The sequence below is a fragment of the Mycobacterium sp. KBS0706 genome, assembly GCF_005938675.2.
GTDB lineage: Bacteria > Pseudomonadota > Alphaproteobacteria > DSM-16000 > Inquilinaceae > Inquilinus.
On sequence record NZ_VCCH02000046.1, the window covers coordinates 1 to 54,873 of the forward strand.

57 protein-coding genes and 1 pseudogene (1 of these 58 only partly in view) are annotated in these 54,873 nt (G+C 69.4%); 23 read left to right on the forward strand and 35 right to left on the reverse strand.

Annotated features, from left to right (window positions below; genetic code table 11):
- The 3 genes and pseudogenes from FFK22_RS23350 to FFK22_RS23360 all read left to right on the forward strand — a co-directional run.
- Nucleotides 1-1,262, forward strand: a pseudogene (locus FFK22_RS23350) (phosphoketolase); the annotation flags it as partial.
- 1 nt (nt 1,263) lies between these two features.
- Complete coding sequence (locus tag FFK22_RS23355; protein WP_138888938.1) at nt 1,264-2,388, forward strand: acetate/propionate family kinase; 1,125 nt, start codon at nt 1,264-1,266, stop codon at nt 2,386-2,388.
- A 144-nt stretch (nt 2,389-2,532) separates the two neighbouring features.
- Nucleotides 2,533-4,440, forward strand: a complete 1,908-nt coding sequence (locus FFK22_RS23360) for an ABC transporter substrate-binding protein (protein ID WP_138888937.1) — start codon at nt 2,533-2,535, stop codon at nt 4,438-4,440.
- 49 nt (nt 4,441-4,489) lie between these two features.
- Here the strand turns inward: FFK22_RS23360 and FFK22_RS23365 are convergent, their stop codons facing one another.
- From FFK22_RS23365 to rfbC, 5 genes are read right to left on the reverse strand one after another with little or no spacing between them, the layout of a single operon-like run.
- A complete protein-coding gene (locus FFK22_RS23365; protein WP_186002613.1) occupies nt 4,490-5,452 on the reverse strand; it encodes a dTDP-glucose 4,6-dehydratase in 963 nt (320 codons plus the stop codon).
- A complete protein-coding gene (locus FFK22_RS23370; RefSeq protein ID WP_138888935.1) occupies nt 5,449-6,276 on the reverse strand; it encodes an NAD(P)-dependent oxidoreductase in 828 nt (275 codons plus the stop codon). The genes FFK22_RS23365 and FFK22_RS23370 overlap by 4 nt, the downstream gene beginning before the upstream one ends.
- 52 nt (nt 6,277-6,328) lie before the next feature.
- A complete protein-coding gene (gene rfbD, locus FFK22_RS23375) occupies nt 6,329-7,183 on the reverse strand; it encodes a dTDP-4-dehydrorhamnose reductase (protein WP_138888934.1) in 855 nt (284 codons plus the stop codon).
- A complete protein-coding gene (gene rfbB, locus FFK22_RS23380) occupies nt 7,180-8,214 on the reverse strand; it encodes a dTDP-glucose 4,6-dehydratase (protein ID WP_138888933.1) in 1,035 nt (344 codons plus the stop codon). The genes rfbD and rfbB overlap by 4 nt, the downstream gene beginning before the upstream one ends.
- Nucleotides 8,211-8,771, reverse strand: coding sequence for a dTDP-4-dehydrorhamnose 3,5-epimerase (gene rfbC, locus FFK22_RS23385; RefSeq protein WP_306770158.1), 561 nt, complete (start codon nt 8,769-8,771; stop codon nt 8,211-8,213). The genes rfbB and rfbC overlap by 4 nt, the downstream gene beginning before the upstream one ends.
- A gap of 199 nt (nt 8,772-8,970) precedes the next feature.
- Here rfbC and FFK22_RS43130 point away from each other — a divergent pair, with 199 nt between their 5' ends.
- A complete protein-coding gene (locus FFK22_RS43130) occupies nt 8,971-10,602 on the forward strand; it encodes a glycosyl hydrolase family 28-related protein (protein ID WP_186002614.1) in 1,632 nt (543 codons plus the stop codon).
- A 197-nt stretch (nt 10,603-10,799) separates the two neighbouring features.
- Here FFK22_RS43130 and FFK22_RS23395 read toward each other — a convergent pair whose 3' ends face one another.
- The 7 genes from FFK22_RS23395 to FFK22_RS23425 all read right to left on the reverse strand — a co-directional run bounded on the left by FFK22_RS23395 (nt 10,800) and on the right by FFK22_RS23425 (nt 18,728).
- Nucleotides 10,800-11,798 carry a glycosyltransferase gene (locus tag FFK22_RS23395; RefSeq protein ID WP_138888931.1) on the reverse strand — a complete coding sequence of 333 codons (999 nt, stop codon included), beginning with the start codon at nt 11,796-11,798 and terminating at the stop codon, nt 10,800-10,802.
- A gap of 13 nt (nt 11,799-11,811) precedes the next feature.
- On the reverse strand, nt 11,812-12,756 hold the full coding sequence (locus FFK22_RS23400) for a polysaccharide pyruvyl transferase family protein (RefSeq protein WP_186002615.1): 945 nt from the start codon (nt 12,754-12,756) through the stop codon (nt 11,812-11,814).
- 147 nt (nt 12,757-12,903) lie between these two features.
- Nucleotides 12,904-14,364, reverse strand: coding sequence for an oligosaccharide flippase family protein (locus FFK22_RS23405; protein WP_138888929.1), 1,461 nt, complete (start codon nt 14,362-14,364; stop codon nt 12,904-12,906).
- A gap of 116 nt (nt 14,365-14,480) precedes the next feature.
- Nucleotides 14,481-15,473, reverse strand: a complete 993-nt coding sequence (galE, locus tag FFK22_RS23410) for a UDP-glucose 4-epimerase GalE (protein WP_138888928.1) — start codon at nt 15,471-15,473, stop codon at nt 14,481-14,483.
- Nucleotides 15,474-15,519: 46 nt separating this feature from the next.
- The gene (locus tag FFK22_RS23415; protein ID WP_186002616.1) at nt 15,520-16,260 is read right to left on the reverse strand and encodes a class I SAM-dependent methyltransferase; all 741 of its coding nucleotides are present in this window, start codon (nt 16,258-16,260) and stop codon (nt 15,520-15,522) included.
- Nucleotides 16,261-16,428: 168 nt separating this feature from the next.
- A complete protein-coding gene (locus FFK22_RS23420) occupies nt 16,429-17,808 on the reverse strand; it encodes a hypothetical protein (RefSeq protein WP_138888926.1) in 1,380 nt (459 codons plus the stop codon).
- Nucleotides 17,805-18,728, reverse strand: a complete 924-nt coding sequence (locus FFK22_RS23425; protein WP_186002617.1) for a hypothetical protein — start codon at nt 18,726-18,728, stop codon at nt 17,805-17,807. The genes FFK22_RS23420 and FFK22_RS23425 overlap by 4 nt, the downstream gene beginning before the upstream one ends.
- A gap of 592 nt (nt 18,729-19,320) precedes the next feature.
- On the opposite strand from FFK22_RS23425, the gene FFK22_RS23430 reads away from it, so the two are divergent.
- The 5 genes from FFK22_RS23430 to modC all read left to right on the forward strand — a co-directional run bounded on the left by FFK22_RS23430 (nt 19,321) and on the right by modC (nt 23,928).
- Nucleotides 19,321-20,226 carry a glycosyltransferase family 2 protein gene (locus tag FFK22_RS23430; protein ID WP_221938796.1) on the forward strand — a complete coding sequence of 302 codons (906 nt, stop codon included), beginning with the start codon at nt 19,321-19,323 and terminating at the stop codon, nt 20,224-20,226.
- Nucleotides 20,227-20,303: 77 nt separating this feature from the next.
- Entirely contained in the window at nt 20,304-21,083 is a 780-nt protein-coding gene (locus tag FFK22_RS23435) for an LOG family protein (RefSeq protein WP_221938797.1), read from the forward strand.
- 115 nt (nt 21,084-21,198) lie between these two features.
- The gene (modA, locus tag FFK22_RS23440) at nt 21,199-21,990 is read left to right on the forward strand and encodes a molybdate ABC transporter substrate-binding protein (protein ID WP_138888924.1); all 792 of its coding nucleotides are present in this window, start codon (nt 21,199-21,201) and stop codon (nt 21,988-21,990) included.
- A 124-nt stretch (nt 21,991-22,114) separates the two neighbouring features.
- The gene (modB, locus tag FFK22_RS23445; protein ID WP_306770156.1) at nt 22,115-22,807 is read left to right on the forward strand and encodes a molybdate ABC transporter permease subunit; all 693 of its coding nucleotides are present in this window, start codon (nt 22,115-22,117) and stop codon (nt 22,805-22,807) included.
- Nucleotides 22,804-23,928: a molybdenum ABC transporter ATP-binding protein gene (modC, locus tag FFK22_RS23450; RefSeq protein ID WP_138888922.1), complete on the forward strand. Its 1,125-nt coding sequence runs from the start codon at nt 22,804-22,806 to the stop codon at nt 23,926-23,928. The genes modB and modC overlap by 4 nt, the downstream gene beginning before the upstream one ends.
- 46 nt (nt 23,929-23,974) lie before the next feature.
- On the opposite strand, the gene FFK22_RS23455 is transcribed toward modC, so the two are convergent.
- Complete coding sequence (locus tag FFK22_RS23455) at nt 23,975-25,975, reverse strand: glycoside hydrolase family 3 protein (protein ID WP_138888921.1); 2,001 nt, start codon at nt 25,973-25,975, stop codon at nt 23,975-23,977.
- A 132-nt stretch (nt 25,976-26,107) separates the two neighbouring features.
- Here FFK22_RS23455 and FFK22_RS23460 point away from each other — a divergent pair, with 132 nt between their 5' ends.
- The 7 genes from FFK22_RS23460 (at nt 26,108) to FFK22_RS23490 (ending at nt 31,695) form a co-directional block, all read left to right on the forward strand.
- Entirely contained in the window at nt 26,108-26,830 is a 723-nt protein-coding gene (locus FFK22_RS23460) for a TetR/AcrR family transcriptional regulator (protein ID WP_138888920.1), read from the forward strand.
- 224 nt (nt 26,831-27,054) lie between these two features.
- Nucleotides 27,055-27,810, forward strand: a complete 756-nt coding sequence (locus FFK22_RS23465) for a GntR family transcriptional regulator (protein WP_138888919.1) — start codon at nt 27,055-27,057, stop codon at nt 27,808-27,810.
- Complete coding sequence (locus FFK22_RS23470) at nt 27,811-29,052, forward strand: FAD-binding oxidoreductase (protein WP_138888918.1); 1,242 nt, start codon at nt 27,811-27,813, stop codon at nt 29,050-29,052. It begins immediately after the preceding gene.
- Nucleotide 29,053: 1 nt separating this feature from the next.
- Complete coding sequence (locus FFK22_RS23475; protein ID WP_138888917.1) at nt 29,054-30,058, forward strand: 4-hydroxyproline epimerase; 1,005 nt, start codon at nt 29,054-29,056, stop codon at nt 30,056-30,058.
- Nucleotides 30,059-30,112: 54 nt separating this feature from the next.
- Nucleotides 30,113-30,481, forward strand: a complete 369-nt coding sequence (locus FFK22_RS23480) for a DUF423 domain-containing protein (protein WP_138888916.1) — start codon at nt 30,113-30,115, stop codon at nt 30,479-30,481.
- Between the two features lie 50 nt (nt 30,482-30,531).
- Complete coding sequence (locus tag FFK22_RS23485; protein WP_138888915.1) at nt 30,532-30,762, forward strand: sulfurtransferase TusA family protein; 231 nt, start codon at nt 30,532-30,534, stop codon at nt 30,760-30,762.
- A gap of 3 nt (nt 30,763-30,765) precedes the next feature.
- Nucleotides 30,766-31,695: a histone deacetylase family protein gene (locus tag FFK22_RS23490; protein ID WP_138888914.1), complete on the forward strand. Its 930-nt coding sequence runs from the start codon at nt 30,766-30,768 to the stop codon at nt 31,693-31,695.
- Nucleotides 31,696-31,704: 9 nt separating this feature from the next.
- On the opposite strand, the gene FFK22_RS23495 is transcribed toward FFK22_RS23490, so the two are convergent.
- Nucleotides 31,705-32,340: a TetR/AcrR family transcriptional regulator gene (locus FFK22_RS23495; RefSeq protein ID WP_138888913.1), complete on the reverse strand. Its 636-nt coding sequence runs from the start codon at nt 32,338-32,340 to the stop codon at nt 31,705-31,707.
- Between the two features lie 73 nt (nt 32,341-32,413).
- Here FFK22_RS23495 and FFK22_RS23500 point away from each other — a divergent pair, with 73 nt between their 5' ends.
- Together FFK22_RS23500 and FFK22_RS23505 are read left to right on the forward strand one after the other, a co-directional pair.
- Nucleotides 32,414-32,860, forward strand: coding sequence for an ABA4-like family protein (locus FFK22_RS23500; RefSeq protein ID WP_138888912.1), 447 nt, complete (start codon nt 32,414-32,416; stop codon nt 32,858-32,860).
- On the forward strand, nt 32,860-33,699 hold the full coding sequence (locus FFK22_RS23505) for a hypothetical protein (protein ID WP_138888911.1): 840 nt from the start codon (nt 32,860-32,862) through the stop codon (nt 33,697-33,699). The genes FFK22_RS23500 and FFK22_RS23505 overlap by 1 nt, the downstream gene beginning before the upstream one ends.
- An 18-nt stretch (nt 33,700-33,717) precedes the next feature.
- Here the strand turns inward: FFK22_RS23505 and FFK22_RS23510 are convergent, their stop codons facing one another.
- Nucleotides 33,718-34,302 (reverse strand): helix-turn-helix domain-containing protein, encoded by a 585-nt coding sequence (locus FFK22_RS23510; RefSeq protein ID WP_138888910.1) that lies wholly within the window; start codon nt 34,300-34,302, stop codon nt 33,718-33,720.
- A gap of 135 nt (nt 34,303-34,437) precedes the next feature.
- On the opposite strand from FFK22_RS23510, the gene FFK22_RS23515 reads away from it, so the two are divergent.
- Nucleotides 34,438-35,412: a quinone oxidoreductase gene (locus tag FFK22_RS23515; RefSeq protein ID WP_138888909.1), complete on the forward strand. Its 975-nt coding sequence runs from the start codon at nt 34,438-34,440 to the stop codon at nt 35,410-35,412.
- A gap of 3 nt (nt 35,413-35,415) precedes the next feature.
- Here the strand turns inward: FFK22_RS23515 and FFK22_RS23520 are convergent, their stop codons facing one another.
- The 3 genes from FFK22_RS23520 to FFK22_RS43135 form a co-directional block, all read right to left on the reverse strand.
- Entirely contained in the window at nt 35,416-35,700 is a 285-nt protein-coding gene (locus FFK22_RS23520; protein ID WP_138888908.1) for a hypothetical protein, read from the reverse strand.
- 176 nt (nt 35,701-35,876) lie between these two features.
- A complete protein-coding gene (gene rpsU / locus FFK22_RS23525; RefSeq protein ID WP_138888907.1) occupies nt 35,877-36,080 on the reverse strand; it encodes a 30S ribosomal protein S21 in 204 nt (67 codons plus the stop codon).
- 46 nt (nt 36,081-36,126) lie between these two features.
- On the reverse strand, nt 36,127-36,273 hold the full coding sequence (locus tag FFK22_RS43135; protein WP_186002618.1) for a hypothetical protein: 147 nt from the start codon (nt 36,271-36,273) through the stop codon (nt 36,127-36,129).
- A gap of 336 nt (nt 36,274-36,609) precedes the next feature.
- Here FFK22_RS43135 and FFK22_RS23530 point away from each other — a divergent pair, with 336 nt between their 5' ends.
- The gene (locus FFK22_RS23530) at nt 36,610-37,425 is read left to right on the forward strand and encodes a DUF1194 domain-containing protein (protein ID WP_138888906.1); all 816 of its coding nucleotides are present in this window, start codon (nt 36,610-36,612) and stop codon (nt 37,423-37,425) included.
- 162 nt (nt 37,426-37,587) lie between these two features.
- Here the strand turns inward: FFK22_RS23530 and FFK22_RS23535 are convergent, their stop codons facing one another.
- The 8 genes from FFK22_RS23535 to FFK22_RS43140 all read right to left on the reverse strand — a co-directional run bounded on the left by FFK22_RS23535 (nt 37,588) and on the right by FFK22_RS43140 (nt 46,150).
- Complete coding sequence (locus FFK22_RS23535) at nt 37,588-37,821, reverse strand: hypothetical protein (protein WP_138888905.1); 234 nt, start codon at nt 37,819-37,821, stop codon at nt 37,588-37,590.
- Nucleotides 37,822-37,909: 88 nt separating this feature from the next.
- Entirely contained in the window at nt 37,910-38,617 is a 708-nt protein-coding gene (locus FFK22_RS23540) for a response regulator (protein ID WP_306770157.1), read from the reverse strand.
- Nucleotides 38,618-38,771: 154 nt separating this feature from the next.
- Entirely contained in the window at nt 38,772-41,480 is a 2,709-nt protein-coding gene (locus FFK22_RS23545; protein ID WP_138888904.1) for a sensor histidine kinase KdpD, read from the reverse strand.
- A gap of 12 nt (nt 41,481-41,492) precedes the next feature.
- On the reverse strand, nt 41,493-42,098 hold the full coding sequence (gene kdpC, locus FFK22_RS23550) for a potassium-transporting ATPase subunit KdpC (protein WP_138888903.1): 606 nt from the start codon (nt 42,096-42,098) through the stop codon (nt 41,493-41,495).
- A gap of 7 nt (nt 42,099-42,105) precedes the next feature.
- Entirely contained in the window at nt 42,106-44,166 is a 2,061-nt protein-coding gene (gene kdpB / locus FFK22_RS23555) for a potassium-transporting ATPase subunit KdpB (RefSeq protein WP_143956864.1), read from the reverse strand.
- 14 nt (nt 44,167-44,180) lie between these two features.
- Nucleotides 44,181-45,890, reverse strand: a complete 1,710-nt coding sequence (gene kdpA / locus FFK22_RS23560) for a potassium-transporting ATPase subunit KdpA (RefSeq protein ID WP_138888901.1) — start codon at nt 45,888-45,890, stop codon at nt 44,181-44,183.
- 21 nt (nt 45,891-45,911) lie between these two features.
- Nucleotides 45,912-46,001 (reverse strand): K(+)-transporting ATPase subunit F, encoded by a 90-nt coding sequence (gene kdpF / locus FFK22_RS23565; protein ID WP_138888900.1) that lies wholly within the window; start codon nt 45,999-46,001, stop codon nt 45,912-45,914.
- 8 nt (nt 46,002-46,009) lie between these two features.
- Entirely contained in the window at nt 46,010-46,150 is a 141-nt protein-coding gene (locus tag FFK22_RS43140) for a hypothetical protein (protein WP_186002619.1), read from the reverse strand.
- A gap of 75 nt (nt 46,151-46,225) precedes the next feature.
- On the opposite strand from FFK22_RS43140, the gene FFK22_RS23570 reads away from it, so the two are divergent.
- Nucleotides 46,226-46,642: a GFA family protein gene (locus FFK22_RS23570; RefSeq protein WP_138888899.1), complete on the forward strand. Its 417-nt coding sequence runs from the start codon at nt 46,226-46,228 to the stop codon at nt 46,640-46,642.
- Nucleotides 46,643-46,648: 6 nt separating this feature from the next.
- Here the strand turns inward: FFK22_RS23570 and FFK22_RS23575 are convergent, their stop codons facing one another.
- The 7 genes from FFK22_RS23575 to FFK22_RS23605 form a co-directional block, all read right to left on the reverse strand.
- Nucleotides 46,649-47,206 carry a sugar O-acetyltransferase gene (locus FFK22_RS23575; RefSeq protein WP_138888898.1) on the reverse strand — a complete coding sequence of 186 codons (558 nt, stop codon included), beginning with the start codon at nt 47,204-47,206 and terminating at the stop codon, nt 46,649-46,651.
- Between the two features lie 27 nt (nt 47,207-47,233).
- Complete coding sequence (locus FFK22_RS23580; RefSeq protein ID WP_138888897.1) at nt 47,234-47,617, reverse strand: nuclear transport factor 2 family protein; 384 nt, start codon at nt 47,615-47,617, stop codon at nt 47,234-47,236.
- 83 nt (nt 47,618-47,700) lie between these two features.
- A complete protein-coding gene (locus FFK22_RS23585) occupies nt 47,701-48,348 on the reverse strand; it encodes a glutathione S-transferase family protein (protein WP_138888896.1) in 648 nt (215 codons plus the stop codon).
- 79 nt (nt 48,349-48,427) lie between these two features.
- The gene (locus FFK22_RS23590) at nt 48,428-48,958 is read right to left on the reverse strand and encodes a GNAT family N-acetyltransferase (RefSeq protein ID WP_138888895.1); all 531 of its coding nucleotides are present in this window, start codon (nt 48,956-48,958) and stop codon (nt 48,428-48,430) included.
- Between the two features lie 8 nt (nt 48,959-48,966).
- Nucleotides 48,967-49,725 carry a hypothetical protein gene (locus FFK22_RS23595; protein ID WP_221938798.1) on the reverse strand — a complete coding sequence of 253 codons (759 nt, stop codon included), beginning with the start codon at nt 49,723-49,725 and terminating at the stop codon, nt 48,967-48,969.
- A gap of 34 nt (nt 49,726-49,759) precedes the next feature.
- On the reverse strand, nt 49,760-50,983 hold the full coding sequence (locus FFK22_RS23600) for a benzoate/H(+) symporter BenE family transporter (protein ID WP_138888894.1): 1,224 nt from the start codon (nt 50,981-50,983) through the stop codon (nt 49,760-49,762).
- 108 nt (nt 50,984-51,091) lie between these two features.
- On the reverse strand, nt 51,092-52,027 hold the full coding sequence (locus FFK22_RS23605) for a GGDEF domain-containing protein (RefSeq protein WP_138888893.1): 936 nt from the start codon (nt 52,025-52,027) through the stop codon (nt 51,092-51,094).
- Between the two features lie 149 nt (nt 52,028-52,176).
- On the opposite strand from FFK22_RS23605, the gene FFK22_RS23610 reads away from it, so the two are divergent.
- Complete coding sequence (locus tag FFK22_RS23610) at nt 52,177-52,371, forward strand: hypothetical protein (RefSeq protein ID WP_138888892.1); 195 nt, start codon at nt 52,177-52,179, stop codon at nt 52,369-52,371.
- Nucleotides 52,372-52,512: 141 nt separating this feature from the next.
- Nucleotides 52,513-52,707 (forward strand): hypothetical protein, encoded by a 195-nt coding sequence (locus FFK22_RS23615; protein ID WP_138888891.1) that lies wholly within the window; start codon nt 52,513-52,515, stop codon nt 52,705-52,707.
- A 151-nt stretch (nt 52,708-52,858) separates the two neighbouring features.
- Here FFK22_RS23615 and FFK22_RS23620 read toward each other — a convergent pair whose 3' ends face one another.
- Nucleotides 52,859-53,968, reverse strand: coding sequence for an ABC transporter permease (locus tag FFK22_RS23620; protein WP_138888890.1), 1,110 nt, complete (start codon nt 53,966-53,968; stop codon nt 52,859-52,861).
- A 1-nt stretch (nt 53,969) separates the two neighbouring features.
- Nucleotides 53,970-54,873 carry the 3' portion of an ABC transporter permease gene (locus FFK22_RS23625; RefSeq protein WP_138888889.1) on the reverse strand. It continues 260 nt past the right edge of the window, so the window shows 904 of its 1,164 coding nt (coding positions 261-1,164); the start codon falls outside the window, past its right edge; it ends in the stop codon at nt 53,970-53,972.

A 54,873-nucleotide genomic window follows, 5' to 3' on the forward strand; every position in this document is an offset into this window, starting at 1 on the left:
TCCCCGACTACCGCAGCTTCGCCCTCGACGTGCCGCGGCCCGGCGGCAGCCGCGGCGAGGCGACGAAGGCGATGGGCCAGCTGCTGCGCGACGTCATCCGTCAGAACCCCGAGACCTTCCGCCTGATGGGACCGGACGAGACCGCGTCCAACCGCCTCGACGCCGTGTTCGAGGCGACCGACCGGGTATGGATGGAGGACATCCTGCCCGAGGACGTCCACCTGGCGCATGCAGGCCGGGTGATGGAGGTGCTGAGCGAGCATCTGTGCCAGGGCTGGCTGGAAGGCTATCTCCTGACCGGCCGGCACGGGCTGTTCTCCTGCTACGAGGCCTTCATCCACATCGTCGATTCGATGGTGAACCAGCATGCGAAGTGGCTGAAGGTCACCCGCGAGCTCCCCTGGCGACAGCCGATCTCGTCGCTGAACTACCTGCTGACCTCACATGTCTGGCGGCAGGACCACAACGGCTTCAGCCACCAGGACCCAGGCTTCATCGACCACGTCGTCAACAAGAAGGCCGACATCGTCCGGATCTACCTGCCGCCGGACGCCAACACGCTGCTGTGGGTCACCGACCACTGCCTGCGCACCTATGACCGGATCAACGTCATCATCGCCGGCAAGCAGCCCGCGCCGCAATGGCTGGACATCGACCAGGCGGCCAGCCATTGCCGGGCCGGCATCGGCCGCTGGGATTGGGCCGGCAACGAGGGCGACGGCGACCCCGATGTGGTGCTCGCCTGCGCCGGCGACGTGCCGACGCTGGAGGCGGTCGCCGCCGTGTCGCTGCTGCGCGAGCAGTTGCCGGCGCTGCGCATCCGCCTGGTCAACGTCGTCGACCTGATGGCGCTGCAGCCGAAGGAGCAGCATCCGCACGGGCTGCCGGAGGAGGATTTCATCGCCCTGTTCACTCATGACCGGCCGGTGATCTTCGCCTTCCACGGTTATCCGCAGCTGGTCCACCGCCTGACCTACAAGCGGACCAACCACGACAATTTCCACGTCCACGGCTATCGAGAGGAGGGCACGACGACCACGCCCTTCGACATGGTGGTGCTGAACCAGCTGGACCGGTTCCACCTGGCGATCGCCGCGCTCGACCGGCTGCCGCAGCTCGGCGCCGACGCCGACCGGGCCCGGCGCCGGTTCCAGGATCGGCTGGCTGAGCATCACGACTATGTCCGGCAGCACGGCCGCGACATGCCCGACATCGTCGATTGGAGCTGGCCCGCCCGCGGTACCGCGGCGCCGTTCGACTGACATGGAGATCCTGGCCCTCAACGCCGGCTCGTCGTCGATCAAGCTCGGCCTGTTCGAGGAGCGGGACGGCCGGGCCGTTCGCCGCGCCAAGGCCGTGCTCGACCTGAAGGGACGGCCACCGGCGCTGCGGCTGGAGAACGTTTCCGACGCGATCGAGATCGGCGTCGCGGATGCGGATGACCTGCAGGCCGTGCTCGGCGGCTGCCTGTGCGTGCTGGACGATCGGCTGGGCCTCGGCGGCCTGGCCTTGGCCGGGCACCGGGTGGTGCATGGCGGCGAGGCCTTCACCGGCCCGGTTCGCATCACCGAGGCGGTGTTCGGGCAAATCGCGGCACTGGTGCCGCTGGCGCCGCTGCACCAGCCGCCAGCGCTGCGCCTGATCGAGGCGATGGGCGCGCTGCGGCCCGGCATCGTCCAGACCGCCTCCTTCGACACCGCCTTCCATGCCGGGCAGGAAGACCGGGTGCGCCGCTTCGCCCTGCCCCGGCCGCTGCACGACCGCGGCATCAAGCGCTACGGCTTCCACGGCCTGTCCTACCGGTTCATCGCCGATACGCTGCGCCGCGACCATGCGGCGATCGCGGCCGGCCGCGTGATCGTCGCCCATCTCGGCAGCGGTGCCAGCCTGTGCGCCCTCGAGGACGGCGCCAGCGTCGAGACGACGATGGGCTTCTCCGCCCTGGACGGGGTGCCGATGGCGACCCGGCCCGGGGCGCTCGACGTCGGCGTGCTGCTGCATCTGCTGGGGCCGGGTGGCATGACGGTCGCGGAGGTCGAGGACCTGCTGTATCACCGCGCCGGGCTGCTCGGCCTGTCCGGGATCAGCAGCGACACCCGCGAGCTGCTGGCCAGCGCCGACCCGGCGGCGCACGAGGCGGTCGACATCTTCACCTTTCGCATCGCCCAGGCGGTCGCCGCCCTCGCCGTGACGCTGGGCGGGCTCGATGCCCTGGTCTTCACCGCCGGCATCGGCGAGCACCAGCCGGAGATCCGCGACCGGATCCGAGAGCGGCTGGACTGGATCGGCGTGGCGCCCGGCGGCAGCATCCCCGTGCTCGTCATCCCGACCGACGAGGAGCAGGTCGTGGCGGACGAGGCGCTGCAGATCCGGCCGATGCCGGGCTGACCAGGCCTCTCGCCCGGGTTCGGACTGCCGTCCTGCCCCAAATGTCCGGCTTCACAATCCGCCCCTTTGCAGCGGATACTGCCAGTCTTCGAGGGAAACGACCACAACCCGCAACAGGGTGGGAACCCACAACAGGGTAGGCAGATGACCTGGATTCTTCGTTTCGCAGCAGCGGCGGCGGCCGCTGTGCTGGCTGTTGCCGTCCCGGCCGGCGCCGCGCCGCTGGTCGAGACGCCGATGTATGAGCAGGATGTCGCGGCCGGCAAGCTGCCGCCGGTGGCCGAGCGCGTGCCGCAGGCGCCGCTGGTCGTCGACCTGGCGGCGGAGCAGAAGGAGCCGGGCAAGCCGGGCGGCGAGATCGCCTGGATGGCCGGCCGCGCCCGCGACATCCGCATCATGAACACCTACAGCTACGCCCGGCTGGTCGGCTACGGCACTGACTTCAAGCTGCATCCGGACATCCTGCAGTCGGTCGATGTCGACGGCGAGAAGGTGTTCACCCTGCATCTGCGGCCGGGCCACAAATGGTCCGACGGCCAGCCCTTCACCAGCGACGACTTCCGCTACTTCTGGGAGGACGTGTCGCTGGACAAGGAGCTGATGCCTTACGGCCCGGATTCACGGCTGCTGGTCGATGGCGAGCAGCCGAAGGTCGAGTTCCCGGACGCGCAGACCGTGCGCTACTCCTGGTCCAAGCCGAACCCGGACTTCCTGCCGGCGATCGCCGGGGCGACCCCGCTCTACATCTTCGCGCCGGCGCATTACCTGAAGCAGTTCCACAAGAAATATACCGACGCCGCGGCGCTTGAGGCCCTGGCCAAGGAGGCCGGCGCCCGCAACTGGGTGGCGCTGTACACCCAGCGCAGCAAGCTGATCGATTCGGCCAATCCCGACCTGCCGGTGCTGGAGCCCTGGATCAACACCACCAAGGCCCCGGCCGAGCGCTTCGTGTTCGTCCGCAACCCCTACTACCACCGCATCGACGGCCAGGGCCGGCAGCTGCCCTATCTCGACCGCGTCATCGTCAACGTGGTCGAGGGCTCGCTGATCCCGGCCAAGACCGGCACCGGCGAAGCCGACCTGCAGGCCCGCGGCCTGCGCTTCGACAACATCAGCTTCCTCAAGGCCGGGGAGCAGGCGGGCGGCTACAAGGTGCGGCTGTGGCCGACCGCGCTCGGCTCCGAGGTCGCCCTCTATCCGAACCTGAACTGCAACGACGCCGACTGGCGGGCGCTGAACCGCGACGTCCGCTTCCGCCGTGCCCTGTCGCTGGCGATCGACCGCGACGAGATCAACCAGACCGTGTTCTTCGGCCAGGCCCGTCCGAGCCAGAACACGGTGCTGCCGGAATCGCCCTATTACGACGCCGCCCAGGCGGCGGAGTGGACCCAGCTCGACCTCGACAAGGCCAACGCGCTCTTGGACGAGATCGGCCTGACCAAGCGCGACGGCGACGGCATCCGGCTGATGCCGAACGGCAAGCGGCTGGAGATCGTGGTCGAGAGTGCCGGCGAGCGCAGCCTCGAGGCCGACATCCTGCAGCTGGTCCGCGAGAGCTGGGCCAAGATCGGCGTGGCGCTGCACACCGCCCAGTCGCAGCGCGACGTGTTCCTGCAGCGGATCTTCGCCGGCGACACCGTGATGTCGGTGTGGATGGGCATGGACAACGGCCTGATCACCCCGACGACGGTGCCGTCGGAGCTGGCGCCGGTCGACCAGAACTGGCTGCAATATCCGAAATGGGGCCAGTATGTGCAGACCGGCGGCGGCGCCGGCGAGAAGCCGGATGTCGAGTTCGGCGAGAAGCTGATGGCGCTGTACGACGAATGGCGCGGCACCACCGACACGGCCCGCCGCGACGCCATCGTCCGCGAGATGCTGAAGATCCAGTCGGACGAGGTGACCTCGATCGGCACGGTGCAGGGCGTGCTGCAGCCGGTCGTGGTCAAGGCCCGGCTGCACAACGTGCCGGAGAAGGGCATCTTCTCCTGGGACCCGGGTGCGCATTTCGGGGTCTATCACCCCGACACCTTCTGGGTCGACCCGTCCTGATTCCTGCGAAGCGCCCGGCCCCTCGGCCGGGCGCTGCCGCCTCAGACGATCACACCTCGTCCCACTCGTAGCGCTTGGCGTTGTCGCGGTACCACTTGGCGATGGCCGGGATCTCCTCGGACAGGCGGCGCCGCGGCGCCCAGCCCAGGCTGCGCAGCCTGTTGGAGGAGATCGAGTAGCGCCGGTCGTTGAACGGCCGGTCCTCGACGAACTCGACCACCTCCTGCATCTCGACGCCGAAGGCGTCGCAGATCATCCGGGTGACCTGGAGGTTGGTGTATTCCTCGTCCGAGCCGATGTTGTAGACCTGCCCGATCTTGCCGACCTCGTTGATCAGGGCGATCGCCTCGGCCATGTCCTGCGCCGCCAGGTAGTGGCGGACATTGCTGCCGTTGCCGTGGATCGGCAGCTTCTCGCCCCGCACCAGGCGCAGGCAGAAGCGGGAGATGATCTTCTCCGGATACTGGCGGGCACCGAAGATGTTGTTGCCGCGGATCATCAGGATCGGCATCCGGTAGCAATGGATCAGGCTGCGGACCATCATCTCCGCCGCCGCCTTCGAGGCCGAATAGGGGTTGGTCGGGTTGAGGATGGTGTCCTCGTCGACCTCGCCCTCCAGCACCTCGCCATAGACCTCGTCGGTCGAGACGTGGATGATCCGCGGCACCTGGTTGATCCGGCAGGCCTCGAGCAGCGTGTGGGTGCCGAACACGTTGGTGTGCACGAAGCGGGTCGCGTTCATGAACGACCGGTCGACATGGCTTTCGGCCGCGGCGTGGATCACCAGATCGGCCCCCGCCGTCGCCTGGCGGCAGAACTCCGGATCGCAGATATCGCCGACCAGAAGCTGGCGCCGGCGGTCGTGCAGATGGTGCACGATGTTCTCGATATCCGCGGAATAGGTCATCTTGTCGAAGAAGACGAAGCGGGCCTCCGGGTACCGCGCCACGAACAGGTCGGCCAGATGCGAGCCGAGGAAGCCGGCGGCCCCGGTGATGACGATCTTGTTCAACCCCCAAGTCTCCTTCCAATGGCCAGACAGGCCGCACGGATACCGTCGCGATCGGCGACGGGGCCGAAGCGCGCGACGAAATGGTCGACATCCATCGTGAACGCATCGCGAATGGACGGATCGATAATGCTGAGGCTGCCGCGGCCGTAGCCTTCGAGGATCCACATCGCCAGCCAGCCGACCTCGAGCGCCACGCCGGAGCCGAGGTTGAACAGCCCGCCGGGGCGTGCCTCCACCACCTTGACCAGCGCCGCGGCGAACGCCTCGACTGGCAGGAAGTCCTTCGGGGTGAAGGGGTTGACGTCGTAGCGGATCACCCCCTCCTCGCGCAGCGACCGCAGCAGCATGCCGAGAAAGGTGCGGCGGCCGGGCACGTCCTCGAAGCCGAAGACGTTGGACAGGCGCAGGATGGTGAGGTTCGGGCCGAACCGGTCCCGCAGCAGGTCCTCGGTGACCAGCTTGTTGCGGCCATAGGCGTCCTGCGGCGCCGGCACCCGGGTCTCGACCAGCGGCTGGTCCCCGGCCGGGCCGTAGACCTTGCGGGTGCTGATCATCACCGCATGCGCATCCGCCGGCATCCGCCCGTCGCGCTGCGCCCGGCCGATCGCCTCGGCCAGGGTACGGTCGCAGTCGAACGCCGGGTCATAGGCCTCGCGCATATAGCGCGGGTCGAGGGCGAAATTGATGACGCAGCCGATGCCGTCGAAGGTCTCGGGCCGCGCCACATCGGCCCAGGCGGCGTGGCGGATGCCGTCGGCGCCATGGGCCTCGATGAAGCTGCGGGCGAGAAAGCTCGACCGCCCGATCACCAGCACGTCAGCCACGCATCCACCCCCACACAGACCCGGCCCCCCGGCCCATCCTTTTTCTGCGTCGCTATTGCGTCCGCAGCATGGCAGAGAGCGCGCGCCGCCAGTCGGGCTGCGCCAGCCCGAACACCCGGCCGATCTTGCCGCAATCCAGCACCGAATTCGACGGCCGCCGTGCCGGGGTCGGATAGTCCGAGGTCGCGATCGCGTGCAGCACCGGGGCGGCACCGCCCTTCTCGGCGAAGATCGCGACGGCGAAACCGTGCCAGGTCGTGGCCGGGGCGCCGGCGAAGTGGAAGGTGCCCCAGCCGTCGAAGCCGGGCGCCAAAGCGCGCTCGCGGATCGCCAGGATCGCGGCGGCGATGTCGACCGCCGCGGTCGGGCCGCCGCGCTGGTCGGCGACGACGCGCAGCTCCGGCCGCTCGGCGCCGAGCCGCAGCATGGTGCAGACGAAGTTGTGGCCGTGGGCGGCGAAGACCCAGGCGGTGCGCAGGATGACGTGGCGCGGCAGCGCCGCCCGCACCGCCGCCTCGCCGGCCGCCTTGCTCTCGCCATAGACCGACAGCGGCGCGATCGGGTCGTCCTCGCGCCACGGCCGGTCGCCGTCGCCGCGGAAGACGTAGTCGGTCGAGATGTGCAGCAGGGCCGCCCCCGCCTCGGCGCAGGCCTGGGCGATCACGCCGGGCCCGGTGGCGTTGACGGCGAAGGCCTGGTCGCGGTCGGCCTCGGCCTTGTCGACCGCGGTGTAGGCGGCGCAGTTGGCGACGAAATCGGCGCCGTGGACGACCGCGGCGACCGCGGCGGCGTCGGTGATGTCGACCTCCGACCGCGCGAATGCCCGCACGTCGAGGCCCTGCGCCCGGGCCAGATCAGACAGCTCGCGCCCGACCTGGCCGCCGGCGCCGAGAATGACGAGCGTCATGCCGCGTGCCCGAGGCCGATGCGGCTGCGCTCGCCGGCCCGCGCACACCAGTCCCGGTTGGCGATGTACCAGGCGATCGTCTCCCGCAGCCCCTGCTCCAGGCTGTGCTTCGGCCGCCAGCCCAGCTCGGTCTCCGCCTTGGTCGGGTCGATGGCGTAGCGGGCGTCGTGGCCCGGCCGGTCGGTGACGTGGGTGATCAGGCTCTCATAGGGCTGCGCCACCGGCTGCAGCTCGTCGAGGATACGGCAGATCTGGCGCACCAGGTCGATGTTGGTGCGCTCGGACCGGCTGCCGACCAGATAGGTCTCGCCCGGACGTCCCTTGGCGATGATCGCCCGCAGCCCGGCGGCGTGGTCGTCGACATGGATCCAGTCTCGGACGTTCTCGCCCTTGCCATAGATCGGCAGCGCCTTGCCCTCGAGCGCGTTGAGGGTGACGACCGGGATCAGCTTCTCCGGATATTGGTACGGGCCATAGTTGTTCGAGCAGTTCGACACCATCACCGGCAGGCCGTAGGTGCGGTGCCAGGCCCGGGCCAGATGGTCGGAGCCGGCCTTGCTGGAAGAATAGGGCGAGTTCGGCTGGTACGGGTTGGTCTCGGAGAACAGGCCGGTGGCATCGAGCTCGCCATAGACCTCGTCGGTCGAGACGTGCAGGAAGCGGAAGCCGTTGCCGTCGGGCAGCCCACGCCAATACTTCACCGCCGCATCCAGCAGGCTGGCGGTACCCATGACATTGGTGCGGACGAAGGCCAGCGGGTCGTCGATCGAGCGGTCGACATGGCTCTCGGCCGCCAGGTGGTAGACGATGTCCGGCCGATGCTCGGCGAACAGCGCCCGCATGGCGTCGACGTCGCAGATGTCGGCCTGGGCGAAGCGATGCCGGCCGGTCGCGTCCAGCCCCGCCAGATTGTCGAGATTGCCGGCATAGGTCAGCTTGTCGACGGTGACGACGGTCTCGCCGTCGGCGACCAGTTGGCGAACCAGGGCCGAGCCGATGAAGCCGGCACCGCCGGTGACGAGGGTGGTCATGCTGCACCGTATTGGAAATGGGCGGGGGCGTCGGCGAGGCGCGGCCAGCTGCGGTCGCGGTCGTTGACGGTCATCCCGGCCGGCGGGATCGGCCAGTCGATGCCGAGCTCCGGGTCGTCCCAGCGAATGCCGCCCTCGGCCTGCGGCGCGTAGCCGGAGGTGACCTTGTAGACCACCTCGGTGTCCGGCTCGAGCGTGACATAGCCATGGGCGAAGCCGGCCGGGACCCACAGCCGCGAGGGCTCGGCCGCGGTCAGGGTCACCCCGATCGAGCGGCCGAAGCTCGGCGAGCCGCGGCGGATGTCGACGGCGACGTCGAAGATCGCGCCGCGGATCACGCCGATCAGCTTGCCCTGGGAATTCGGAGCGGTCTGGTAATGCAGGCCGCGCATGGTGCCGGCGGCGGCGCTGCTGGCCTGGTTGTCCTGGACGAAATTCATCGGCAGCCCGGCTTCGGTGAACTTCTGCAGGCTCCAGGTCTCGAAGAAGCGGCCACGCTCATCACCGAACACGCGCAGCTTGATCAGCTTGACGTCTTCGATATCGGTCCCAACCACCTGAACCAAGATTTGTCCCCACGAAACCAACACGCAGCCGAAGGCGCTGCAACCTAGTGCGGATGCCTGCCGTTGTCGACATGGCTGATTCGCGGCTCGACGACAGGACGCCCCGGGCATTCGGTCGCGGCCGGCGACGCCGTGGCACAATCGCGATCAGCCGGTGTTAAAGCACGAGACGATCCGGACGGAGGCTGCCGTGGCGACCGTTGCGCTGACCTGCATTGAGACTGTCGCCGACCTGGCGACGCTGGAGGGTTCCGGCGCGGCGCTGGCTCTCGGCTATCACCGGCCGGGCGACGGCGGCGGCGGCCAGTTCGCCTGGGACGCCAAATCGGACGCCCAGGAGGATGGCGGGCTGGTGTTCCGCGGCTCGGCAGCGGCCGGCCGGTGGATCCGCCTGGCCCAAGGTGCCGTGGATGTCCGCTGGTTCGGCGCCCAGGGCGACGGCGCCACCGACGACACCGAGGCGATCCAACGGGCGTTCGACACCCACCGGGCCATCTACCTGTCGAGCGGCACCTATCTGGTGGGCAATCTGCGCTTCGGCACCAACCGGACCGACGGCGAGCAATCGATGCACGCCCCCGCCATCGCGGGCGACGGGCGCAGCTCCAGGCTGAAGGCCAAGCCGGGCACGCAGGGCTTCGTGCTCAACGCCCAGGCCACCGCCGGGCTGCTGCTGCGTGCCTTCCTGGTCGACGGCAACGGCCAGTGCGGCGGCATCGACACCGGCTGGCAGAAGGGCCTCGGCAAGGCGCAGTTGAACCGGTACGAGAACATCTGGGTCGAGAACTATGCCGGCCCGATGGGCTGGCAGGCGCTGCACAACGAGGATACCAGCTTCGTCGGCTGCATCGTGCGCATGCCGCAGCCGGCCGATGGCGACGCCATCGCCATCAGCGCCGACTGCACCGGCGGGATCGTCAGCTTCGACCGCTGCGTCTGGTATGGCGCCAAGCTGGTGGTCGACTGCCAGAATGCGCGCTTCAGCGCCTGTGGCGGACACGGCATCCAGGTGCTCGGCCGCTCGGTCAACCTGCTGTCCTTCAACGGCTGCTATCTCTACAGCAACGCCAAGTCGGGCCGGGTGGTCTGGACCGATCCGGCCAGCAAGGGCCACATCAACAGCATCACCTCCCGCGGCACCATGTGGATCACCACCGGCAAGGAGAGCAACGTGGCGATCTTCGGCGGGCGGTACTTCGCCGGGATCGATTCGACCGGCGACGAGTTCGTCACCGACGGCAAGGGCTCGAAGGGCCGGATCCTGGACGACGACGTGGCCAACAACAGCGGCCAGTTCGTGTCCCGGGCCCATTTCCGGAGCGTCACCTTCGTGCCCGAGCTCGTGATCACCGACCCCAGCTCCGGCGCCATGAAGGCGAGCTTCCAGAACTGCCGGACGGGGGGACTGAACGTTGCCGACCGGCTCTATATCGGCAACCCGTCGACCCAGCGCGTGCTGCTCGAGCCGAACGGCCTCGACGTCTCGAACGCCGCGACCCCGGACACGCAGTTCCGCATGTTCAACGAGACGCGGACGGTCGCCGGCGGCGAATGGCAGCCGGTGTTCGACCAGCCGATGACCCAGGGCAGCGGCCAGGTCTACATCGTCAGCCGCGGCGGCCAGGGCCCGGCGCTGCATGCCCGCCTGACCCGGGCCGGCGACCAGGAAAAGGCGGACCAGCTTGCGGTCCTGCAGGACCAGAACGCCGCCGATGGCGGCAAGATCGAGATGCGCTGGCCGGCGGGCAAGAGCCCCGAGTTCCGCGTCAACGGGACCGGCAAGATCGTGGTCGAGATCGTGTCGGAAAGCATGGGCCACTGATCCGCCACAATGCCCCCGGCCGGTTCAGGCCGGCGGCGAAGGAAGCTGCCATGTCCGTCTGATGGGGGGGTGCCCCCGTCCCTTTCGCATCCGATCCGTGCGACCCTGCACGGCGATCTCACCGCCGCAGCTTCACCTGGGACCGCTGCGCCGAGGGCGTCCGCCGCGCCCTGCACCAGGCGGCGGGCGCGTAGGCGTCAGGCGCTGCGCCGGGCCTGGCGCAGCATCCGCTTGGCCGCCTTCGCCGCCTGGAACGCCGGGAAGCAATGGGTGACCAGGAACAGCTTGGGATCGGTCCAGGCGAGGCGCCGGGCCATCTCCGGCACCGTGTGCAGCTCGGGATGATCGAGCGGGAAATCGCCCGAGCGCACCAGCCCCATCGCGATGCCCAGCAGGCGAGTCTTGTAGCGGCGCAGGTTCCGGTACGTCTCGGGCTTCAGCCCGGGGGCGTCGATCAGGCCTTGTACAGCCTCCATCGAGCGGACATAGCCGATGACATGGCGTTCGGTCAGCCTGCTGAAGGAGATCGAGTTCTGCCGGATGCGCCAGAGATAGAAGTCCCGGCTGCTGAGATAGGTCAGCCCCGCCTTCATGAACAGCCGTGGCGTGTATTCGACATCCTCGTGCAGGATCGGCAGGAATTCGATGCCGTTGTCGCGCGAGACGGAGCGGCGATGAACATACATCCAGGCCATGGGGAAGAAGCGCCGCCGACGGCACAAGGCATTGAAGGCATCCTCGCCGCTCGGGAACGGGCCTTCGAGGCCGAGGTTGTAGCGGACCTCGACCGAATTCGCCGCAGTCTCCGCCGGGCCGGTGAAGGAGAATGTCGAGAAGCAGAACAGGTCGATCCCCGGATGCCGGCTATGCACGTCGTAGAAGCACCGGACGAAATCCGGGTCCAGCACGTCATCCGAGTCGAGATAGTAGATGAAGTCACCGGTGGCGACCGCGACCCCGTTGTTGCGGGCCCCGCCAAGGCCGCAGTTCCTGGTGTGCAGGATCCTGACGTTCGGGACATCGCCGTACAGCCGGTCGACGAGCCGCCCGCTTCCGTCCGTCGAGCCGTCGTCGACGATGATGATCTCATGCACCGGGGCGGTCTGCCGGAGCACCGAATCGACCGCCTCCTGGACGTAGTCTTCGACGTTGTAGGTCGGAATGATGACCGACAGCTTGGGCGTTGAGACCTGCATCGTTTCCCCGTCTCTAGGCCGCAAACAGCTCGCAATCGTCGACGCGGTTGGTCCACGCCTCGAAATAGGTCGAGTTCTTGCCGTAGGAATTGTCCAGCAGCACCGTCTTCATGCCCAGGAGGCAGGCCAGGATGTGGCCGTGCATGCGCGACGTCACGATCCGGTCATAGGCCAGGATCCGTTTGACCGACTTCGCCACCACGCGGTCGCTGTAGCCGTACCAGAAGGGTTCGACCGGAACCAGCTTGCGGCCGGTCACGCCGTTGACCTGGTCGGTCCTGCGGGTCAGCAGTTGGATCATCCGATCCTGGCGGGTGGTGAAGTCCGGCCAGTCGAGCGGCTGGTCGATCTGGCCCCGGAACATCTCGGGGATGGCGACCGTCTCCTCGTCCCGGCGCATCATCCACAGCGTGCCGCCGCCGGTGGCCCCGGCGGCCTTGCGCGGCAGCTTGCCCCACAGGAAATGCGCCATGTCCGGGCACAGCTCGGCATTGTTCGAGAATTCGCGCCGGAAGACGTCGTAGGTCCGCTGGTCCCGCGCCAGGAAGTGCAGGTCCTTGTGCTGCGCCATGACCTCGGCGGCCAGGCGCATCTTGGCCGGATCGCTGAAATGCATGGTCTGCGGGAAAATCACGATCCGGTGATCGCGATAATGGTTGATGATCTTCTGCCGCAAAAGCTGGTGCGGATAGTAGATGTCGCCGAAATTGCCGCCGCCATGCAGCACGATCGTCACATCCTTTGGCACCACCGGGAAGTTGCGCTCGTGCCACGGAAAGCCGAAATACGAATAACGGCGGATCACGTCGTACCGTCGATCCTCAAAGAACGCTTCCGTTCCCTTGAGGATCAGCAGGTCACCAACATTGAAGTGCAGCGGATAGTCGATATATAGAATTCGACTGCCGGGCTTTATATATTGATCGATGACGGAAAGGCGGCTCTTCAGATAATCCATGCCATGCATCTTGAACCGCGCCTTCCGAGCCCGAGAGACTCGCCCTATTGATCAAACGGAGAGATATATAGCAATCCGCGTCGAGAGTTCGACGGGGTTATAGAATAGAGCCGGGAAAGATGGCAATGCCGTGGCGCATCGCCGGCGTCACGCCCCGGTGCCGCCGACCCGCAGCCGGCCGACCGTCTCGCGCAGCCCCCGGATCATCTTCCAGTTGAACAGCGGCACGGTGACCGCCGCGGTGACCATCCCGGCCAGGATCGCCGCCACCAGCCGAAGCACGGCCGGCGCATCGGCGAGCAGATGCTGGGTCAGCAGGACCGCGGCGGTCATCGCCGCCATCGGCGCCAGCGGCCGGACGACGGCCCGGAGCTGGTTCCGGACCGGAATCCGGGCATAGTGGCTGACCAGGAGGAAGCCCCAGGGCAGCGAGACAAGATTGCGGGCGGCCCACCCGAGCACCACGACGACCAGCGCCTGCTCGGCCGTGATGAAGCCGCTGGTCAAGGTGATCACGCAGGCGACCAGGGCATAGGGAACGATGACGTTCTGATGGCCCTTGGCCCGCAGCAGCGGCCCGGCCAGGGCCCGGGACAGCAGGAAGAACCAGGCCGCGGCGAAGATCTGGATCAGCGGCGCTGCGGGCTGCCATTGCCGGCCGAAGACCAGGGGAACCAGATCATCCGCCACCAGGGCCAATCCGATGAACAGCACGCCGCCGGCGACCGTGAGCAGACTGGTCGCCGTCAGGAAGGCCCGGTTCGCGTCGCGGTCGTTGCGGTCGAGATCGGCGAAGAACGACAGGCCGAAGCGGACGACATTACCCTGGATCAGGTTGCCGACCTCCTCCACCAGCCGCTGGGCGAACTGGAAGTAACCAAGGGCCACGGCACCGTGAAAATAGCCGACCTGCAGCGCGAAGATGCGGGTGGTGCCCTGCCACAGCAACTGCTCGATGCTCATCGAGCCGCCGAACGACGCCAGCGACCGGAACTCGCGCCAGTCGAAGCGCAGTCGCGGCACCCGCGGCATGGCTCGCCACAAAACGATGGCGGACAGCGCGTTGGAGATCAGCACGCCGCCGACCATGGCCCAGGCCCCGGCCCCGAGCCAGCCGAGGACGCCGATGACGACGACCTGCGAGATCCGCGACAGCATCATCCGTCGGGTCAGCACATTCGCCCGCATCTTGCGGGTGAGCAGCGCGGTCGGCACCGCCATCACCGCGTTGAGCAGCAGCAGGAAGCCGGTCACGCCGAGCAGCAGGAACAGCGTCGGGTCGTCGAACAGCCAGCCGACCGGGGCGGCGATCAACCAGCACAGGGCGACGCCGGCGACCCCGAGCGCCATCAGGCCGGTGAAGGCGGTGTCGGTGACGCTGGCATGGACCGAGCGATGGCGGATCAGGGATTCCTGGATGCCCAGGCCGGTCGCCAGGCCGAGCAGCATGACGAGCCCGATGGCGATGCCGGCGCGGCCGATATCCGCCGGTGACAGGAACCAGCCCGCCACGAAGATCGAGGCCACGCCCGACAATGCGTTGGACACCGCCTCAGCGACCGCCCAGGGCGCGGCCCGCATCACGCGGGATTCCAATCTCTTCGACATTGATCCGCCAGATCCGCCCAACTGGTCACGCACCGTCGCCGGACCGAAGACGGCGTGTCGTCTGCTGTCCCACCCGCCTCGTCACGTGTTCATCGACGAGGCCGCATCGCCGGGCGTCACGCCCCGCCGATCTCGCTTTGGTACCACCTCCAGGCCGTCCGGATCGACTCTTCCAGGTCGAAGGCGGCGCGAAACCCGAGAACCGACGCCGCGAGGGACGGGTCGGCCACCAGCTCCGCCGCGTCGCCCGAGCGCTGCGGCGCCAGTTCCACCGGAATCGGCCGGCCGGTGACGCGCTCGGCCGTCCGGATGACGTCGAGCACGGTGTGGCCGATGCCGGTGCCGAGGTTGAAGGCCCGCGGCGTGCCGCCGTCGAGCAGGTAGCGCAGGGCGCGGACATGGGCATCGGCCAGGTCGGCGACATGGATATAGTCGCGGATGCAGGTGCCGTCCTTGGTCGGATAGTCGTTGCCGAGCAGCCGGATATGGGGCAGCCGGCCGGCAGCCGCCATCAGCGTCAGCGGGATCAGATGGGTCTCGGGGTCGTGCCGCTCCCCCACCTCGCCATCGGGGTCGGCACCGCAGGCGTTGAAATAGCGCAGCGCCGCCCAGCGCAGGCCGTAGGCCGCGGCGAAATCCGCCAGCATGCGCTCGATCATCAGCTTCGATGCGCCATAGGGGTGGATCGGCGCCTGCGGCGTGTCCTCCACGATCGGCATGCGCTCCGGCAGGCCGTAGGTGGCGCAGGTGCTGGAGAAGACGATATGGCGGATGTCGTGGCGCCGGGCAGCCTCGAGCAGGGACAGCGATCCCGCGACGTTGTTGCGGTAGTAGATCGCGGGATCGCCGACCGATTCCCCGACATAGGTCAGCGCCGCGAAATGCAGGATCGCCACCGGCCGGTGCTGCGCCATCACCCGGTCGAGCGCCGCGCCGTCGCTGATATCGACGTCCTCCAGCGGCCCCCATTTGACGAAGTCGCGATGGCCGCGGCACAGGTTGTCGACCACGACCGGAACGAAGCCGGCGGCCGCCAGCGCCTTGCAGGCATGGCTGCCGATATAGCCGGCGCCGCCGGTGACGAGAACGACGCGGCTGCTGATACTCATCGGTTTACGACCTCTGGGAGATGGCTGGCGGGAATGGACCGCGGCTTCAGGCCGCGGCCCGCGCCACGATGATGTCCTGCCGGTTCATGCTGATCAGGCCCGGATCGACCTTGGCACCGGTCCAGGCGCCGCGGAGGACGGTCTCGATGGTCAGGCCCGCTGCCGCATAGGCGCCGCGCAGCCAGGCCTCGTCCAGCGCGGTCAGATCCTCCGGGATGTTCGGATTGTTGGTCCAGTAGCGGTCGCCCGGATACAGGGTCAGGTCGGTCTTCCCGTTCTTCAGAGCGGCCAGGGAGTCATCGTTGATCAGATAGTATGACGACGCCAGCTGGCCGCCGGGGCGTAGCACGCGGCCGATCTCGGAGAGGTAATGCGCCACGTCGTCCGGATACATGTGGGTGAAGACCGACCACAGCGAGACGACGTCGAAGGAGTTGTCCGGGAAGGGCAGGACGAACTTCGACGGCGGGATGGCGCCAGCGTGATTGTAGAACTTATTGAACAGGTCGACATGGATGAAGGTGAACCGGAAGTTCCGCGGCGTGATGTTGCGGCTGCACCAGCGGACCTGGTCCCGGTCGATATCGAGGCCGATGTAGCGGGCCTTCTCGTCGAGATAGGACAGCAGCTGAATGGTCTTGCGCCCCATGCCGCTGCCGATATCCAGCATGACGGCGCTGCGGTCGAGCCGCAGCACGTCGCGGTAGAAGCGCAGAGCCTCCTGGCCGTTCTGGGTCCAGACATCGCGGCCCCGCGGCCCGTCGCGCATCAGCCGCAACGGCGGCATCACTTCGTCCTGCGAGCCGCGGTCGACGAAGTCCCGGATTGCCCATGGCACGTCCCTGATGACGGAAAAAACCGGCGCCGGGACAATGTTCTTAATAGTCTGCTTGATGCTCATAAATCCCACCTTCCCGGGCCGTCGACGAAGCGTGCCTCCCCATCGCCACACGCCTCAACCCGTTTGCGGCTCTATCTTCTTCGCCTGCTTGCGCCCCAGCATCCGGGTCATGGCCGGGGCCAGCCGGAGCATCAGGAACAGGATGATCACCAGGAGGTCATCGATCTTCCATTGCAGCAGGTTGCTGCAGATCAGGGAAACGGCTTTGTAGGTGATGACGTTGATCGCCAGGACATACCGGTTGCCGCCCTTCTCGACAACCAGCCGGAACAGGAAGGCCTGAATCACGATCGCGAACCCGTCGACTGCCGACCACAGCACGAGGCCGGCATAGCCGAAGGCGTCATACCCCCAGAGCGACATCGGCAGCCGGAAGCCGCCCGACCCCGTGTTGAGATCGGCGCCGATGATCCACTTCGTGTAGTTGCCGGGATTCCATCGGAAGTCATAGGGCACCAGCCCGCCGAACACCGTCATGCCCATGGTCGGCGGCGGCCCAGCCTTGTGGTAAGCGTCCACGAACCACAGGATGTCGTGGATGTCCGACAGCCCCTTGATGATCGCGTCGAGCCCGACCTCGTTTTTCAGCCCCAGCACATAGACCAGGATCTGGTTCGCGGCGGAGCCGAAGGTGAAGACCGTCAGATAGACCGCCACGCCGACGATGATCCAGCCGAGGCGTGCTCGGACCACCAGCAGGATCAGCAGTCCTTCGAGGATCGGCTGGGCGGCGGCGCCGCGGCGCAGCGACAGCAGCGCCAGCAGGACGGCGAAGCCCAGCAGGCCCACCAGCAGGAACATCATGATCCGCCCGACATTGAGCCGGCTGGGCAGCAGCAGAATCCCGATCAGCACCCCGACCTGGTACAGGACCATGCCGCCCCGGAACAGCGGCATGTAGGGCGCTGCCCGGGCGGTGTATTCGCCGGCGAAATATTTGGCGACCAGGGGGTTTTCGGCAAAGGCGGGGATGATGCCGCTGAGCATGTAGAACCCGCCGATGAAGACGGCCGCCCCGGCCAGCATCAGCATGGCGGCGATGAACAGGAGCAGCCCGGCCCCGCGATTCACGGAATCGATCATGAGGCCGTTGAACACCGCGAAGCCGCGCGGGGCGGCCAGCGCCCGGATCGTCGCGACCGCCGCCAGGCAGGTGACTGCCGCCCCGATCGACAGGATGGCGATGAAGGATTCGGCGGCGCCCTGCTCCATCCCGCTCGCGGCGACATACTGGCTGGTCCAGTAGAAGGAGCCCCAACCGACGGCAATGACGACGAACGGAACCGACAGGATGAACGGCACGTTCCGGATGTTGGGCCAGACGAAAAATGTCAGCAGCTTGGTGGTGGCGATCAGCAGCAGGACGAAGCCCATCCAGGACAAGCCCGGCAGGCTCCACGAAAAGCTGTAGAGATAGCCGTCGCTGACAGTCATTGCGTGGCGTTGGCCAGATCCCCGAGCCCGCGCAGGGTGATGCGGAAGATCAACGCGGAGGAGGCGGCGAAGATCGCGAAGACGCCGATGACGACAAGCAACAGCAGCGGCTTGGGCGAGGTGGGCGCGACCGAAACCGAAGGCGGGTCGATCACGTCGATGGCGAAGGGCGTGTCGCCCTGCACCGCCAGCTGCCGGCGGCGCTGCTCGACCAGCAGCGGGATCAGCGTGTCGCGCATGGTGAGATCGGTGGTCGAGGACAGCAGGGCGTTGATGCGGCTGATCAGGGACGAGATCTGGTTGGCGATCTGCTCCCGGTTGACCTGGTCGTTGTCGGCGATGACGGTGCGCAGCACATACAGCGCCGCCTGCGGGTTGGTGTGATCGTAGGTGACGACCTGGGCGTTGCTGGCGACACCGGACTTCATGTTGAGGTTGTCCTGGATGGCGTCGCGGATCCGGTCGGCGTTGGGCGGGATGTAGGGCGGCAGACCGGTGGCCTTCGCCACCTGCGACTTGACCCAGGCGACCGGCCCCCCCGGCGGCCGCCAGCTCCGGGTCTCGGGATCCCATTCATTGGCGAAGAAGGCCTGAAGGAACTCCGGATCCTGCAGCAGGCGCTCGGACAGCGTGGTGCTGGCCAGCGTCTGCATGAACCGGTCGAATTCGGGCGGCACCTTCTGCCCACCGAAGAGGAGGTTGGCCACGCCTTCGCCGGAACCGCCGCCGAGCAGGCGCTGGTCGGGCTTGTCGGCGATGATCGGCATGATGATCGCGGAGGCCGTGTATTTCTTCGGGCTGACCAGGATGAAGGCCACCGCGGCGGCCTCGCACAGGATCAGCGTCACGAGAATGAACAGCCAGGGGCGTTCGAAATAAGCCGAACGATACCAGCGGAAGGGGGCGCTCAACCAACGCATAAGATGGCCGTTATCCAGACTGTTTGCAAAAAAGGCGCAACGCAGGACGTTGCTGCTTCGTACAACTTCGATCACCGCGCGTCGGCGGCAGGACCGGCACCGGACCGGCATCGGCATCCTTCGACGGCGGCGGGATATTGCCTCACACCCCTAACGATGTCTATATGGGCAGATCAAAACTTCACTTGAAAATAAGAAGGCCCCGTCAGGCCAGTAAAGACAAAGGAATTACCTTAATCTTGCCGCATTTTTGCCGATTCTTGCCAGCCGGATGCTTCTCCGGACTGCAACGCCGCCGATCAAGGGATGTTGTCTGGCGCCCTGACCCAGTGCAGGCCGACTTGGCCGGTGCGGGCGCCAGCGGCGCCGGATCGATATCCGGCTTGGGGTGTTTAGGATGGAGTTCACTGTTCAGCGTGTAGCGGGGCGAGAATGCGGTGCTTTTTGCCTTTTCTAGGAATGAATACGACTGGTTCACGATGCCGGATTGCCGTACTAATGTTGCGTTGCACAAGATGACGGGACGGGCATGATGTCCTTCGACGCGGATAAGGCATCGCCTGGGATCGGGTCGAGGATCGCCGAGGATCGTGTGGCGCTGGTCATTCCGACATTGAACGCGGCCAAGCATCTCGACTCCCTGCTCCCGGCCCTGCAGGCACAGTCCTTCCAGCCGCGGACCGTCCTCGTCATCGATTCCAGCTCGACCGATGACACGGTGGACCGTTTCCGGGCGGCCGGCGCCGAGGTGGTCGTCATTCCGCGGGCGCAGTTCGACCACGGCGGCACCCGTCAGCGCGCGGTCAACCGCCTGTCGCCGCGGATCGAGGTGATCGTCTTCCTGACCCAGGATGCGGTGCCGGCCGACGGCGAGACCATCGCCCGCATCGTCGGCGCCTTTGCCGACCCCGAGGTCGGCGTCGCCTATGGCCGGCAGTTGCCGCATCATGGCGCCGGGGCGATCGAGGCCCATGCCCGGCTGTTCAACTACCCGCCCGAGAGCGTCGTGCTGCGCCCGCAGGACGCCGCGGCCGCCGGGATCAAGGCGACCTTCTGCTCCAACTCCTTCGCCGCCTATCGCCGGCGGGCGCTGGAGATGGTCGGCGGCTTCCCCTCCGGCACGATCTTCGGCGAGGACGCCGCGGCGACCGGCCGGATGCTGCTGTCGGGCTGGGCCAAGGCCTATGTCGCCGAGGCCCAGGTGCACCATTCGCACAGCTATGGCCTGGGCGAGGAGTTCCGCCGCTATTTCGACGTCGGCGTGATGCACGCCCGCGCGCCCTGGCTGCTGGAGCGTTTCGGCAAGGCCGAGGGCGAAGGGCGGCGCTTCGTGCAGTCCGAGCTGCGCCACCTGGCCCGGCATGAGCCCAAGGCCATCCCGTCGGCCATCCTGCGCACCGCGATCAAGCTCGCCGCCTATCACTGCGGCCGCCGCGAGGCGCGGATTCCCCGCCCGCTGAAGCGCCGGATCAGCCTGAACCGGCGCTACTGGGCCTGACCGGCGCAGGCCGCCGCGCGCCCGGTGTGGCATAGGCTCCCCTTCCCGGCCGGCCCGCGATCTGCTTTAGAGGGGTGATGAGCAAGCCAGCCCCCGACCATCCGACTCGTCCCAATGCGGCGCAGATGGCGTCGCCCTCCTACCGCCTGCCGGAGCTCGACCAGGACTTCCTGCTCGGCGATTCCATGCGCGGCGTCCGCCTGATGCTGGAATACGCCAAGGCCGAGGAGTCGCTGCGGGCCTGGGGCGTGCGCTCCACCATCGTCGTCTTCGGCACCGCCCGCGCCACCGAGGACGGGCCCGGCCGCCATGCCCATTGGTACGCCCAGGCGCGCGAATTCGGCCGCATCGCGTCCGAGCGCGGCGGCGCCCTGACCGACCATGGCGGCCTGCGCGACAACGTCATCGCCACCGGCGGCGGCCCCGGCGTCATGGAGGCCGCGAACCGCGGCGCGGCCGAGGCCGGCGCGCCGACCATCGGCTACAACATCACCCTGCCGCACGAGCAGGAGCCGAACGCCTGGTCCACCCCGGCGCTGACCTTCCGCTTCCACTACTTCGCCATGCGCAAGATGCACCTGGCGATGCGGGCCAATGCGCTGGTGGTATTCCCCGGCGGCTTCGGCACCTTCGACGAGCTGTTCGAGCTCCTGACCCTGCGCCAGACCGGCAAATCCTCCTCGGCCCTGCCGGTCGTGCTGTTCGACGAGGCCTATTGGCGCGCCGTGATCGGCTTCGACGCGCTGGTCGAGCACGGCATGATCGACGCCCGCGACCTGCAGCTGTTCCACTTCGCCGACAGCGCCGAGGGAATCTGGTCGATCCTGGCCGAGAAGGGGCTGAAGCGGCGGTCCTGACCACTTCGGCCTGCAGCATTTAGCGAAATGTTTGCCCGGATATAACGACGCTGTAAGATCCCGCCCGACAGGCCGGCAACCGCCCGGCCGGCAATCGGGAACGGGGAACAGGACGATGCGGATCACTCGACGCGGCTGGCTCGGCGCGCTCTTGGCCGGGGCGCTGGGCGCGGCCATCGGCCTGGGCGCGCCGGCGGGCGCCCAGGCGCAGGACATCACGGTCTTCGCCGCCGCCAGCCTGAAGGACGCGCTGGACTCGATCAACACCCAGTGGCAGGCCGACGCCAAGCACAAGGCCGCCATCTCCTACGCCGCCAGCTCGGCCCTGGCGAAGCAGATCGAGGCCGGGGCCCCGGCCGACGTCTTCATCTCGGCCGATCTCGACTGGATGAAGTATCTGGCCGACCGCAAGCTGATCAAGCCGGAGACGCAGGCGACGCTGCTGGGCAACCGCATCGTGCTGGTGGCGCCGAAGGATTCGACGGTGCAGCTGACCATCGGGCCGAATTTCGAGCTGGCCAAGGCGCTGGGCGACGGCCACCTGGCCATGGCCGACGTCAAGGCGGTGCCGGCCGGCAAATACGGCCAGGCGGCGCTGCAGAAGCTCGGCGTCTGGTCCTCGGTCGAAGGCAGGGTCGCCCAGGCCGAGAACGTCCGCGCCACCCTGGCGCTGGTGTCGCGCGGCGAGGCTCCGCTCGGCATCGTCTACCAGACCGACGCGGCGGCGGATTCGGGGGTCAAGGTGATCGGCACCTTCCCGGCCGACAGCCACCCGCCGATCCTGTATCCGGTGGCGGTTCTGGCCAGCAGCAGCAAGCCCGAAGCCCAGGCCTTCGTCGACTACCTGAAGTCGCCCGCCGCCAAGCCGCTGTTCGAGAAGCAGGGCTTCACGGTGGTGACGCAGTAAGGCGTCCCCAATCTGTCATGCCCGGGCCTGACCCGGGCATCCAGACTGTCTCGACGCTCTCTGGATTGCCGGGTCAGGCCCGGCAATGACAGCATTGGGCTGCTGCCGGCATGAGAAAGCGCAATTGTTCGACTTCACCCCCGACGAGCTGACCGCGATCCTGCTGAGCCTGAAGGTCTCGCTCTGGGCCATGGTGGTCAGCCTGCCGCTCGGAGTGCTGGTGGCGCTGGCCCTGGCGCGCGGCCGGTTCTGGGGTAAGTCGATCCTGAACGGCGTGGTCCACCTGCCGCTGGTGCTGCCGCCGGTCGTCACCGGCTATATCCTGCTGCTGCTGTTCGGCAAGATGGGGCCGGTCGGCTCCGTCCTCGCCCAGGTCGGCATCGTCTTCTCCTTCCGCTGGACCGGCGCCGCCCTGGCGGCCGGGGTGATGGGCTTCCCGCTGATGGTCCGCGCCATCCGCCTGTCGATCGAGGCGGTGGACCGCCGGCTCGAGGCCGCGGCCGGCACGCTGGGCGCCTCGCCGCTCTGGGTGTTCCTGACGGTCACCCTGCCGCTGATCCTGCCCGGGGTGATCGCCGGCGCCATCCTGGCCTTCGCCAAGGCGATGGGCGAGTTCGGCGCCACCATCACCTTCGTCTCCAACATCCCGGGTGAGACCCAGACCCTGCCCTCGGCGATCTACACCTTCACCCAGGTGCCGGGCGGCGACCTCGGCGCGCTGCGCCTGACCCTGGTCTCCGTCGTGATCTCGATGGCCGCCCTGCTCGCTTCCGAGGTGATGGCCCGGCGCGCCGGCGTGCAGGTGCACGCGACATGAGCCTCGAGGTCGACATCCGCCACCGCCAGGGCGGTTTCACGCTGGACATCGGCTTCCGCAGCGAAGGCCGGCTGACGGCGCTGTTCGGCCGCTCCGGCGCCGGCAAGACCTCGGTGGTCAACGTCATCGCCGGGCTGGTGCGGCCGCAGCAGGGCTGTGTCGTGGTCGACGGCCGCGTGCTGGTCGACACCGCTCGCGGCGTGGCCCTGCCGATGCACCGCCGCCGCATCGGCTACGTCTTCCAGGAGGGGCGGCTATTCCCGCACCTGACGGTGCGGCAGAACCTGCTCTACGGCCGCTGGTTCACGCCGAAGGCCGAGCGCAGCGCCGAATTCGGCCGCGTCGTCGAGCTGCTCGGCATCGCCCCGCTGCTCGACCGCCGGCCGGCGCTGCTGTCGGGCGGCGAGAAGCAGCGCGTGGCGATCGGCCGGGCGCTCTTGTCCAGTCCGCGCCTGCTGTTGATGGACGAGCCGCTGGCCTCGCTGGACGAGGCGCGCAAGGCCGAGATCCTGCCTTATGTCGAGCGGCTGCGCGACGAGGCCCGGATCCCGATCGTCTATGTCAGCCACGCCATCGGCGAGGTGGCGCGTCTGGCCACCACCCTGGTTGTGCTGGCCGACGGCCGGGTCGCGGCCGCCGGTCCGGTGGCCGAGGTGATGGGTCGGGCCGACCTGTTCCCGCGGGCGGAGGCCGGCGCGGTGCTGGAGGCGGCGGTCGAGGACCATGACGACCGCTGGCAGCTGACCCGGCTGCGCGTCGCCGCCGGCTTCCTGACCGTGCCGCAGGTCGAGCTGCCGCCCGGCCGCCGGGTCCGCATCCGCATCCGCGCCCGCGACGTGATGCTGGCCACCCGCCCGCCGGACCATCTGAGCGCGCTGAACGTGCTGCCGGCGACGGTGGCGGCGATCGTATCCGGCGACGGCCCGACCGCGGAGATCCGCCTGGACTGCGCCGGCGACGGCCTGCTGGCCCGGCTGACCCGGCGCTCGGTCGAGGCGCTGGACCTGGCCCCGGGCCGGCCGGTGCATGCGGTGATCAAGAGCGTCGCCTTCGACAGCCACAGCATCGGCGGCGTCCTGCGCGGCCCGAACGGCGCCGATGCCGATCTGGAGGGCGGGTGAGCCGGGATCGGTAAGAGCCCCCGGCGCGGCCGGAGGCTCCTCGCCGTCAGTAGCTCAGCCCGGCGCCGAAGCGGTAGAGCGGCGCCCGGCTGTCATAGGGCGCGTCCGAGGCCTGGGCCAGCACCGCGGCCATCGACGACGGCAGCTCGAAGGGCAGCCGGCCGCGCGGCCGGGCCTTGCCCTGCAGCACGTCGAGCAGCGCGTCGTCGGTGATGCCGAAATTGCCGAGCAGCGCCGTCGCCCGGTCGCGCACATTGGCCAGCACCGCCGGCCGGTCGAGATAGACCGTGACGATGGTCGGCGCCGCGGCGGAGGCGCGCTTGACCGCCTCGTAATCGCTGTCGCCGTCGCGGAAGTCCAGCCGCCCCTCATGCTGCCGGCTGCCGAAGGTGTAGTTCGGGTGCAGGATCTCGTAGGGCGTCGCCGTCCGCACCAGCGCGAAATCGGCCTGTGCCGGGTCATCGACCACGGTGAAACCGCGGGCGCGGACCGCCGCCGCGTCGACATTGTGCAGCCAGACCCGCTTCAGCGACGGGTTCAGCGGCAGCATCGGCCGGCCGCGGCCGGCGCCGCGCATGGCCGCGGTCTTGTTCTCCAGCAGCACCAGCGACGCCTGCTGCGCGGCCTTGCCCTCCGCCGTGAAGCGGGCATTGCCGGCGATACGGCCGGCCGCCGCCGCGTCGACATAGGGATTGTCGAACAGGCCGAGGGCGAATTTCTGCACCAGGATGCGGACCACCGACTGGTCCAGGCGCCGCTCGCTGACCTGGCCGTCATGCACCGCCTGCACGATCGGCGCCGGGTCGTCGCTGGTGCCGCCGAACTGGTCGATGCCGGCGTCGATCGCCTTGACGAAGCGCTGCTGGACCGTGGCCTGCTCCATCCCCCAGGGCGTGCCGAAGCCGGCGAAGCCCGGCGCCTGCCCGTCCGGCCAGCCGTCGCGGCAGTTGGCGTCGCAATCCTGGGTGATCGCCCAGTCGCTGAGGATCAGCCCGTCGAAGCCGTAGCGGCCGCGCAGCAGGTCGGTCAGCAATTGCCTGCTGAAGCCGGCGCCGACCCGCTCGAGCGGCCGGCCGAACAGGGTCAGGCCCGAGGGCGGCACCGAATAGGTCGGCATCACCCCGGCCACGTCGGCGGCGAAGGCGCCGCGGAAGGCCCGGACATGGTCCTGGAAGCGCCCGGCCGGGAAGGTCAGGTCCTGGCCGTAATGGTTGTGGCCGTCGAAGCCGTCGACCGCGGCGCCGTAGCCGACCCAGTGCTTGACCACGGCAACGACGCTGCCGCGGTTCAGGCCGCGCTCGCCGTTCTGGAAGCCGGCGACATAGGCCTCGACCAGGCGGCTCGCCAGGTCCGGATCCTCGCCGAAGGTGCCGTTGATGCGCGGCCAGCGTGGCTCGGTCGACAAGTCGGCCTGCGGCGACAGGGTCATCCGCAGGCCGATCGCCTCGTATTCCTGCCGGGCGATGTCGCCGAAGCGGCGCACCAGCCGGGGATCGCCGATCGCGGCCAGCCCCGTGGTCTCCGGCCATTGTGAGAACGCGGTGTTCGCGACGCTGGCGCCGGGCACGTACTGGAAATGGTTGCGGGGGTCGGAGGCGAGCATCACCGGGATGCCCAGTCGGGTCTGCTCGGCCACGGCCTGGGCCTGGTTGGCGGCCAGGGCCTGGGCCTGCGCCGTGCCGGCCAGGCGGCTGATCATGGCCCCGACATGCCGGCCGCCGATCAGCGCCGCCAGCGACTCCGCGGTCCAGCCGTCGCCGGTCGCGGTCGAGGCCGGCGTGGCGTGCAGCATCTGGCCGGCCTTCTCCTCCAGCGTCATGCGCCAGACCAGGTCCTGGGCCCGCACCGCCGGCGGCAGGCGGCGGTCCTCATAGGGGTCCAGCCGGCCGTTGCGGTTCAGGTCCCGGTACTGGACCCCTCGCTCCGACAGGATTGGAGCCGATCTGGACTCCAGGGCCGGCGCCGCGTCGGCGATCGCAGGGCCGGTCGCCAGCCATCCGCCGAGGCCAAGTATGGCGACCGCAGGCCAGGTCCGTGACAAAGGCATCTTCTCTCCCCTCCTGCTGGGTTGCTGATTCGAAACCCGTTCGACTAAACCTACCAATCACTCGGTAAGTTTACCAAGCCGGATCATGCGCACGGCGCTCCGCAAGCCGGCGCGGTCGTGCTAGAGAACGGAATGCGTTCGAATACCCCCGCGGCCGACGGCCCGGCCGCGTTCCCCGAAGGCCCGAAGACCCGGCGCTCGCCCAAGGGACAGCGCCGGCGCCAGCAGATCCTGGATGCCGCCATGGAGATGTTCGCCCAGGGCGGCTATGCCGGCACCGCGATCGCCTCGATTGCCGAGAAGGCTGGGCTGTCCCTGCCCGGGCTGCTGCACCATTTCCCGAGCAAGATGTCGCTGCTGCTGGCGGCGATGGAGGAGCGCGACCACGAGACCGGCCGGCTGCTGGCTGTGGAGACGGAGGGGCGCGACCCGAAGACCGGACGGCTGCTGTCGCCGGTCGGGCTGACCTGGCGGAGGGTGCTGGACGACGCCCGCCGGGTGGTGCGCGCCAACGCCGGCAGGCGCAACCTGGTCCAGGTCTTCGCCATCCTCAACGGCGAGAGCCTGATCGAGGCCCATCCGGCGGCGCCCTTCTACCGCCGGCGTTCCGACTATCTGCTGTCCTTCATGCAAACCGCGTTCCAGGCCGGGATCGATGCCGGGGAGCTGCGGTCGGACCTCGACCCGCTGCAGCTGGCCTATGAGCTGATCGCGATGATGGACGGGCTGCAGATCCAGTGGCTGCGCGACCCGGACGGCATCGACATGGCCGCCAGCTTCGACGCCTATCTGCGGCGCCTGGAGCAAGGCATCCGCGCCTCGCCGGCGGGAGACAGCCGCGAGCCGGACGATTGAGTGTTTGACTGTACGTTATATTCCGTGGGATATATCGAAGAGGCGATCGGGCACTCCCGACGCGCCTCCCAGGTTGCGTGCCGGTCCGTCCCAAGCCCGGCCCGCGGCCCAGCCTTTCGGGGCGGCGGTTCTTCCGCCGCCCTTTTTCTCGGCCACCGAGGCTTGTCGACAAACTGCATTCCGCCGGCCTATCATCCAGCCCGGATCGAGAGGCAGGGAAGGGCATGCCCTTGGCGCGAGCGGCGAAACCACAGGATGCCGGTGAGACCCGGTCGCGCGGCGGCGGGGCCACCAAGGTCTATGAGGCGCTGAAGCACGATATCCTCGACCTGGTGCTAGCCCCCGGCTCGGCTCTGGACGAGACCCGCATCGCCGAGCGCTTCGGCCTGTCGCGCACGCCGATCCGCGAGGCACTGGTGCGGCTGGCCGCCGACGGGCTGGTCGCCACCCTGCCGAACCGCAACACCATCGTCGCGCCGATCGACTTCTCCACCCTGCCCGCCCATTTCGACGCGCTGACCCTGATGCACCGGGTCACCACCCGGCTGGCCGCCTTGCGCCGCACCGCCAAGGACCTCGACGAGATCCGCATCCACCAGGCCGGCTTCGGCCGGGCGGTGGCGGCGGCCGACGCCATCGGCATGGCCGACGCCAACCGCGACTTCCACCTGGCGATCGCCCGCGCCGGCCGCAACCGCTACTACACCGAACTGTTCGGCCGGCTGCTGGACGAGGGCCGGCGGCTGAACCGGATCTACTACGCCTCCTTCGACGACCATCTGCCGGCCGAGTTCGTGGCCGAGCACGAGGCCATCATCCAGGCCATCGCCGAGCGCGACGCCGACCGCGCCGACAGCCTGGCCCGTGCCCATGCCGGCCAGGTGGTGCGGCAGATCCAGGGCTTCCTGGCCAGCGGCGTGGCCGGCGACGTCGTCCTCGCCCCCGCGGCCGAGCCCGCCCAGCCCGCGCTGCCGGCCTAGATGGCCGGCATCGCCATCATCGGCGGGGGCGTGATCGGTTGCGCCGCAGCGGCCTGGCTGGCGGCCGACGGGCACGAGGTCATGGTCTATGAGCGCCGGCCGGAGGACCGCCACGCCTCGTCCGGCAATGCCGGGCTGCTGGCCTTCCCCGAGATCACGCCGCTGGCCCGGCCCGGCGTGCTGAGATCGGTGCCGCGCTGGCTGATGGACCCGCTGGGCCCCCTCGCCCTGCGCTGGCGCGACCTGCCGGCACTGACCCCCTGGCTGCTGCGCTTCCTGGCCGCAGCCCGGGCGGAGCGGGTGGAACGGTCGACCGCGGCGCTCGGCGAGCTGATGCGCGGCGCCCTCGGCGACCACCAGGAGCTGGCCCGCCGCGCCGGGCTCATCACGACGGAAGGGCGGGCCGGCCATCTGCGCCAGACCGGGGCGATCGACATCTACGACACCGAGGCCGGCTTCCGCGCCGCTCTGCCGGAATGGGAGCTGCGCCGCCGCCTCGGCGGCCATGCGTTCGAGCCGCTGACGCCGGACCAGGCCCGCGCCCTCGTGCCCGACCTGCAGGGCGGCTTCGCCCGTGCCGTGTTGTGCCCGGCCTATTGGATGGTCGACAGCCCGCTCGGCGTGCTGCGGGGCCTGCGCCGCGGCCTGGGCGACCGGCTGGTCGCGGGCGCGGTCTCCTCCGTCGAGCCCGGCGCGGAGGGCGTCGCCGTGCGGCTGGCCGACGGCACCGCCCGGACCTTCGACAAGGTGGTCGTCGCGGCCGGGGTCTGGTCGCGCGAGATCGTCCGCGGCCTCGGCCTGAAGGTGCCGCTGGAGACCGAGCGCGGCTACAACACCACGATCCCGGAAGCGCCGGTGCGCCTGCCGATGCCGGTGGTGTTCGCCGATCACGGCTTTGTCGCCTCGCCGCTGTCCGACGGCCTGCGCATCGGCGGGGCGGTCGAGCTGGCGGCGGTGGACGCCCCGGCCAACCTGGCCCGCGCCCGGGCGCTGCGGCGGAAGGCCAGGGCCTATCTGCCGGCGATCCCGGAGACCGGCGGCACCGAATGGATGGGCCGCCGCCCCTCCACCCCCGACAGCCTGCCGGTGATCGGCGCCCATCCGCGCGACCGCCGCATCGTCTTCGCCTTCGGCCATGGCCATCTCGGCCTGACCCTGTCCGCCACCACCGCCCGCCTCGCCGCCGGCCTGCTGTCCGGCAGCCCGGCCCCCGCCCCCTTCGGCATCGAACGATTCCAGTGACATGACCAAGAGCAGCTTCTTCTGTATCGACGCCCACACCTGCGGCAACCCGGTCCGCGTCGTCGCCGGCGGCGCCCCGCCGCTCGATGGCGCGACGATGAGCGAGAAGCGCCAGGCCTTCATCGCCGAATACGACTGGATCCGCACCGGGCTGATGTTCGAGCCGCGCGGCCATGATGTGATGTCGGGGTCGATCCTGTACGCCCCGACCCGCGACGATGCCGACGCCGCCGTCCTGTTCATCGAGACCTCGGGCTGCCTGCCGATGTGCGGCCACGGCACCATCGGCACGGTGACGGTGATGGTCGAGGAAGGGCTGGTGCGACCGAAGACGCCGGGCAAGCTGCGGCTGGAGGTGCCGGCCGGCATCGTCGACGCCGAGTACGAGCAGGACGCCGCCGGCCACGTCACCTCGGTGCGCATCCGCAACGTCCCGTCCTTCCTCTACAGGGAGAAGGTGGGGTTCGAGCTGCCGGGCTTCGGCCCGCTGGTGGCCGACATCGCCTATGGCGGCAACTTCTACGCCATCATCGAGCCGCAGCCGGGCTATGCCGATCTGGAGGCGCTGTCGGCGGGCGAAATCCAGCGCCTGTCGCCGATCGTCCGCCAAGTGGTGAACGAGCGCGTCGACATGGTCCATCCGGAGGATCCGACCATCCGCGGCCTGCGCCATGTGCAATGGACCGGCAAGCCGAAGCACCCGGAGGCGCATGCCCGCAACGCCGTGTTCTACGGCGAGAAGGCGATCGACCGGTCGCCCTGCGGCACCGGCACCTCGGCCCGCATGGCCCAGCTGGCGGCGCGCGGGCAGCTGAAGACCGGCGATGCCTTCGTGCATGAGAGCATCATCGGCAGCCTGTTCCACGGCCGGGTCGAGGGCACGGCCAAGGTGGGGCCTTTCGACGCGATCATCCCGTCGATCGCCGGCCAGGCCTGGCTGACCGGCTACAACACCATCTTCCTCGACGACCGCGACCCCTTCGTCCGCGGCTTTACGGTCATGTGACGGCGGCCGCCGCCTCGTTACTGTGTCCCCCGGACGATTCGCGGGGAGACAGGAATGATCGACCGGGTGCTTCTGATCGGAGCCGGGCTGCACGGCATGATGGCGGTGGCGATGGGCGCCTTCGCCGCGCACGGCATGGCGGCGGCGGCGCCGGAGCGGCTGGGCTGGGTGCACACCGGGGCGCAGTACCAGCTGGTGCATGCCGTGGCGCTGCTGGCCCTGGCCCTGCTGGGCGCGCCGGGCATGCTGCGCTGGGCGGGATGGTCCTTCCTGGTCGGCGCCGTGATTTTCGCCGGCACCCTCTATCTGATGGCATTCGGCGCGCCGCGCTGGTTCGGCGCCATCACCCCGATCGGCGGCGTGCTGCTGATCCTGGGCTGGGCCCTGGCGGTGCTGGCCGCCTTTCGCCTGGCGGAAAGTTGAGAGGCGGGGCGTTGGCCGCGGCCGCCGCCCGCGCTAGAGTCTGACTCATCATGGCGGACTTCGACCTCGACGCGCGCGACCTGATCTGCCCGATGCCGGTGCTGAAGGCGCGCAAGGCGCTGCAGGGGCTGGCGCCGGGCCAGGTGCTGGACGTGCTGGCCACCGACGCAGCGGCGCGCAAGGACTTCCCGGCCTTCTGCGACGCCACCGGCCATGTCCTGGTCGCGGTGACCGACGAGGCCGGCGGCGTCACCCGCTACAGCATCCGCAAGGCAGGATAGGGCATGGACACGCTGCTCTTCACCCACCCGGCCTGCATCGGCCACGACACCGGCCCCGGCCATCCCGAGCGGCCGGACCGGCTGCGGGCGGTGCTGACGGCGCTGGAGGATGAGAGCTTCCATCTGCTGCAGCGGCGCGAGGCGCCGGAGGCGACGATCGAGCAGATCGCCCGCGCCCATCCCGACGCCTTCGTCCGCCGGCTGCTGGCCGCGGTGCCGGAGAGCGGGCTGCAGCCGATCGACGCCGACACGGTGCTGTCGCCCGGATCGGGCGCCGCCGCGCTGCGGGCGGCCGGCGCCGGCTGCGCCGCGGTCGACGCCGTGCTGGCGGGCGAGGCGCGCAACGCCTTCTGCGCCGTGCGGCCGCCCGGCCACCATGCCGAGACCGCGCGGGCCATGGGCTTCTGCCTGTTCAACAGCGTCGCCATCGCCGCGATGCACGCCCGGCTGGCGCATGGGCTGGGCCGGATCGCGGTGGTCGATTTCGACGTCCACCACGGCAACGGCACCCAGGACATCTTCTGGTCCGAGCCGGACCTGTTCTACGCCTCGACCCACCAGTCGCCGCTGTATCCCGGCACTGGCTCCGAGGACGAGACCGGGGTCGCCGGCAACATCCTCAACGCGCCGCTGCCGCCGATGTCGGGCGGGGTCGAGTTCCGCCGGGCGATGGAGCGCATCGTGCTGCCCGCGGTCGACGCCTTCGCGCCGGAGCTGCTGCTGATTTCGGCCGGCTTCGACGCCCATGCCCGCGACCCGCTGGCCAATCTGGAGCTGCACGAGGGCGATTTCGCCTGGGCGACGCAGGAGCTGATGCGCCTGGCCGACCGGCATTGCGGCGGCCGCGTCGTCTCCACCCTCGAAGGCGGCTACGACCTGCGCGCCCTGGCCCTCTCCACCGCCGCCCATGTGCACACGTTGATGACCGGCTGAGCCGCCGGCTTATCCCGACGGCGGCCACAGCCCGGCCAGGATCTCCGGCAGGATCGCGTCGTCGACCGGCCCGGCGCCATGCGCTTCGCCGATGCCGTCGAGCTTGCCGTCCAGCGCCAGATGGGCGAAGCCGTGGACCATCGACCAGGCGGCCACCACGGTGGCGAGGGCCGCGCGGTCGAGCGGCTGGCCGCCGGCGATGCCGCGATAGGCGCGGACCGCGTCCTCGAGCTCGGCGAAGGCGGCCTGGCCGGCGGCGCGCAGCCGCGAATCCTCCCAGTTCAGCCGGTCCTTGCGGAACATCAGAAGGAACCGCGCCGGATGCGCCCGGGCGAAGCGGACATAGCCTGCCCCCTGCCCGCTCAGCCGGGCGGCGGGATCGGTGCCGCCTTGCGCCGCCCCCTCGCGCAGGAAGCGGGTCAGCGTCTCGAAGCCCAGCAGCGCCACCTCGGTCAGCAGCCCCGCGGCGCTGCCGAAATGGTGGGCCGGAGCAGCGGCCGACACCCCGGCACGGCGCGCCGCCTCGCGCAGGGTGAAGCCCTCGACCCCGCGCTCGGTCAGGATCGCTTCGGCCGCCTCGACCAGCGCCCGCTGCAGATCCCCGTGATGATACCGCTCCCGCGGCTCAGTCGTCTCATCCGGCATGCCGCCTCAAACTTTACAGTGTTCAGATTCGATGCTAGCTTCATCTTAACACTGTTCAGACGGAGAGGAAGCCATGCTCGACCTGCTGTTCCGCGGCGGCAACATGCTCGCGATCCTCGGCTGGCTGGCGTTGGCCGCCGCCCCGCTGCTGCCGCGCCACAAGGCCCGGCTGCGGAGCGTCGCCGGGCTGGCGGTGCCGCTGCTCTTCGCCGCCGCCTATCTCGGCCTGGTCGGCGTCTCCTGGGGCTCGGCCCAGGGCGGCTACGGCTCGATCGCCGCGGTGCGGGCCCTGTTCGATTCGCCCGGCATGCTGGTCGCGGGCTGGCTGCACTACCTGGCCTTCGACCTGTTCGTCGGCGGCTGGATCGCCCGCGAAGGTGAGCGGGCCGGGCTGCCGCATCTGCTGCTGCTCCCCTGCTTCGTCCTGACCTTCCTGTTCGGTCCGATCGGCCTCCTCGCCTTCGCCCTGCTGCGGGCCGGCCTCGGCCGCCGCGCGCCCGGCCAGGTGGCGGAGGCGTGATGATGTCCTCGACCGCCCTTCCCCTGCCGCGCGATCCGGTGCGCGGGCCCGCCAGCCTGCTCCGGGCGCTCCGCCGCCGCGACCCGACGCTGGCAGGCTTCGGCCTGGCCCTGCTCGCGCTCGCCGTCGTCCTGAGCGTGGCGTGGGCGCTCGACCCGCGCCAGCTGCATGGCGAGGACGTCTGGGCCAAGCCGGTCAAGTTCCTGCTCTCGGTCGGGCTGTTCGCCCTGACCAGCGCCTGGTTCATCGGCGAGCTGCCGCAGGCGCGACGGACCGCGGCCCCGATCCGCGCCGCGCGCTGGACCATCATCGTCGCCGGCACGTTCGAGCTGGTCTACATCACCCTGCAAGGCGCGCTCGGCCAGCCTTCGCATTTCAACGAGTCGACGCCGTTCCACGCAGTGATGTTCGCGCTGATGGGGATCGGCGCCGTGGCCCTGACCGCGACGACCCTGCCGCTGGCACGCGAGATCGCCCGCCACGGCACCGGGCTGTCCCCGGCGCTGCGCCTGGCGATCGTGCTGGGGCTGGTGCTGACCTTCGTCCTCGGCGTCGGCGCCGGCATCGCCATCTCCGTCCATGGCGGCCCTGTTGTGGGCGGCGCCGGCGGCCCCGGCCTGCCGCTGCTCGGCTGGTCGACCACCGGCGGCGACCTGCGGGTGCCGCATTTCCTCGGCATCCACGCCCAGCAGCTGCTGCCGCTGGCCGGCGCCGGCCTGGCCGCGGCCCTGCCGATGCGGGCGCGGCCGGCGGTCTGGCTGGTCTCGGCCTTCTATGCCGCGATCACCCTCGCCGCCTTCGCCCAGGCCATGACGGGCCGGCCGCTGATCGGCATGTGACGGTGCGCGGCGGGCGCATTACTGCGCCAGCGCGGTGATCCACAGCGCCCGCGCCTCGCCCTCGCCCGTGGCGATCGCGGCATGGCCGACGCGGGCGTCGAAATACGCGGCATCGCCGGGGCCGAGTTCGACCGAGCCGTCGCGCTCGGAGAACAGCGTCACCCGGCCGGCGAGCACATACAGGAAATCGTCGCTGTCGTGCCGCTCCCAGTCCGCGAAATCGTTCGGGGACCGGGCGTGGATGATGACCTCCGCCGCCAGGAAAGGCGCGTTGCGCAACTCGCCGCCGAAGGGGCGAAGGCGGTAATTCGGCATCTCGGTGGTCGCGCCCTCGCCGGCCCGAACCACAATGCGGCGCCCGCGCAGGGACGAATCGGCCGGGCCGAACAGCCCGGCCAGCTCGATGCCGAAACCACGCGCGAGCTTCTGCATCGCCTGGAAGGTCGGCGACATCTCGCCGCGCTCGATCTTCGACAGCGCCGAGCGCGACAGGCCGGTGCGGCCGGCCGCCTCCTCCAGCGTCCAGCCCTTCTCCGCCCGCAGCCGGCGCACGGTCTCCGCCAGGTCGATCTCCGGCGTTCGCACCATATCCTTCGGCGGCATGGTCGCTCCCGTCTTGCAGCCCTTCGCTTGTCGAGCGGCGGTGACAGCCCGTCAAGTCGCTTTCCACTATGCTGGAAATTTCCACTATAGTAGATGAGACGAGGCCGGCATGACCGGCGGCTGCGGAGAGACGACATGGAAGCGCTGGTGTTCGACCGGTTCGGCGGTCCCGAGGTATTGCAGTATCGGACGCTGCCCGACCCGCCGGTGCCGCCGGGCCATGTCCAGCTGGCGTTGCGCGCGGCCGGGCTGAACTTCGCCGACCTGCATCGCCGCCGCGGCCACTACCGCCTGGCCGGCGCGGCACCGCATATCGCCGGCTACGAGGGCGCGGGCGAGGTGGTGGCGCTGGGCGACGGGGTCGACGGCATCCGCCTCGGCGACCGCATCGGCTTCGCCGACGTGGCCTTCGCCAACGCGACGCGCGTGGCCGTGCCGGTGGACCGCGCCATCCCGCTGCCGGACGACATCGGGTATCGGGAGGCCGCCGCGATCCTGCTGCAGGGGCTGACCGCCCAGTATCTGGTGGCGGACAGCGCCCCGGTCCGCGCCGGGTCCCGGGTGCTGGTCCATGCCGCGGCGGGCGGGGTCGGGCAATTGCTGGTGCAGATGGCGAAGCGGCGCGGCGCCATGGTCATCGCCCTGGCCTCGACACCCCGGAAGGCGGGCATCGCTATGGCCAAGGGCGCGGATCACGGCCTGACCTATGACGGCGACTGGATCGCGGCGGTGCGGGGTCTCAGCGATGGCGGCGTCGACATCGCCTATGATTCGGTCGGCTCGACGCTGGCGGGCAGCCTGGCCGCCATCCGGCCGCGCGGCACGGTGGTGGCCTACGGCACCGCGGGCGGGGACCCGCCGGCGATCGACCCGCGGCGGCTGATGGAGCAGTCGAAGGCGATGGTCGGGGGCGACCTGTGGGACCATCTCGACAGCCGCGCCGGCCGGCTGGCCCGCGCCGATGCGCTGTTCGCCGCGCTGCGGTCCGGCGAGATCGCCCTGCCGGAGATCGAGGTGTTCGCGCTGTCGCGCGGCGCCGATGCCCATCGCCGGCTGGAGAGCCGCGGCGTCACCGGCAAGATCGTGCTGGTGCCGGACGCGGCGGGCTGAGCCTCAGCCCAGCGCCGCCGCGATCTCCGCCCATTCCTGCTCAAGGCTGGCCGAGGACATCGGCCGGCCGGCCTGGCGGTACCAGTAGCCGGCATTGCCGAGATCGCCTTCCTTGCGGTGCAGATAGGCATGGGCCCAGGCGGCGTCGGCCCCGTCCTCGGAATCGACGCAGCTGTGCGCCCGGTCCCAGTCGCCCTTGGCGTCCCACCACAGCGCGGCGAGCGGCGGCGACAGGGTCGCGGGCGGCTGGTCCTGGTCCAGGGAATTTCTGAAAGCGGAGACATCCATCGGTCGGCCTCCCGGTTCGGCAGGGGCGCGGCGCCCCGGGCCGGGGATCACGGCACAGCCCGGCGCCGGGCACAAGCCGGAGATGGGGTTGCTCCAACAGAACAAGGGGCCGAAGGGCCCCTCGTCTCATCCATCGGAACGACCGGTCCGGAGCCGTGCGGCCCCGGCGCGCCGGATCAGTAGCCCTGGATCTGCAGTCGCTTGCGCAGCGCCTTGCGCTGGCGGCGGACGGCTTCGGCTTCCTCGCGGATGCGGCGCTCGGACGGCTTCTCGTAGCTCCGGCGCTGCTTCATCTCGCGAAAGATGCCTTCGCGCTGCATACGCTTCTTAAGGACGCGCAGCGCCTGATCGATGTTGTTGTCGCGGACGAGCACCTGCATCGGGCAAAGGCCTTTTCACTAAACGGGTCGGGCGGGGTTACGCCTTTCAACCGAGAATGTCGAGTACGATTCGACGAATCTCGTCGCGGGACAGCTCTGCCTTGTGCGCTGGCTGCCGCAGCGGGGTGGTTGCCAGCCGCGGCGTCGGGCGACGCGGGCGGCGGGGCATGGTCTTGATCTGTACGGTCTTCATGTCTGTTCTTTACGGTTCGGGCCCTTGGGGCCTCGTTGCACTCAATATCGCTTAAACCACGACGCCCGGACCATCGGCCCGCGCGTCGCGGCACAAAGCACGATCGACAGGCGGATGCCTGCCTTATCGCTCGGATCATGGTTGGGATGGGGGTCCGGGCCCGTTCCTCGGAACGTCGGCGCGGATCGTGTCGAAACCGATCTCGGGGCTCCATATAGGGGAAGCGCGAGCGGTTTGCAACCCGCCGGATGAAAAACAGCCGATTGGCGGAGGTGACAGCGGGCCGGATCGTTCCCACATCGAAATCATCTCGGCGGCTGACACTGGGGGGCAACCATGCGCTTCGGCTTCGTCGGACTCGGCCTGATCCTCGTGCTGTTCCTGCCCAGCGCCCCTGCCGCGGCCCAGGACCAGCCGGTCGATCTCGAGCTGGTGCTCGCGGTCGACGTCTCCCGCTCGATGGACGATGACGAGCAGGCGCTGCAGCGCGACGGCTATGTCGGCGCCCTCACCCATCCCGAGGTGATCGACGCCATCACCTCCGGCGTCCATGGCCGCATCGCCATCACTTATGTCGAATGGGCCGGCGCCACCTCCCAGGCGGTGATCCTGCCCTGGCGGCTGATCGACGGCGCCGCGGCGGCGCGCACGGCGGCGGCGGATCTGTCCGAGACCTTCGGCACGGTGATGCGCCGCGGCACCTCGATCTCCGGCGCGCTCCTGTTCTCCGCCGGGCTGTTCGACAACAACGGCTACGAGGGCATCCGCCGCGCCATCGACATCTCCGGCGACGGGCCGAACAACGCCGGCTGGCCGGTGTCGGGCGCGCGCGAGATCGCGCTGGCGAAGGGCATCACCATCAACGGCCTGCCGGTGATCCTGAAGCGCGGCGGCTTCGGCGGCCTGCCGGAGCCCGACATGCTCGACGCCTATTACCGCGACTGCGTGATCGGCGGCCCCGGCGCCTTCACCGTTCCGGTGCGCAGCACGACGCAATTCGCCGAGGCGATCCGGCGCAAGCTGGTGCTGGAGATCGCCGGCGCGGTGCCGGAGGCGATGCCCGCCGCCTTCATCCCGGCCCAGTCTGGCGGCACCGACTGCATGATCGGCGAAAAGACCCGCCCGCGCTGGCTGGACCAGGACCAGCGCTGAGCCGGCCGAGATTGCGGTGGAATTCGATTCTGCAGGGTTGGACGCGATGACGTCAGCGGTGTGGATGCTGCCTGTTGTGGCGCTCGTTCAACAGCACTACACCCCAGCCCAGTGCCGCAACGACGATAGGGAGAATGACGAAAGCGAAAATCTGGGTCATTGTCATTCCTTCAACTCCCCGAGGACCCGCCTCGCCGCAATATGTAATACGGCAGCGGCGAAAAGCCAAACGACGAGCCCGGCGACGACCAGCCCGGTCGATACTGGATTATCGGCCTTGACGTTGTAGAAGGCCGCAGCCATCGGCGCGAGAACACCGATGGTGAAGCATGACGACGCCGCCGTGTTCAGCGCGCCAGCCAACAGCTTCGTCCGTTCGTTATGGACCAAGCTCATTGCGCGGATCCGCGTTCGACCAGCCGCCGAATTGTCTGCGGCATGCGTCGGACAGGCATGGTACGGCGTCGCGGATCCAATGCCATGTCTACCCCTCGACCACCAGCCGGTAGCCGACGCCGGCCTCGGTCGCGATCAGCCGCGGCCGGGCCGGGTCGTCGCCCAGCTTCTGGCGCAGCTGCCCGACATAGACGCGCAGATACTGCATCGCGTCGATATGGGCCGGGCCCCAGACCTCGCGCAGGATCTTCTGGTGCGTCACCACCCGGCCGTGATGGGCGGCCAGCAGGCGCAGGATCTCGAACTCCTTTTTCGACAGCCGGATCTCCCGCCCCTCGAACCGCACCCGGCGGTGCGGCACGTCGACGGTCAGCGGCCCGGCCTCGATCACCGCCTCGGCCGCCTCGTCCTCCTGCCCGCCGCGGCGCAGGGCGGCGCGCAGCCGGGCGGTCAGCTCGGCGATGCCGAAGGGCTTGGTGACGTAGTCGTTGGCGCCGCGGTCCAGCGCCTCGACCTTCTCGGCCTCGCCGGCGCGGACCGACAGCACGACCACCGGCACCGCCGACAGCTCGCGGATCCGGCTCAGCACCTGCTGGCCGTCGATGTCGGGCAGGCCGAGGTCGAGGATCACCAGGTCCGGCCGGTCCTGCACCACCCGCTCCAGCCCCTCGGTGCCGCCCGCCGCCTCGATCGGGGCATAGCCGTCGGCGGCCAGGCTGATCTTGAGGAAGCGACGGATCTGCGGCTCGTCGTCGATGATCAGGATGCGCGGCGGCCGCGTTTCGGAGGGCATCATAACGACAGTCCGAAATATTGATCCGTCATGGCGAGCCCCGAAGGGGCGTGGCCATCCAGGGGCCGGTGCGAGCGGCCCTGGATGGCCACGTCGCTGCGCTCCTCGCCATGACGGGGGAAAAAGCGGAGAGGAGTGGCAATCCCGAGCGTTCGCATCACATCCCCATCGAAATGCCGCGCAGCGCCGGCGCCGCGAGGTCCGGTGGGAAGGTCACGGTGAAGACGGCGCCACGCCGGTCGCCGCGGTTGCCGGCGGTGACTCGCCCGCCCATGGTCTCGACGAAGCCGCGGCAGATGGCGAGGCCGAGGCCGGTGCCGGCCTGGGCGCTGTCGCCGTGGTGGATGCGGTGGAACTTGTCGAAGATCGCCTCCAGCTTGTCCTCCGGGATGCCGTCGCCCTCGTCCAGCACCCGCAGCACCAGCCCCTTCTCCTCCCGCGCCGAGACGGTGATGGCAGTGCCGGCCGGCGCGTATTTGGCAGCGTTGTCGATCAGGTTGACCAGCACCTGCTCCAGCAGGATCGGGTCGAGCAGGTACAGCGGCAGGGCCGGCGCGATGTCCAGCACCAGCCGGTGCCGGACGACCAGCGCGGCGCAGCGTTCCGCCGCCGCGCCCACCACCTCGGCCACCTCGGTCGCCTCCAGCCGCGGCTGCAGCACGCCGGATTCGAGCCGGGTCATGTCCAGCAGGTTGCCGACGAAGCGGTTCAGCCGCTCGGCCTCGTCCTCCGCCGTCTCCATCAGCTCGAACCGCGCCGCCGGGTCCAGCGCTGCGTCGTGGCGGCGCAGACTGGAGATGGCGCCGATGATGGAGGCCAGCGGCGTGCGCAGGTCGTGGCTGATCGAGGTCAGCAGCGCGGCGCGCAGCCGCTCCGTCTCCGCCACCACGCGGACCTCGTCGACATCCTTGGCCAGGCGCACCCGCTCGATCGCCACCGCCGCCTGGTCCATCAGCGAGTCCAAGAGGCGCTGGTCGTCGGGGCTGAGCAGCGGGCCGGGCTGCTCGCGGTCGATGCCGACCACGCCGATCTGGCCGGAGGCGGTGCGCCAGGGCAGGAACAGCCATTTGCCTCCGGGCAGCGTATCGGCCCCCCGCCCCGCCGGCCGGTCATTGGCCCAGCTCCATTGCGCGGCCGCCCGCTCCGCCTCCTCGATCCGGTCCTCCGGCGGATAGCCGGCCACCACCTGCAGCGACCCGTCCTGCGGCATCAGCACGACCACGCGCAGCTTCAGCATCGACGCGATCTGGTAGGCCGCGGCCCAGAGCAGGTCGTCGGCCGAGGCGATCGCCGCCAGCTTGCGACTGAACCCGAACAGCTCCGCCGTCGCCCGGGCCCGCGCCGCGGCACCGCGGGCCTGCAGCCGGGCCCGGCTCTGCAGGTTCGAGGTGACGACCGCGACCACCAGGAAGAACACCAGCGTGGTGACGTTCGAGGGGTCGGCGATGACCAAGCTGTACAGCGGCGGCAGGAAGAAGAAGTTGACCGCGAAGACGCTGAGCAGCGAGGCGAAGATCGACGGCCCCAGCCCGTAGCGCGCGGCGCAGAACAGCACCGGGATCAGGAACACCAGCGCGATGCTGTTGGTGGTAGCGACGAAGGCGACCAGATGGGCGGCGGCGGTGGTGGCCGCAACGCCGACCGCGGCGACCAGGTACGGCCGCAGGTCGAGGCCGGCATCGGCCGGGCGGGTCTGGATCCGCTCCTCGCCGGGCTGGGCCTCCTCCCCCGCCATGACATGGACCGAGATCGACCCCGATTTGCGCAGGAGATCGTGCACCACCGAGCCGTGCAGCATCTCGAACCAGCGCGACCGGTCCGATTTGCCGATGACGATCTGGGTGATGTTGTTGCGCCGGGCGTAGGTCAGGATCTCGGCGACGATGTCGTTGGCCGGGAGGGTGACGGTCTCGCCGCCCAGCTTCTCCGCCAGCAGCAGGGTGCGGGCGATGCGGTCGCGCTCGGCCTCCTCCAGCCGGTGGTGGCGCGACCCTTCGATATAGACTGCGGTCCAGCGCGCCCCCAGCCGGTCGGCGACGCGCCGGGCGTAGCGGACCAGCGCCTCGCCGTTGGGCGCCTCGCTGACGCAGACCATGATGCGCTCGCCGGCGGCCCAGGGGCCGGTGATGGCATGGGCCCGCATATAGCCCAGCATCTGGTCGTCGACCCGCTGGGCGGTGCGGCGCAGCGCCAGCTCGCGCAGCGCCGTCAGGTTGCCGGGCTTGAAGAAATGGTCGACCGCGCGCCGCGCCTGGTCGCGGATATAGACCTTGCCCTCGGCCAGCCGCTTCTGCAGGTCCTCGGGCGTCAGGTCGATCAGCTCGATCTCGTCGGCGCCGTCGATCCAGGCGTCGGGCACGGTCTCGCGCACCCGGATGCGGGTGATCTGGGCGACGACGTCGTTCAGGCTCTCGACATGCTGGATGTTCAGCGTGGTCCAGACGTCGATGCCGGCGGCCAGGATCTCCTCGACATCCTGGTAGCGCTTGTCGTGACGGCTGCCGGGGGCGTTGGTGTGGGCCAACTCGTCGACCAGCACCAGCGCCGGCTTGCGCGCCAGGATGGCGTCGAGGTCCATCTCTTCCAGCGCCCGGCCGCGATGCTCGGCGCGGCGGCGGGGGATGATCTCGAAGCCGCCGACCAGGGCCTGGGTCTCGACCCGGCCATGGGTCTCGACCACGCCGATGACGACGTCGAGCCCGTCGCGCCGCCGGGCGGCGCCCTGGGACAGCATCTCGTAGGTCTTGCCGACGCCGGGCGCCGCCCCGAGGAAGATCTTGAGGCGGCCGCGGGTTTTCGCGACCGCCTCGAGCAGAGCTTCCGGCGAGGGACGGCGATCGTCGTCGGATCGATCGGTCAGTGACATGGAGCCAGCAGACTACGGGGTCTTCAGCCCGTCCAGCGCCATGTTGAGTCGCAGCACGTTGACCCGCGGCTCGCCGATGATGCCGAGCAGCCGGCCGGAGGTCGCGGCCTCCACCGCCTGGCGCACCTGGTCCGGCGGCAGGCCGCGGGCGGCGGCGACCCGGGCGACCTGCAGCGCGGCATTGGCCGGGCTGATGTCCGGATCGAGACCCGAGGCCGAGCTGGTGACCATGTCCGCCGGCGGGTTGGTGATGCCCTGCGCCGCCAGCGCGTCGACATCGCCCTTCACCCGGTCGGCCAGCGCCTGGCTGGTCGGGCCGAGGTTGGAGCCGGCCGAGTTGGCGGCGTTGTAGGGCTGCGCGATCGACTTGCTCGGGTCGTTCGGGTCGGTGCCCGAGGTCGCCGAGATCCGGCCGTGGAAGTACTTGTCGCTGGTGAAGTCCTGGCCGATCAGCGACGAGCCGATGACGGTGCCGTCGTCACGCTTGATCAAGCTGCCGTTCGCCTGGCCGGGCAGCAGCCCCTGGGTGATGCCGGTCATGGCGAAGGGATAGGCGATGCCGGTGAGGATCGTCAGCAGGACGACCATCACCAAGGCGGGGCGGATCTGGTTCAGCATAATGGCCTCACGCCAGGCCGAGGGCGGTGACGATCAGGTCGATCGCCTTGATCCCGACGAACGGGATGATGATGCCGCCCAGGCCGTAGATCAGAAGGTTGCGCCGCAGCAGGCTGGCCGCGCTCAGCGCCCGGTAGCGGACGCCGCGCAGCGCCAGCGGGATCAGCGCGATGATGATCAGCGCGTTGAAGATGATCGCCGACAGGATCGCGCTCTGCGGCGAGTGCAGATCCATGACGTTGAGCACCCCGAGCTGCGGGTAGAAGGCCAGGAACATCGCCGGGATGATGGCGAAGTACTTGGCCACGTCGTTGGCGATCGAGAAGGTGGTCAGGGCGCCGCGGGTGATCAGCAGCTGCTTGCCGATGCCCACCACCTCGATCAGCTTGGTCGGGTCGCTGTCGAGGTCGACCATGTTGCCGGCCTCGCGCGCCGCCACCGTGCCGGTCTGCATCGCCACGCCGACATCGGCTTGTGCGAGCGCCGGCGCGTCGTTGGTGCCGTCGCCGCACATGGCGACCAGCCGGCCCTTGCCCTGCTCCTCGCGGATCAGCGCCAGCTTGGCCTCCGGCGTCGCCTGGGCCAGGAAGTCGTCGACCCCCGCCTCGGCCGCGATCGCCGCGGCGGTCAGCGGGTTGTCGCCGGTGATCATGACCGTGCGGATGCCCATCCGCCGCAGCTCGGCGAAGCGCTCGCGGATGCCGCCCTTGACCACGTCCTTCAGATAGATGACGCCGAGCGGCTTGCCGTCCTTGGCCACGGCCAGCGGCGTGCCGCCGGCCTTGGCGATGCGCTCTGTGATCTGGTCCAGCTCCTTCGGCATGGCCAGGCGCGGGTTGCCGGCGACCTCGCGGACATGGGCGATGACGGCGTCGACCGCGCCCTTGCGGATGACCGAGCCCTCGATGTCCACGCCGCTCATCCGCGTCTGCGCGGTGAAGGGCACGAAATGGGCGTGCATGCGGCCGACCTCGCGGGCGCGCAGCCCGTACTTCTCCTTGGCCAGCACCACGACCGAGCGGCCTTCCGGCGTCTCGTCGCTGAGCGAGGAGAGCTGGGCGGCGTCCGCCAGCTCGGCGTCGGTGACGCCGGGCAGCGGCACGAACTCGGTCGCCAGGCGGTTGCCCAGCGTGATGGTGCCGGTCTTGTCGAGCAGCAGCGTGTCGACGTCGCCGGCGGCCTCGACCGCGCGGCCGGACATGGCCAGCACGTTGAAGCGCACCAGCCGGTCCATGCCGGCGATGCCGATCGCCGACAGCAGGGCGCCGATCGTGGTCGGGATCAGGGTGACGAACAGCGCCACCAGCACCACCACCGAGATCGACCCGCTGGCATAGGCGGCGAAGCTGGGGATGGTGACCGTGGCGAAAACGAAGACGATCGACAGGCCGGCCAGCAGGATGTTCAGCGCGATCTCGTTCGGCGTCTTCTGGCGCGAAGCCCCTTCGACCAGCGCGATCATGCGGTCGAGGAAGGTCGAGCCCTGAGCCGCGGTGATGCGCACCTTGACCCAGTCCGACAGCACCCGGGTGCCGCCGGTGACGGCCGACCGGTCGCCGCCGGACTCACGGATCACCGGGGCGGATTCGCCGGTGATCGCGCTTTCGTCGACCGAGGCAATGCCCTCGATCACCTCACCGTCGGAGGGGATCAGGTCGCCGGCCTCGACCAGCACCAGGTCGCCCTGGCGCAGGGAGAGCGCCGGCACCGGCTCGGTGTCGCGGCCGGTCGCATCGCGCAGCCGCTTGGCCACGGTGTCGGTCCGGGTGCGCCGCAGGCTTTCGGCCTGCGCCTTGCCGCGGCCCTCGGCCACCGCCTCGGCGAAGTTCGCGAACAGCACGGTGAACCAGAGCCAGAGCACGATCTGGATGGTGAAGCCGATGCCGGCGGCGCCGGTGGCGATGTCGCGCAGCAGCAGCACCGTGGTCAGGGCCGCGACGACCTCGACCACGAACATCACCGGGCTGCGCCACATCACGCGCGGGTCGAGCTTGCGGATCGCGTCGAACGCGGCCGGGCCCATGATCTTGGCGTCGAACAGCGACGCCGGGGAGTTGGAAGTCTTCATGACCGAATGTCCGATCAGAACAGGGTGCCGGCGGCGGAGGCGAGCTGGTCCACGATCGGACCCAGCGCCAGGGCCGGGAAGAAGGTCAGGCCGCCCATGATCAGCACGACGCCGATCAACAGGCCGACGAAGAGCGGCCCGGTGGTCGGGAAGGTGCCGGAGGATGGCGGCAGGCTGCGCTTGGCGGCGAGCGACCCGGCGACGGCCAGCATCGGCACGATCATCAGGAAGCGGCCGATCAGCATCGCGAAGCCGAGGGTGATCGTATAGAACAGCGAGGTCGCGGTCAGGCCGCCGAAAGCCGAGCCGTTGTTCGCCGTGCCCGAGGTGTAGGCGTACAGCACCTCGGTGAAGCCGTGCGGCCCCGGGTTGAGGATGCCGGCCAGCCCGGCTTCGGTCGACAGCGCCAGAGCGGTGAAGCCCAGCATCGAGGCCGGCAGGATCAGCAGGGCCAGCATGGTCATCTTGACCTCCTTGGCCTCGATCTTCTTGCCGACATATTCCGGCGTGCGGCCGACCATCAGCCCGGCGACGAAGATCGCCTCGACGACGAACAGCAGCATGCCGTAGAGGCCGGCGCCGACGCCGCCGATGACGACCTCGCCCAGCATCATGTTGATCAGCGGCATCATGCCGCCGAGCGCGGTGAAGCTGTCATGCTGGGCGATGATCGCGCCGCAGGAGGCGGCGGTGGTGATCACCGCGAACAGGGCCGACAAGGCCTCGCCGAAGCGGACCTCCTTGCCCTCCATGTTGCCCAGCGTGGTGTCGACGCCGAGCGAGGCCAGCAGATGGCCGCCGCCGGCTTCCTGCCAATAGGCGATGAAGACGCCGGCGAGGAACAGCGTGCCCATGGCGGCGAAGATCGCCCAGCCCTGGCGCTCATTGCCGACCATGCGGCCGAAGACGTTGGTCAGCGCGGCGCCGATCGCGAAGATCAGCACCATCTGCACCAGGTTCGACAGCGCGGTCGGGTTCTCGTAGGGATGGGCGGAGTTGGCGTTGAAGAAGCCGCCGCCATTGGTGCCCAGCATCTTGATCGCCAGCTGCGAGGCCACCGGCCCCTGGGCGATGGTCTGGTGCGCGCCTTCCAGCGTGGTGGCGTCGACATAGTCGCCGAAATTCTGCGGCACGCCCTGCCAGACGAAGAAGATCGTGGCGACGATGCAGATCGGCAGCAGCACGTAGAGGACGCAGCGGGTCAGGTCGACCCAGAAATTGCCGATGGTCTGGGACGACCGCCGGGCGAAGCCGCGCACCAGGGCAATGGCCAGCGCGATGCCGACCGCGGCGGAGGCGAAGTTCTGCACCGTCAGCCCGGCCATCTGCACCAGGTAGCCCATGGTGCTTTCGCCGCCATAGGACTGCCAGTTGGTGTTGGTGACGAAGCTGACCGCGGTGTTGAAGGCGAGGCCTTCCGGCACCGCCGACATGCCGGCGGGGTTCAGCGGCAGCACGTCCTGGAAGCGCTGCAGTGCGTACAGCACGACGACGCTGACCAGGCTGAAGATCAGCATGCCGAAGGCATAGCCGGTCCAGTGCTGCTCACGGTCCTCGCGCACGCCGGCGGCGGCATAGAACAGCCGCTCGACCGGGCGCAGGACGGGGGAGAGGAAGGTGCGCTCGCCCGCGAAGACCCGGGTCATGTAGCCGCCGAGCGGACGCACGAGGAGGATGACGATCGCGCAGTAGAGCGCGATCTGGATCCAGCCGTTGAGAGTCATGGCTGTCTCAGCTTTCCTGGCTCAGAATTTTTCGGGTCGGACCAGGGCATAGACGAGGTAGCCGAGCAGAAGCACGGATACGGCGCCGCCGAGGATGAGGTCGAATGTCATCGCGTCCTCTAGAGCCGGTCGCACAGCAGCACGTAGCCCAGGCCGACGGCGAAGAACGCCGCGGCCAGGGCGAGCATCAGAACGTCGAGCACGAAGTCTCCTTTCCGCAGATGGCCTGCGGACTCGTGTGATCGGCGCGGATCAGACACCCGCAGCGCATAAGAATTCGATCGGGATTTCCGCTATGCTGGCCGGGGCAATGGGCCGGGCTTGGGAGACGACGGATGATGACGGGCGGATGCCTGTGCGGGGCGGTGCGCTACGAGGTGGCGGCCGATCCCGTCTACACCGGACATTGCCATTGCCGGTCGTGCCAGCGCGCCAGCGGCGCCGGCCACTCCACCTATGTCGGGGTGCCGCGGGCGGCCCTGACCGTCCGCGGCGAGATCCGCAGCTATGCCGCGACCGGCGGCAGCGGGCTGCAGGCCCTGCGCCATTTCTGCCCGGTCTGCGGCAGCCAGCTCTTCGGCACCGCCGAGATGGATCCCGGCACGGCCACGCTCTATGCCGGGTCGCTGGACGATCCGTCGGCGATCCGGCCGGACGACGCGATCAACGTCCGCAGCCGCCAGCCCTGGGACCGGATCGCCGGTGGCCTGCCGGAATTCGACGGCATGCCGCCCGGAGCCGGCGGCGCGTAGCGTTCCTCAGCCGGCGATCGAACGGATGACCTGCGCCGGATTTCCGCCGACCAGGCTGTTCGGCGGAACGTCCCTGGTGACGACCGAGCCCGCCGCGACGACCGAATTCTCCCCGATCGTCACGCCGCCGATGACGATCGCGCCGGCGGCGATCCAGACATTCCTCTCGATCACGATCGGCTTGGCGACGACGCAGCTGCGCCGCTGTGCCGGCTCGATCGGATGGCCGGACGTGATCAGGCTCACATTCGGCCCGATCATCACGTCGTCGGCAATGTCGAGCCCGCCCAGGTCGTAGAAGGTGCAGTTCTGATTGATGAAGACATTGCGCCCGACGCTGATATCGGTCCCGCCGGTCGTGAAGAACGGCGGGATCAACAGAAAGCTGTCGTCGACCGTCTTGCCGATCAGATCGCCGAACAGGGCCCGGATCTGAGCCGCATCGTCGAACGTCAGGCGGTTGAGCGCGGCGGTGAGCGCCATCGCCCGCTTGACGCTCGCCGTCATGGCCGCCGATTCCGGCGTTCGCCTGGGAATGATCCTGGTGCGGTCGTCACTCGCCATGTGTTGTTTCCGTCCGCGTGCAGCCTGTCAGGCGAGGGTGAGGTAGATCTCGGCCTCGATCACCCATTCCGCGCCGGCCTTGCGCCATTTGGCGGTGTAGGTGCCGGATGCGAGGGGCAGGCCGCCGGCGACGCCCTGCCAATGGCCGTGCTCGAGGGCGATGGGCTCGACCGGCGAGACCAGGATGGTGTCGGGGGTGCGGGTGTAGATCGTGCGCATGGACGCGGCGAATTCGCGCTCCCAGGCTTCGAGCTGGGCCTTGCGGCCGGAGATGACGGCGCTGTCAGTGCCCGCGACGAGAATGGCGGCCGGCGCCAGGAGAGGACCGATGGCCTTCAGATCCGCCCCGGCCAGGGCACGATTGAAGGCCTCGCGTCGCCGGCGGATGGCGTGGTCGGCAGCATCGGTCATCTCAAGGCTTTCGGCAGGGGATCGAGCGCAGGATATTGCCTCCGCGCGCGACGGGGGTCGACGTCCCAGTTTGCGTTGCCGGATCACGCCTTCGAGGCCGCGAAAACCGCCAGCTGAGCGTCGAAAGCGCGCTTGTATGCAGGCCGCGCTTCGCCCCGGGCGACATAGGCCAAGAGGTTCGGGTACTCCTCCAGGATATCCGATCCCTGCAGCCGGCGGAGCACCGTCACCATCAGCAGGTCACCGGCGCTGAACGCACCATCGAGCCAGTCGGCATCGCCAAGGTGCCGGGACAGGTCGCCCAGCCGCTTGCGGATGCTGTTCTCGAGGAACCGCAGGCGCTGCTCGTACCAGGGCTCGTCGCGTTCGAGGATCCTGACCAGGGAGCGGTCGAAGATCGGCGGCTCCACCGTGTCGAGCGCGGCGAACATCCACGCGACCGCGCGCGCCCGGGCATTCGCATCGTCCGGCAGCAGGCCCCCATGGCGCTCGGCGATATGGAACACGATCGCCCCCGACTCGAACAAGGCGAGATCGCCTTCCTCATAGGTCGGGATCTGCCCGAAAGGCTGGAGGCCGAGATGCGCGGGTTCCCGCATCGCCTTGAACGAAAGCAGACGAACATCGTAGGGCCGGCCCGCTTCTTCGAGCGCCCAGCGAACGCGCATGTCCCGCGCCAGCCCCTTGCCGCGATCGGGCGAGCGTTCAAAGGCGGTAATGGTGATGGCCATCGTCGTTCTCCAAGTCTTGCCTGTCTTGAAGACGATCGGCCGGACGAGAGTCCGACATCCCATGGTGGGATGTCCGCGATCAGAGTCCCGCCGGCGGCCGGGCCGCCCAGACCAGGCCGTGCCAGGGCGTGCCGTCATAGGTCGCGGTGAAGTCGCGCGACGGATCGCGCCGCAGGCCCAGCCGCCCCATCACCGCCTGCGACCGCAGGTTGTCGGGCGCGGTGCAGGCCAGGATCTCGCCGAAGCCGAGCCGGCCGAACCCGTCCTGCAGCGCCGCCGCCGCGGCCTCGGTGGCGTAGCCCTGCCCCCAGGCGCGGCGCATCAGCCGCCAGCCGATCTCGACACCCGGGCCGAGCGGATGATCCGGCTCGAGCGGCATGATCCCGGCATAGCCGAGGACCTCCTCCGACAGGCTCTCGACCGCCCAGCGGCAGAAGCCGTGCCGGTCGAAGGCGGCGCGGTAGCGGTCGAGCTTGGCGTCGCTGCGCGCCCGATCCAGCGGCCCGCCGAGGTCGCGCATCACCTCGGGGTCGGCGGCGAGGGCGGCGAAGGCGTCGCGATCCGCCTCCCGCCAGGGCCGCAGCCGGAGTCGCGGCGTCAGCAGGATCATCGCTGGCCTCAGCGCCGGCTGTCGGGATCGAATTCCAGCCCGTCGCCGACCTCGTCCAGGCTCAGCAGCGGGCCGCGCGCCAGCGTCTCCCAACGCGTCTTCTCCGCGTCGCTCTCGATCGAGCCCACGGTCCGCTTCGCCCGTCGCGTCAGGTAGTTGACGCTGAGGCCCTCGATCTCGCCGCTGCCGCGGTTGGTGTCGGTCCGGTCGTAGCCGATCAGCTCGAACCGGCCGGTCTGCCAGCGGAAGGTCCAGGTCATGTTCGACATCCCCCACGAGCCGGCGCTGGCGAAGACGCCGAGCCGCAGGCGCAGCGTGCCGCGGGCGACCTCGAGGCCGCTGGCGGCGACGGAGTCGAAGGGGTCGTCCATGACCGGGTCGGTGCGGCGCGGGATCAGGGCGTGGTTCTCCAGCACCAGATCGTAGCCGTCGCCCGACACCCGGGCGAAGGCGGCGGCGAGGATGCGCGGATTGGTGTCCAGCGACTTCACGCCGAGCCCGTCCGGATTGGCCACCACATTCTTCGGGTCGGTCGCGTGCAGGACGAAGGCGAGGTCGGCCTTGCCGTCGCCGTTCAGGTCGCCCCTGGCCTGCGCCTCCAGCTGCCAGCCCGGCGGCACGAAGCCCTCGGCCGAGGCCGCCTCGCGAGGCAGCGCGGGATAGGTCACGGCAGGGATGGCCAGTTCCTGCGCGGCGGCGCAGGACAGGCCGGCGAGCAGAGCGACGATGGACAAAGCGATCTTCAAGGCGAATCCCCCTCCGGACACGATCGGCTCCAGAGACACCAGGCTTCGGGCTTTGTCATGGCAGCGCCGAGCCCCGCAGCCGGTCCAGCGCCAGCACGGCGCCGCCGGCCACCAGGCCCCAGAAGGCGGCGCCGATGCCGAACAGGGAGAGGCCGGAGACGGTGGTGACGAAGGTGACGACCGCCGGCAGCCGCTCCTCCTCCCGCGCCAGCGCGGTCGACAGGGCGCCGCCGAGGCTGCCGAGCAGCGCGAGGCCGGCCACCGCCTGGATCAGCAGCGGCGGCGAGGCGGCGATGAAGGCGGCGGCGAAGCCGGCGAACAGGCCGAGCCCGACATAGACGGCCCCGGCCACCACCGCCGCCGGCCAGCGCCGCGCCGGGTCGGGATGGGCCTCGGCCGAGGCGCACAGCGCCGCGGTGATCGCCGACAGGTTGACCGCGTGGCCGCCGAACAGCGCCGTCAGGGCGCTGGTCGCACCGGTGGCCACGAACAGCGGCCCCACCGGCGGCCGGTAGCCGTTGGCGTTCAGCACCGCCAGGCCGGGCACGTTCTGCGACGCCATGGTGACGATGAACAGCGGCACGGCGATGCCGATCAGCGCCCCGGTGGAGAAGGCAGGCGCGATGAAGACCGGCTCCGGCCACAGACGGGCGAAGGCCTCGGGCGACACGGCAGTGGTCAAGCCGATCAGCGCCACCGCCGTGACGACGGCGGCGGGCACGGCGTAGAGCCGGGCGAAGCGCCAGGTCAGCGCCCAGACCAGGATGACCGGCAGGGCCAGCATCGGCATGGATCCCACGGCTCTGGCCGGCGCCAGGCAGAGATCGAGCAGCACCCCGGCCAGCATGGCGCTGGCCAGCGGCGTCGGGATCGCGGTGACCAGCCGGCCGAAGGGACGCCACAGCCCGGCGGCGACCACCAGGGCAGCCGCGACCAGGAAGGCGCCGACCGCGGCCGCGAAACCGCCCGCCGGCATGCCGGTCGCGACCAGCAGCGCGGCGCCGGGGGTCGACCAGGCGATGCTGATCGGCAGCTTCGAGCGCCAGGACAGCAGGATCGCCAGCAGCCCCTGGCCGATGCAGACCGCGAGCAGCCCGGAGGCCGCCTGGGCCGGGCTGGCGCCGGCCGCCGTCAGGCCCTGCAGCACCACGGTGAAGGCGCTGGCGAAGCCGACGATGGCGGCCAGCAGCCCGGCCGCGACCGGCTGCAGCGCCGAGCCGCCGCGCGGCGCCAGGTCCGCACCGCTTGGCGCGTCGTCGAAGGAGGTGTCGGTCCGCATCGCCGGGCCTCTGCAGTGGGCCGGGGCAGACCTGCCGCCCGGCGGCCCGGAAGCTAAAGCCAGTCGGCCCGGTCCGAAACAGATCAATTGTTTGGATACAACCGCCGGCTACTGCGCGATCGCCGGCCGGTCCGGCTCCGAACCGTCGCAATAGATCCGGTTGCGGCCGCCCATCTTGGCGGAATAGAGCGCCTTGTCCGCCCGCGCATAGAGGCTGGCGGCCGTGTCGTCGGATCGGCCCTCCGCCAGCCCGGCGGAGAAGGTGTAGGCGACGTCCGGCCGGTCGGCGAACGGCCGGGCGGTGCGGACGACGGCCAGCATCCTCTCGACCAGCAGGGCCGCCTGCCCGATCGGCGTGCGCGGCAGGACCAGGACGAACTCCTCTCCGCCGACCCGGCCGAAGCAGTCGGACCGCCGGATCATGCCGGAGATCCGCTGGGCGAAGTCGCGCAGGATGAGGTCCCCGGCCTGGTGGCCGTACCGGTCGTTGACCAGCTTGAAATTGTCGATGTCCAGCAGGCCGATGCAGCCGGGGACGCCGGCCTTGGACGGCGGCCGGCGGAGCATCTCCTCGATCCGCTCGGTGACGAAGCGGCGGTTGGCGATGCCGGTCAGCTCGTCCGTGTAGGATGTCTTGACGGCGAAGTCCCGGTCCTGGCGCACGGCCCGATCCTCGGCCCGCAGGCCGGTGATGTCGCTGGCGATGCAAAGCATCCAGCCGTCGCCGCGGACGCTTTCCGTCATCCACAGCCAGCGGCCGTCGACCAGATCGGTCTCATAGGCCCGGAAGCCGGTCTTGCCACGGCGGGACTGCGTCGAGATCAGCCAGGCCTCGAAATCCTTCGCCCGGATCACCGAGCCCCGGCCGGCATCATGATTCCGGCGCATGATCTCGGACCAGAGCGGCGTCTCGGTCTCGTCGAGAAAGAAGGCGGCCCGGAAGGCCGGGTTGGCATAGCGCAGCCGGTCGAACTCGTCATAGGCAGCAACCAGAACCGACGTCCCATCGAACATCTGAACGAGGGTTTTGAGAACGCTGTCCATAATACCCCATCATGACCCAGATCCGGGTGCGGGGCGAGTACCGTCGAGTCTTGCGGATACGGCTTGCGGCGGAGGACGGCGAGGAGGATCGTAGGATGAGACTCGATGCCATCGAACGGCGATGGTGGCGGTCAGGGGGAGTATGAATCATGCGGCATCCGGCAGTGGCGTTGCTTTCGATGATCGTGGCCGGCATCGCCCTGGCCGCCTGCTCGTCCCCGGAGGTCCCGGGGGATAACTTCAACCTGTCGATTCACAACCCGACGCCCTCGGCCCAGTCCCGGACCCAGCCGACCGCCGCTCCCGGCGAGGATCCCTACAACCGGACCGTGCCGCTGCCCTGAGGTTTCTGGGCTGTAACGAAAACCGAGTCCACGTCACCCGGGGGGGCGCCTCGAATGCGGCTTTGCAGCGCAGGCGATCGCAGAAGGCGAATCTGGTTTCCATCTCCGCACCATAACAGTCTCATCCGAGGAGTTTGAGCCATGCGGGGTCCGGCACTCACAATCCTTCCGCTGGTTCTGGCCGGCCTGATCCTGGCCTCCTGCTCCACGCCCGTCATCCCGGGCGACAAGGTCAACCTCCAGGTCCGCGACCCGACGACCACGGTTGAGAGCCAGGACGATCCGAACGCGGAGCCCGGCGTGAATTCCGACAATCCGATCGTTCCGCAGCCCTGAGAGACCGTTTGGAATGCGCTGGTGTGAGTCGGATGGCGGTGGTTTCGAGAACCGGCGCGCAGCGGACGTTTGGGTCCGTGAGCACCGGAAGCTTCGAGTCCGCCGTCAGGCGGCCGCACCAGTGGCATTTCCAAACGGGCTCTGAGGCCGGTCACTCCATCCGGCGGCGGAACATCCATGCGGCCGCGCTGAGCGTCACCAGGGCGATCAGCGCCAGCGGCACGGTGTTGCGCAGCATCTCCTCGACCGGCAGCCCCTTCAGGAACACGCCGCGGACGATGATGATGAAATAGCGCAGCGGGTCGAGATAAGTCACCGGCTGCAGCCAGCCCGGCATGTTCTCGATCGGCGTGGCGAAGCCGCCCATCAGCGTCGCCGGGATCATGAACATGAAGGATCCGAGGATCGCCTGCTGCTGCGTCGCCGACAGCGCGGAGATGAACAGACCGATCCCGATCAGGGCCAGCAGGTAGAAGAACACGCCGGCATAGAACATGCCCAGCGACCCGCGCAGCGGCAAGCCGAACCAGACCACCGCCGCCAGCAGGTAGAAGCTGCAATGGGCGAAGCCGATCAGCAGCGACGGGATGGTCTTGCCCAGCAGGATCTCATGCACCCGAAGCGGCGACACCAGCAGCTGGTCGAAGGTGCCGAGCTCCCGCTCGCGCGCGATGGTCAGGCCGGTGACGATCAGCCCGATCAGCACCGCGATCACGGCGATCAGGTTCGGCACCATGAACCACTGCGTGTCCAGCGCCGGGTTGAACCAGAAGCGCGGCACCGCCGCATCCGGCTGGTCGGCGACGCCGCTGGGGCTGGCGGCGTCGGCGGCCATGCCGGCGACGATCTGCGACAGGTAGTTGCCGGCGAGCTGCGAGGCGTTGGAGCGGCGGCCGTCGAGGATGACCTGGACATCGGCCGGCCGGCCGGCGGCGACGTCGCGCGAGAAGCCGGGCCCGATCTGCACCGCCACCAGCACCTGCTGCCGGTCGATCGCCCGGCGCAGCGCCTCCGGCGTGTCGACCGGGACGATCATGCGGAAGGTCGGCGTACCCTCGACCCGCCGCACCAGCTCCTGGCTCCAGGCGCCGCGGTCGCGGTCGAGCAGCGCGATGTCGACGTTCTTCACCTCCATCGTCGCGGCATAGGCGAAGACGAAGAGCTGGATGATCGGCGGCACGATCAGGATCATCCGGCCGCGCGGGTCGCGCAGCACGGCCAGCAGCTCCTTGACGATCAAAGCCTTCAGGCGGCGCCACATGTCAGGCCAGCCTCTTCCGGGTCAGCCGCGCCGCCAGGGCCAACAGGACGGCACCCTCGAGCAGCAGCACGGCCATGTTGCGCAGGTACAAGGGCCAGATGTCCCCGGCCAGGAACACGGTCTGCAGCGCCGGCACGTAGTAGCGCGCCGGCAGGATGGTGGTGAGCCACTGGATCGGTTGCGGCATCGAGCTGATCTCGAACAGGAAGCCCGACAGCAGGAAGGCCGGCAGGAAGCCCGCGACCAGTGCCAGCTGCGAGGCCAGGAACTGGTTCTTGGTGGCGGAGGAGATGATCAGCCCCAGCCCCAGCGCCGGGCACAGGAAGGCGGCGGAGACCAGGTAGAGGGCCCCGACCGAGCCGCGGAACGGCACCCCGAACAGGAACACGGCAACGACGGTGCACAGGGTCAGCGACGCCAGGCCGAGCAGGAAATACGGCAGCACCTTGCCGGCCAGCAGCTCCACCGCGGTCACCGGCGTCGCCATCATCGCCTCCATCGTGCCGCGCTCCCACTCCCGCGCCACCACCAGGGCGGTCAGCAGCGTGCCGATCATGGTCATGACGATGGCGATGGCGCCGGGCACCAGCGTGTTGCGGCTGACCAGCTCCTGGTTGAACCAGACGCGCTGCTCGACATCGATCATCGGTGCGCCGTCGGCGCCCTGGCCTGCGGCCCGCTGCGCCCGCCAGCTCGACAGCGCGCCCTGGGCATAGGCCATGACGAAGTTCGCGGTGTTCGGGTCGGTGCCGTCGACCAGGATCTGGATCTGCGGCGTCCCGCCCGGCCGCGCCGCCTCGGCGGCGAAGGTCGCCGGGATCACGATGATGCCCTTGACCCGGTTGGTCACCAGGTCCTCGGCGAATTGCCGCCGGTCGGTGCCGATGCGGGCGTCGAAATAGCGC

Coding starts and splice junctions, on each gene's coding strand:
- FFK22_RS23355 (WP_138888938.1), top strand. CDS start 1,264: ATGGAGATCCTGGCCCTCAACGCCGGCTCGTCGTCGATCAAGCTCGGC.
- FFK22_RS23360 (WP_138888937.1), top strand. CDS start 2,533: ATGACCTGGATTCTTCGTTTCGCAGCAGCGGCGGCGGCCGCTGTGCTG.
- rfbD (WP_138888934.1), bottom strand. CDS start 7,183: ATGACGCTCGTCATTCTCGGCGCCGGCGGCCAGGTCGGGCGCGAGCTG.
- rfbB (WP_138888933.1), bottom strand. CDS start 8,214: ATGACCACCCTCGTCACCGGCGGTGCCGGCTTCATCGGCTCGGCCCTG.
- FFK22_RS23395 (WP_138888931.1), bottom strand. CDS start 11,798: ATGCAGGTCTCAACGCCCAAGCTGTCGGTCATCATTCCGACCTACAAC.
- FFK22_RS23400 (WP_186002615.1), bottom strand. CDS start 12,756: ATGGATTATCTGAAGAGCCGCCTTTCCGTCATCGATCAATATATAAAG.
- FFK22_RS23405 (WP_138888929.1), bottom strand. CDS start 14,364: ATGTCGAAGAGATTGGAATCCCGCGTGATGCGGGCCGCGCCCTGGGCG.
- galE (WP_138888928.1), bottom strand. CDS start 15,473: ATGAGTATCAGCAGCCGCGTCGTTCTCGTCACCGGCGGCGCCGGCTAT.
- FFK22_RS23415 (WP_186002616.1), bottom strand. CDS start 16,260: ATGCCGCCGTTGCGGCTGATGCGCGACGGGCCGCGGGGCCGCGATGTC.
- FFK22_RS23420 (WP_138888926.1), bottom strand. CDS start 17,808: ATGACTGTCAGCGACGGCTATCTCTACAGCTTTTCGTGGAGCCTGCCG.
- FFK22_RS23425 (WP_186002617.1), bottom strand. CDS start 18,728: ATGCGTTGGTTGAGCGCCCCCTTCCGCTGGTATCGTTCGGCTTATTTC.
- FFK22_RS23435 (WP_221938797.1), top strand. CDS start 20,304: ATGAGCAAGCCAGCCCCCGACCATCCGACTCGTCCCAATGCGGCGCAG.
- modA (WP_138888924.1), top strand. CDS start 21,199: ATGCGGATCACTCGACGCGGCTGGCTCGGCGCGCTCTTGGCCGGGGCG.
- modC (WP_138888922.1), top strand. CDS start 22,804: ATGAGCCTCGAGGTCGACATCCGCCACCGCCAGGGCGGTTTCACGCTG.
- FFK22_RS23455 (WP_138888921.1), bottom strand. CDS start 25,975: ATGCCTTTGTCACGGACCTGGCCTGCGGTCGCCATACTTGGCCTCGGC.
- FFK22_RS23460 (WP_138888920.1), top strand. CDS start 26,108: ATGCGTTCGAATACCCCCGCGGCCGACGGCCCGGCCGCGTTCCCCGAA.
- FFK22_RS23465 (WP_138888919.1), top strand. CDS start 27,055: ATGCCCTTGGCGCGAGCGGCGAAACCACAGGATGCCGGTGAGACCCGG.
- FFK22_RS23470 (WP_138888918.1), top strand. CDS start 27,811: ATGGCCGGCATCGCCATCATCGGCGGGGGCGTGATCGGTTGCGCCGCA.
- FFK22_RS23475 (WP_138888917.1), top strand. CDS start 29,054: ATGACCAAGAGCAGCTTCTTCTGTATCGACGCCCACACCTGCGGCAAC.
- FFK22_RS23480 (WP_138888916.1), top strand. CDS start 30,113: ATGATCGACCGGGTGCTTCTGATCGGAGCCGGGCTGCACGGCATGATG.
- FFK22_RS23485 (WP_138888915.1), top strand. CDS start 30,532: ATGGCGGACTTCGACCTCGACGCGCGCGACCTGATCTGCCCGATGCCG.
- FFK22_RS23490 (WP_138888914.1), top strand. CDS start 30,766: ATGGACACGCTGCTCTTCACCCACCCGGCCTGCATCGGCCACGACACC.
- FFK22_RS23495 (WP_138888913.1), bottom strand. CDS start 32,340: ATGCCGGATGAGACGACTGAGCCGCGGGAGCGGTATCATCACGGGGAT.
- FFK22_RS23500 (WP_138888912.1), top strand. CDS start 32,414: ATGCTCGACCTGCTGTTCCGCGGCGGCAACATGCTCGCGATCCTCGGC.
- FFK22_RS23505 (WP_138888911.1), top strand. CDS start 32,860: ATGATGTCCTCGACCGCCCTTCCCCTGCCGCGCGATCCGGTGCGCGGG.
- FFK22_RS23510 (WP_138888910.1), bottom strand. CDS start 34,302: ATGCCGCCGAAGGATATGGTGCGAACGCCGGAGATCGACCTGGCGGAG.
- FFK22_RS23515 (WP_138888909.1), top strand. CDS start 34,438: ATGGAAGCGCTGGTGTTCGACCGGTTCGGCGGTCCCGAGGTATTGCAG.
- FFK22_RS23520 (WP_138888908.1), bottom strand. CDS start 35,700: ATGGATGTCTCCGCTTTCAGAAATTCCCTGGACCAGGACCAGCCGCCC.
- rpsU (WP_138888907.1), bottom strand. CDS start 36,080: ATGCAGGTGCTCGTCCGCGACAACAACATCGATCAGGCGCTGCGCGTC.
- FFK22_RS43135 (WP_186002618.1), bottom strand. CDS start 36,273: ATGAAGACCGTACAGATCAAGACCATGCCCCGCCGCCCGCGTCGCCCG.
- FFK22_RS23530 (WP_138888906.1), top strand. CDS start 36,610: ATGCGCTTCGGCTTCGTCGGACTCGGCCTGATCCTCGTGCTGTTCCTG.
- FFK22_RS23535 (WP_138888905.1), bottom strand. CDS start 37,821: ATGAGCTTGGTCCATAACGAACGGACGAAGCTGTTGGCTGGCGCGCTG.
- FFK22_RS23540 (WP_306770157.1), bottom strand. CDS start 38,617: ATGATGCCCTCCGAAACGCGGCCGCCGCGCATCCTGATCATCGACGAC.
- FFK22_RS23545 (WP_138888904.1), bottom strand. CDS start 41,480: ATGTCACTGACCGATCGATCCGACGACGATCGCCGTCCCTCGCCGGAA.
- kdpC (WP_138888903.1), bottom strand. CDS start 42,098: ATGCTGAACCAGATCCGCCCCGCCTTGGTGATGGTCGTCCTGCTGACG.
- kdpB (WP_143956864.1), bottom strand. CDS start 44,166: ATGAAGACTTCCAACTCCCCGGCGTCGCTGTTCGACGCCAAGATCATG.
- kdpA (WP_138888901.1), bottom strand. CDS start 45,890: ATGACTCTCAACGGCTGGATCCAGATCGCGCTCTACTGCGCGATCGTC.
- kdpF (WP_138888900.1), bottom strand. CDS start 46,001: ATGACATTCGACCTCATCCTCGGCGGCGCCGTATCCGTGCTTCTGCTC.
- FFK22_RS23570 (WP_138888899.1), top strand. CDS start 46,226: ATGATGACGGGCGGATGCCTGTGCGGGGCGGTGCGCTACGAGGTGGCG.
- FFK22_RS23575 (WP_138888898.1), bottom strand. CDS start 47,206: ATGGCGAGTGACGACCGCACCAGGATCATTCCCAGGCGAACGCCGGAA.
- FFK22_RS23580 (WP_138888897.1), bottom strand. CDS start 47,617: ATGACCGATGCTGCCGACCACGCCATCCGCCGGCGACGCGAGGCCTTC.
- FFK22_RS23585 (WP_138888896.1), bottom strand. CDS start 48,348: ATGGCCATCACCATTACCGCCTTTGAACGCTCGCCCGATCGCGGCAAG.
- FFK22_RS23590 (WP_138888895.1), bottom strand. CDS start 48,958: ATGATCCTGCTGACGCCGCGACTCCGGCTGCGGCCCTGGCGGGAGGCG.
- FFK22_RS23600 (WP_138888894.1), bottom strand. CDS start 50,983: ATGCGGACCGACACCTCCTTCGACGACGCGCCAAGCGGTGCGGACCTG.
- FFK22_RS23605 (WP_138888893.1), bottom strand. CDS start 52,027: ATGGACAGCGTTCTCAAAACCCTCGTTCAGATGTTCGATGGGACGTCG.
- FFK22_RS23610 (WP_138888892.1), top strand. CDS start 52,177: ATGCGGCATCCGGCAGTGGCGTTGCTTTCGATGATCGTGGCCGGCATC.
- FFK22_RS23615 (WP_138888891.1), top strand. CDS start 52,513: ATGCGGGGTCCGGCACTCACAATCCTTCCGCTGGTTCTGGCCGGCCTG.
- FFK22_RS23620 (WP_138888890.1), bottom strand. CDS start 53,968: ATGTGGCGCCGCCTGAAGGCTTTGATCGTCAAGGAGCTGCTGGCCGTG.